This window comes from Epilithonimonas sp. JDS (assembly GCF_021261315.1).
Classification (GTDB): domain Bacteria; phylum Bacteroidota; class Bacteroidia; order Flavobacteriales; family Weeksellaceae; genus Epilithonimonas.
Genome location: NZ_JAJSAX010000005.1, coordinates 115,344 through 173,014, shown reverse-complemented (window position 1 = coordinate 173,014; position 57,671 = coordinate 115,344). Strand labels below are relative to the sequence as shown.

General features: G+C 36.9%; 55 protein-coding genes (2 of these 55 cut by a window edge). 29 read left to right on the top strand and 26 right to left on the bottom strand.

Going from position 1 to position 57,671, the window contains the following annotated elements; genetic code table 11:
- Window positions 1–636: the 3' portion of an alpha/beta hydrolase gene (locus tag LUD75_RS14615; protein ID WP_232706547.1), read on the top strand. 192 nt of this gene lie to the left of the window's left edge; 636 of the gene's 828 nt are visible here — the last part of the coding sequence; its start codon lies off the left edge, out of view; its stop codon occupies window positions 634–636.
- Window positions 637–755: 119 nt separating this feature from the next.
- Entirely contained in the window at window positions 756–3,134 is a 2,379-nt protein-coding gene (locus LUD75_RS14610; protein WP_232706546.1) for a hypothetical protein, read from the top strand.
- A gap of 35 nt (window positions 3,135–3,169) precedes the next feature.
- Here LUD75_RS14610 and LUD75_RS14605 read toward each other — a convergent pair whose 3' ends face one another.
- The 9 genes from LUD75_RS14605 to LUD75_RS14565 form a co-directional block, all read right to left on the bottom strand.
- A complete protein-coding gene (locus tag LUD75_RS14605; RefSeq protein ID WP_232706545.1) occupies window positions 3,170–3,820 on the bottom strand; it encodes an alpha/beta hydrolase in 651 nt (216 codons plus the stop codon).
- Window positions 3,821–3,927: 107 nt separating this feature from the next.
- Window positions 3,928–4,959 (bottom strand): pseudouridine synthase, encoded by a 1,032-nt coding sequence (locus LUD75_RS14600; RefSeq protein ID WP_232706544.1) that lies wholly within the window; start codon window positions 4,957–4,959, stop codon window positions 3,928–3,930.
- Window positions 4,960–5,062: 103 nt separating this feature from the next.
- Complete coding sequence (locus LUD75_RS14595) at window positions 5,063–5,509, bottom strand: DinB family protein (protein ID WP_232706543.1); 447 nt, start codon at window positions 5,507–5,509, stop codon at window positions 5,063–5,065.
- Window positions 5,506–6,660 carry a methylmalonyl-CoA mutase family protein gene (locus LUD75_RS14590; RefSeq protein ID WP_232706542.1) on the bottom strand — a complete coding sequence of 385 codons (1,155 nt, stop codon included), beginning with the start codon at window positions 6,658–6,660 and terminating at the stop codon, window positions 5,506–5,508. Before LUD75_RS14590 ends, LUD75_RS14595 begins: the two co-directional genes overlap by 4 nt.
- A 15-nt stretch (window positions 6,661–6,675) precedes the next feature.
- Entirely contained in the window at window positions 6,676–7,026 is a 351-nt protein-coding gene (locus LUD75_RS14585; protein WP_232706541.1) for a septum formation initiator family protein, read from the bottom strand.
- Window positions 7,027–7,078: 52 nt separating this feature from the next.
- Window positions 7,079–7,696 carry a uridine kinase gene (udk, locus tag LUD75_RS14580; RefSeq protein ID WP_232706540.1) on the bottom strand — a complete coding sequence of 206 codons (618 nt, stop codon included), beginning with the start codon at window positions 7,694–7,696 and terminating at the stop codon, window positions 7,079–7,081.
- Window positions 7,697–7,804: 108 nt separating this feature from the next.
- Window positions 7,805–8,419, bottom strand: coding sequence for a hypothetical protein (locus LUD75_RS14575; RefSeq protein ID WP_232706539.1), 615 nt, complete (start codon window positions 8,417–8,419; stop codon window positions 7,805–7,807).
- Between the two features lie 112 nt (window positions 8,420–8,531).
- Window positions 8,532–9,089, bottom strand: coding sequence for an ElyC/SanA/YdcF family protein (locus LUD75_RS14570; protein WP_232706633.1), 558 nt, complete (start codon window positions 9,087–9,089; stop codon window positions 8,532–8,534).
- Window positions 9,090–9,157: 68 nt separating this feature from the next.
- The gene (locus LUD75_RS14565) at window positions 9,158–10,285 is read right to left on the bottom strand and encodes a ferredoxin--NADP reductase (RefSeq protein ID WP_232706537.1); all 1,128 of its coding nucleotides are present in this window, start codon (window positions 10,283–10,285) and stop codon (window positions 9,158–9,160) included.
- A gap of 67 nt (window positions 10,286–10,352) precedes the next feature.
- Here LUD75_RS14565 and LUD75_RS14560 point away from each other — a divergent pair, with 67 nt between their 5' ends.
- From LUD75_RS14560 to LUD75_RS14515, 10 genes are all read left to right on the top strand, one after another.
- The gene (locus LUD75_RS14560) at window positions 10,353–11,225 is read left to right on the top strand and encodes a hypothetical protein (protein ID WP_232706536.1); all 873 of its coding nucleotides are present in this window, start codon (window positions 10,353–10,355) and stop codon (window positions 11,223–11,225) included.
- Window positions 11,222–11,791, top strand: a complete 570-nt coding sequence (locus tag LUD75_RS14555; RefSeq protein ID WP_232706534.1) for a TlpA disulfide reductase family protein — start codon at window positions 11,222–11,224, stop codon at window positions 11,789–11,791. Before LUD75_RS14560 ends, LUD75_RS14555 begins: the two co-directional genes overlap by 4 nt.
- A gap of 42 nt (window positions 11,792–11,833) precedes the next feature.
- Window positions 11,834–12,805, top strand: coding sequence for an iron ABC transporter permease (locus LUD75_RS14550; RefSeq protein ID WP_232706632.1), 972 nt, complete (start codon window positions 11,834–11,836; stop codon window positions 12,803–12,805).
- A 325-nt stretch (window positions 12,806–13,130) separates the two neighbouring features.
- Window positions 13,131–14,069 (top strand): ABC transporter ATP-binding protein, encoded by a 939-nt coding sequence (locus tag LUD75_RS14545; RefSeq protein ID WP_232706532.1) that lies wholly within the window; start codon window positions 13,131–13,133, stop codon window positions 14,067–14,069.
- A 150-nt stretch (window positions 14,070–14,219) separates the two neighbouring features.
- Window positions 14,220–14,675, top strand: coding sequence for a MarR family transcriptional regulator (locus tag LUD75_RS14540; protein ID WP_232706530.1), 456 nt, complete (start codon window positions 14,220–14,222; stop codon window positions 14,673–14,675).
- Window positions 14,676–14,688: 13 nt separating this feature from the next.
- Window positions 14,689–17,061 (top strand): 3-hydroxyacyl-CoA dehydrogenase/enoyl-CoA hydratase family protein, encoded by a 2,373-nt coding sequence (locus tag LUD75_RS14535; RefSeq protein WP_232706528.1) that lies wholly within the window; start codon window positions 14,689–14,691, stop codon window positions 17,059–17,061.
- Between the two features lie 39 nt (window positions 17,062–17,100).
- Window positions 17,101–17,463, top strand: coding sequence for a four helix bundle protein (locus tag LUD75_RS14530; RefSeq protein ID WP_232706526.1), 363 nt, complete (start codon window positions 17,101–17,103; stop codon window positions 17,461–17,463).
- Window positions 17,464–17,508: 45 nt separating this feature from the next.
- Window positions 17,509–18,684 carry an acetyl-CoA C-acyltransferase gene (locus tag LUD75_RS14525; RefSeq protein WP_232706525.1) on the top strand — a complete coding sequence of 392 codons (1,176 nt, stop codon included), beginning with the start codon at window positions 17,509–17,511 and terminating at the stop codon, window positions 18,682–18,684.
- A 39-nt stretch (window positions 18,685–18,723) separates the two neighbouring features.
- Window positions 18,724–19,080 carry a four helix bundle protein gene (locus LUD75_RS14520; protein WP_232706524.1) on the top strand — a complete coding sequence of 119 codons (357 nt, stop codon included), beginning with the start codon at window positions 18,724–18,726 and terminating at the stop codon, window positions 19,078–19,080.
- Between the two features lie 47 nt (window positions 19,081–19,127).
- Window positions 19,128–20,915: an acyl-CoA dehydrogenase family protein gene (locus tag LUD75_RS14515; RefSeq protein WP_232706523.1), complete on the top strand. Its 1,788-nt coding sequence runs from the start codon at window positions 19,128–19,130 to the stop codon at window positions 20,913–20,915.
- 65 nt (window positions 20,916–20,980) lie between these two features.
- Here the strand turns inward: LUD75_RS14515 and LUD75_RS14510 are convergent, their stop codons facing one another.
- The 4 genes from LUD75_RS14510 to LUD75_RS14495 all read right to left on the bottom strand — a co-directional run bounded on the left by LUD75_RS14510 (window position 20,981) and on the right by LUD75_RS14495 (window position 24,841).
- Window positions 20,981–21,949, bottom strand: a complete 969-nt coding sequence (locus LUD75_RS14510) for a hypothetical protein (RefSeq protein ID WP_232706522.1) — start codon at window positions 21,947–21,949, stop codon at window positions 20,981–20,983.
- A 108-nt stretch (window positions 21,950–22,057) separates the two neighbouring features.
- Window positions 22,058–22,873 carry a hypothetical protein gene (locus LUD75_RS14505; protein ID WP_232706521.1) on the bottom strand — a complete coding sequence of 272 codons (816 nt, stop codon included), beginning with the start codon at window positions 22,871–22,873 and terminating at the stop codon, window positions 22,058–22,060.
- A gap of 137 nt (window positions 22,874–23,010) precedes the next feature.
- Complete coding sequence (locus tag LUD75_RS14500) at window positions 23,011–24,219, bottom strand: DUF763 domain-containing protein (RefSeq protein ID WP_232706520.1); 1,209 nt, start codon at window positions 24,217–24,219, stop codon at window positions 23,011–23,013.
- A gap of 259 nt (window positions 24,220–24,478) precedes the next feature.
- A complete protein-coding gene (locus tag LUD75_RS14495; RefSeq protein ID WP_034964588.1) occupies window positions 24,479–24,841 on the bottom strand; it encodes an ArsC/Spx/MgsR family protein in 363 nt (120 codons plus the stop codon).
- A gap of 479 nt (window positions 24,842–25,320) precedes the next feature.
- Between LUD75_RS14495 and LUD75_RS14490 the strand changes: the two genes are divergently transcribed.
- The 11 genes from LUD75_RS14490 (at window position 25,321) to trpA (ending at window position 36,269) form a co-directional block, all read left to right on the top strand.
- Window positions 25,321–25,788 (top strand): acyl-CoA thioesterase, encoded by a 468-nt coding sequence (locus LUD75_RS14490; RefSeq protein ID WP_034964587.1) that lies wholly within the window; start codon window positions 25,321–25,323, stop codon window positions 25,786–25,788.
- A gap of 126 nt (window positions 25,789–25,914) precedes the next feature.
- Complete coding sequence (locus LUD75_RS14485; RefSeq protein ID WP_232706519.1) at window positions 25,915–27,465, top strand: choice-of-anchor J domain-containing protein; 1,551 nt, start codon at window positions 25,915–25,917, stop codon at window positions 27,463–27,465.
- Between the two features lie 234 nt (window positions 27,466–27,699).
- Window positions 27,700–29,118 (top strand): anthranilate synthase component I family protein, encoded by a 1,419-nt coding sequence (locus LUD75_RS14480; protein WP_232706518.1) that lies wholly within the window; start codon window positions 27,700–27,702, stop codon window positions 29,116–29,118.
- Complete coding sequence (locus LUD75_RS14475) at window positions 29,115–29,714, top strand: aminodeoxychorismate/anthranilate synthase component II (RefSeq protein ID WP_232706517.1); 600 nt, start codon at window positions 29,115–29,117, stop codon at window positions 29,712–29,714. The genes LUD75_RS14480 and LUD75_RS14475 overlap by 4 nt, the downstream gene beginning before the upstream one ends.
- A gap of 45 nt (window positions 29,715–29,759) precedes the next feature.
- A complete protein-coding gene (trpD, locus tag LUD75_RS14470) occupies window positions 29,760–30,749 on the top strand; it encodes an anthranilate phosphoribosyltransferase (RefSeq protein ID WP_232706515.1) in 990 nt (329 codons plus the stop codon).
- A 25-nt stretch (window positions 30,750–30,774) separates the two neighbouring features.
- Complete coding sequence (locus LUD75_RS14465) at window positions 30,775–32,148, top strand: ankyrin repeat domain-containing protein (RefSeq protein ID WP_232706513.1); 1,374 nt, start codon at window positions 30,775–30,777, stop codon at window positions 32,146–32,148.
- Window positions 32,149–32,196: 48 nt separating this feature from the next.
- Window positions 32,197–32,976, top strand: a complete 780-nt coding sequence (gene trpC / locus LUD75_RS14460) for an indole-3-glycerol phosphate synthase TrpC (protein ID WP_232706511.1) — start codon at window positions 32,197–32,199, stop codon at window positions 32,974–32,976.
- Window positions 32,977–32,991: 15 nt separating this feature from the next.
- Entirely contained in the window at window positions 32,992–33,678 is a 687-nt protein-coding gene (locus tag LUD75_RS14455; RefSeq protein ID WP_232706509.1) for a phosphoribosylanthranilate isomerase, read from the top strand.
- Between the two features lie 21 nt (window positions 33,679–33,699).
- The gene (tnpA, locus tag LUD75_RS14450; protein ID WP_232706507.1) at window positions 33,700–34,179 is read left to right on the top strand and encodes an IS200/IS605 family transposase; all 480 of its coding nucleotides are present in this window, start codon (window positions 33,700–33,702) and stop codon (window positions 34,177–34,179) included.
- Between the two features lie 78 nt (window positions 34,180–34,257).
- Window positions 34,258–35,436, top strand: a complete 1,179-nt coding sequence (trpB, locus tag LUD75_RS14445) for a tryptophan synthase subunit beta (RefSeq protein WP_232706506.1) — start codon at window positions 34,258–34,260, stop codon at window positions 35,434–35,436.
- A gap of 74 nt (window positions 35,437–35,510) precedes the next feature.
- Window positions 35,511–36,269: a tryptophan synthase subunit alpha gene (trpA, locus tag LUD75_RS14440; protein ID WP_317207326.1), complete on the top strand. Its 759-nt coding sequence runs from the start codon at window positions 35,511–35,513 to the stop codon at window positions 36,267–36,269.
- A gap of 99 nt (window positions 36,270–36,368) precedes the next feature.
- Here the strand turns inward: trpA and LUD75_RS14435 are convergent, their stop codons facing one another.
- The 7 genes from LUD75_RS14435 to LUD75_RS14405 form a co-directional block, all read right to left on the bottom strand.
- Window positions 36,369–36,716, bottom strand: a complete 348-nt coding sequence (locus LUD75_RS14435; protein WP_232706504.1) for a phage holin family protein — start codon at window positions 36,714–36,716, stop codon at window positions 36,369–36,371.
- A gap of 89 nt (window positions 36,717–36,805) precedes the next feature.
- Window positions 36,806–37,429 carry a peptide deformylase gene (locus LUD75_RS14430; protein ID WP_232706503.1) on the bottom strand — a complete coding sequence of 208 codons (624 nt, stop codon included), beginning with the start codon at window positions 37,427–37,429 and terminating at the stop codon, window positions 36,806–36,808.
- 470 nt (window positions 37,430–37,899) lie between these two features.
- The gene (locus tag LUD75_RS14425) at window positions 37,900–40,998 is read right to left on the bottom strand and encodes a CusA/CzcA family heavy metal efflux RND transporter (protein WP_232706502.1); all 3,099 of its coding nucleotides are present in this window, start codon (window positions 40,996–40,998) and stop codon (window positions 37,900–37,902) included.
- A gap of 142 nt (window positions 40,999–41,140) precedes the next feature.
- Window positions 41,141–42,223, bottom strand: coding sequence for an efflux RND transporter periplasmic adaptor subunit (locus LUD75_RS14420; RefSeq protein WP_232706501.1), 1,083 nt, complete (start codon window positions 42,221–42,223; stop codon window positions 41,141–41,143).
- Window positions 42,223–43,470 carry a TolC family protein gene (locus LUD75_RS14415; RefSeq protein ID WP_232706500.1) on the bottom strand — a complete coding sequence of 416 codons (1,248 nt, stop codon included), beginning with the start codon at window positions 43,468–43,470 and terminating at the stop codon, window positions 42,223–42,225. The genes LUD75_RS14420 and LUD75_RS14415 overlap by 1 nt, the downstream gene beginning before the upstream one ends.
- Before the next feature lie 305 nt (window positions 43,471–43,775).
- Entirely contained in the window at window positions 43,776–45,140 is a 1,365-nt protein-coding gene (locus tag LUD75_RS14410) for an ATP-binding protein (protein ID WP_232706499.1), read from the bottom strand.
- 60 nt (window positions 45,141–45,200) lie between these two features.
- Window positions 45,201–45,878, bottom strand: a complete 678-nt coding sequence (locus LUD75_RS14405) for a response regulator transcription factor (RefSeq protein WP_232706497.1) — start codon at window positions 45,876–45,878, stop codon at window positions 45,201–45,203.
- A 107-nt stretch (window positions 45,879–45,985) separates the two neighbouring features.
- Between LUD75_RS14405 and LUD75_RS14400 the strand changes: the two genes are divergently transcribed.
- On the top strand, window positions 45,986–46,393 hold the full coding sequence (locus tag LUD75_RS14400) for a hypothetical protein (protein ID WP_232706495.1): 408 nt from the start codon (window positions 45,986–45,988) through the stop codon (window positions 46,391–46,393).
- Window positions 46,394–46,433: 40 nt separating this feature from the next.
- Window positions 46,434–47,117: a hypothetical protein gene (locus LUD75_RS14395; RefSeq protein WP_232706492.1), complete on the top strand. Its 684-nt coding sequence runs from the start codon at window positions 46,434–46,436 to the stop codon at window positions 47,115–47,117.
- Between the two features lie 30 nt (window positions 47,118–47,147).
- Here the strand turns inward: LUD75_RS14395 and LUD75_RS14390 are convergent, their stop codons facing one another.
- The 6 genes from LUD75_RS14390 to LUD75_RS14365 all read right to left on the bottom strand — a co-directional run bounded on the left by LUD75_RS14390 (window position 47,148) and on the right by LUD75_RS14365 (window position 54,216).
- The gene (locus tag LUD75_RS14390) at window positions 47,148–48,176 is read right to left on the bottom strand and encodes a ChuX/HutX family heme-like substrate-binding protein (protein WP_232706491.1); all 1,029 of its coding nucleotides are present in this window, start codon (window positions 48,174–48,176) and stop codon (window positions 47,148–47,150) included.
- A gap of 31 nt (window positions 48,177–48,207) precedes the next feature.
- Window positions 48,208–48,984 carry a heme ABC transporter ATP-binding protein gene (locus LUD75_RS14385; protein WP_232706489.1) on the bottom strand — a complete coding sequence of 259 codons (777 nt, stop codon included), beginning with the start codon at window positions 48,982–48,984 and terminating at the stop codon, window positions 48,208–48,210.
- Window positions 48,981–50,021: an iron ABC transporter permease gene (locus LUD75_RS14380; RefSeq protein ID WP_232706631.1), complete on the bottom strand. Its 1,041-nt coding sequence runs from the start codon at window positions 50,019–50,021 to the stop codon at window positions 48,981–48,983. Before LUD75_RS14380 ends, LUD75_RS14385 begins: the two co-directional genes overlap by 4 nt.
- 68 nt (window positions 50,022–50,089) lie before the next feature.
- Window positions 50,090–50,971, bottom strand: coding sequence for an ABC transporter substrate-binding protein (locus tag LUD75_RS14375; protein ID WP_232706487.1), 882 nt, complete (start codon window positions 50,969–50,971; stop codon window positions 50,090–50,092).
- 16 nt (window positions 50,972–50,987) lie between these two features.
- Window positions 50,988–52,103, bottom strand: coding sequence for an HmuY family protein (locus tag LUD75_RS14370; RefSeq protein WP_232706486.1), 1,116 nt, complete (start codon window positions 52,101–52,103; stop codon window positions 50,988–50,990).
- A gap of 10 nt (window positions 52,104–52,113) precedes the next feature.
- On the bottom strand, window positions 52,114–54,216 hold the full coding sequence (locus tag LUD75_RS14365; RefSeq protein ID WP_232706484.1) for a TonB-dependent receptor: 2,103 nt from the start codon (window positions 54,214–54,216) through the stop codon (window positions 52,114–52,116).
- Window positions 54,217–54,321: 105 nt separating this feature from the next.
- Between LUD75_RS14365 and LUD75_RS14360 the strand changes: the two genes are divergently transcribed.
- The 4 genes from LUD75_RS14360 to LUD75_RS14345 form a co-directional block, all read left to right on the top strand.
- Window positions 54,322–55,110: a T9SS type A sorting domain-containing protein gene (locus tag LUD75_RS14360; protein WP_232706483.1), complete on the top strand. Its 789-nt coding sequence runs from the start codon at window positions 54,322–54,324 to the stop codon at window positions 55,108–55,110.
- 196 nt (window positions 55,111–55,306) lie between these two features.
- Window positions 55,307–56,590, top strand: coding sequence for a T9SS type A sorting domain-containing protein (locus tag LUD75_RS14355; protein ID WP_232706481.1), 1,284 nt, complete (start codon window positions 55,307–55,309; stop codon window positions 56,588–56,590).
- 109 nt (window positions 56,591–56,699) lie between these two features.
- The gene (gene lipB / locus LUD75_RS14350) at window positions 56,700–57,410 is read left to right on the top strand and encodes a lipoyl(octanoyl) transferase LipB (protein WP_232706480.1); all 711 of its coding nucleotides are present in this window, start codon (window positions 56,700–56,702) and stop codon (window positions 57,408–57,410) included.
- Window positions 57,407–57,671 carry the beginning of a hypothetical protein gene (locus LUD75_RS14345; RefSeq protein ID WP_232706478.1) on the top strand. Its footprint extends 791 nt past the window's final position, so only the first 265 of its 1,056 coding nucleotides appear in the window; its start codon is at window positions 57,407–57,409; its stop codon lies beyond the right edge, outside the window. The genes lipB and LUD75_RS14345 overlap by 4 nt, the downstream gene beginning before the upstream one ends.

The window sequence follows — 57,671 nt, the reverse complement described above, 5'->3', positions numbered from 1 at the left end:
CCTACTTTGGACGGTTATGATTACAATGGTTTGACGGCAGACCTTGAGCAGTTAATTTCAGATTTGGATCTTCAAAACGTTGTTTTAGTCGGATTCTCAATGGGCGGCGGAGAAGTAGTTCGTTATCTTACGAACAACGGTTCTGATAATGTTGACAAAGTTGCTTTGATATCGTCAATTATTCCTTTGGTTAAACAGAAAGAAGACAATCCCGATGGCGTTCCGGAAAGTGATCTTAATGAAATTCTTGAAAATCTGAAAAAAGACCGCGTCACTTTCCTCGAAGGTTTCCATAAAAACTTTTATAATTACGGACTTTTATCTCAATCTGTCAGCCAGGCACAATTGAATTACGACTGGAGCATTGCTTCCCAAGCTTCTCCAATTGCCACTATAAAGTGTGCAGAAAGTTGGGCTAATACGGATTTCCGTCCAGAATTAAGTAATATAACTGTTCCAACATTAATCGTTCACGGAGACGATGACAAAGTTGTACCGATAGCAACAGCTGGCGAGCAGGCTGCAAAAGGAATAGCTAATAATCAATACTATGTGATTGCTGGTGCACCACACGGATTGAATGTGACGCACGCTGAGGAATTAAATCAGATTTTGATTAATTTTCTTAAGAGTTAGAAAAACAATTAGCTATATATCTCAACAGCATTTTTAAAATGCTGTTTTTTTGTTTGGAAATTATTCATAATTTAAAGAATTCAAATCGATTGGAATTTTAACTAAAATGACTGAATTTTATGAAAGGAATTTTTACTGCATTTGTTGTGATTTTTAATTTTTTAATAATTGATGCCCAGAATAAATTAAATATTGGAATCGCAAATCTTGAGGAAAATTATTCTCAGGAAAAGGTTTATATCCTTTTTGACAAAGAACAGTATGTAGCAGGTGATCAGATGCGTTTTCAATCATTTATTTTTGATGGATACAGTTTATCTTCCATTTCAAAGACTTTGTACGTGGAATTCTATGATCAAAGCAAAAATCTAATTGATAAAAAAACAATTCTAATCAATGACGGTAAAGCTTCCGGAATATTCGAAATCAATAAAACATTAAATGAAGATGTATATTTTGTAAGAGCTTACACGAATTGGATGGCAAACTTTGACAGCGAATGGAATTTCATCAAATCGATTCCAATTTATAATCCTGCTTCGAAGAAAAAATTAGTTTTATCCCAAACTGCAAAGTGGTCAATCGACACATTTACAGAAGGAGGAACATTTGTAGATCAGATTTCTACGAAAGTGGCTGTCAGATTATATTCTCCGGGAAAATCTACGAAGAACTGGAGCGGCTATTTGATAGACTCCGATTTCCCTGATGAAAAAATAGAAAGTTTTAAATCGCTTGACGATAATATTGCAATATTTCAAATGACGCCGCAAGTTGGCAAAACATACAAAGTTGTGGTGGAAGATGATGAAGGAAATTCGCAGATCAGTAAGTTGCCAACCGTTATGGACAGAGGAGTAAATCTCAAAATCACTGCTGTAAAATCAGGATTAGAGTACACGATCAATGCCGTTAATTTGGAGAAAAATTTACAAAATTTCAGCATCGTAGGAACCATTAACAATCAATTGGCTTACAAAGCAAAAATAACATCTACAAATTCTCAAGTTTCAAGTGTAATTCCGCTAAAAGAAATCGATCAAAAGGGAATTTTACAGATTTCCATATTCAACGCAACAGATAATCTGGTGGCGCAAAGACTTTGCTTTTTGAATCATAGTAAGTTGAATGAAAACACTAACATCATAGAAAATTCGAATTTCAATAATGAACCCAGAACTTTGAACATTTTTGACATTAAAGAAAATTCAAGCGTTAGTAATTATACTGTTTTGATAAAAGATGTGAGTGATTCAAATTCTTCATCGCAGGAAGACATTGTCAGCAGTCTTTTTCTAACCGAAGATTTTAAAAATCCAATAAAAAATCCGGCGCAGTATTTTTCAAAAAACGCAAATCAGGTAGCATTGGACGCGCTCCTTATTTCAGAAAAATGGAAACGATTTGACTGGTCGAAGGTTTTGAATGGTCAGAAACCTATAATTAAATACAATCTTATTGATAATGAGTATATTTCTTATAACGCAAAACTTGCGCTCAATAGCCGTCCATTACCAGACACAACTGTAAATCTAGTTTTCAAAAGTGATGATGGAGAACCGGTCTTATCACAACTCACGACAGATAAAGATGGCGATATATTGATCACTAATTTGAATTTCGAGGATTCTTATTTTGTGAATTATTTTCTAAATTCTAACGATAAGCAACAGGCCAATCTTACCTTGAAATTAAAATCACTGATCGAATCTAATATTACAAAATTTAATTTTCCTCAAACCGGATACGATCTCAAAGAAGCTGATGAAAATTACCAAATACCTTCTAACTTAGAAAAAGCTTTTATTAATGCTGAGAATGAAGAAAAAATTAAGCACGAAGAAACACTTATCGAAGAAGTTAAAATTGTAAAGAAAAAGAGTGATGCCATCAAAAAACTGAATGATGAGCTGACCTCCGGAATGTTCTCCAGTATGAATGCAACTATTTTTGATTTTGTTAACGACAATCAGGATGCATTTGGTTCCCTCAATGTCTTGCAATGGTTGCAAGGTCGTGTTGCGGGTCTTAGTATTATGATGGTTGGTCCTGGAAATTACATGCCTGTCATCCGAGGCGTAGAAGCAGGAATATATCTGGATGAGATCAGTGTGAGTGCCGATATGATACGATCAATAAGTATTAGCAGCATTGCAATGGTAAAAGTGATCAAGGGAAGCAGATTAGTGGGAAATTCGATCCTGATCTACACACGTAGCGCAAATATGAAAACGCCAATATCCAAATCCTCAAACATTAATAATAAGGTGGAAATAAAAGCTTATGACAAGGTCGCCAACTTTCGGACAATCGATTATTCTCAGGCAAAGTACACAGGTAATGTCAGAGATTGGAGAGAAGTCCTGTATTGGAATCCAAATTTTTCTAATACCAAAATCAATTTCTTCAACAACGATATTGCAACTTATCGAGAAATCACAATCATTGGATTTGATAAGAACGGCATGCTTTTTTACAATAATGAAATCGTAAAGTAATTACACACCATTATTTTTGTAAATAAAATGTTTCTTTATAACAATGATTTGATTGAATTAAAAATAATTTCGCGAATTTCTTCAGGTTTATTCACCGTCATAAAATGACCACCACCTTCAACCACGAAATCTGCTTTTACATTTTTAAAAGGAATGATCAAGTCTTTATTTCCGTGAATGTGAATTATATTTTCGGGACTGATTTCATTTTTCCAATTCACAATTTCATTGATTGCCCAAGAAAAGAAGTTAGGATCTGTATCTTTAAGAATAGATTTTAGAAGTTGTTTTTCAGAGTCTGTTTTTATTCCGAAAAGCCAATTGGTGATGAAGTTTTGCTTTTTAAAAAGGGATTTTGGTATTAATTTATTCAGTTTTAATTTCCCTGAAATCCGGTTGAATTTTGGAAGTTCAAATTTGTTTTTTGCTGATGCAATGAGAATTATTTTTTTTGTTTTAATGATTTTAGAAATTTCAACAGCAACCATTCCACCAAAAGACAAACCAATTAAAATTGGATTTTCAGAAGTGATTTTTCTCGAAATCCTTTCTGCATAATTTTCGAAATGTTCATTTTCATTTGGCTCAATCCAATCAACAAATTCAATATCCAGATTTCCAAAGTCAATATGATCAAAAACCCTTCTGTCAACGCCAAGACCGCTTAAAATATAAATCTTACTCATTTTACAAATTATAATTGTAAGATAACAAAAAAGACCGAATCTCTTCGGTCTTTAATATTTTATTTGTTCTAAAAGCCAACCACAAAAAGCAACTAGCCAAAAGCTAATTACAACATTTTCAAATTATTCACTTCCAGTTCCGTAAGGATTCTCCAGTGTCCTCTTTTGATATTTTTCTTTGTAAGTCCGGCAAACATAACTCTGTCAAGCGCTTCCACTTCATAACCCAACTTTTGGAAAATTCTGCGCACTACTCTATTCCATCCAATGTGGATCTCGATTCCGACTTCATTTTTCGGTTTCCCTTCGATGAATGAAATGCTGTCAACTTCTGCAACACCTTCTTCCAAACGGATTCCTTCACCGATTAATTTCATATCGTCATTCGTCAGTTTTCGATCCAAAGTTACGTGGTAGATTTTTCGCATTGCAAAAGATGGATGCGTCAGTTTTTTCGTGATGTGACCGTCGTTTGTCAACAGGATAACACCAGTCGTTTGTCTGTCCAATCTTCCAACTGGGAAAATTCTGTACGGCGACGCATTTGCAGTCAAATCCATCACCGTTTTTCTCGCTTTTTCGTCTTTGGTTGTTGAGATGTAACCTTTTGGTTTGTTCAATAGAACATAAACCGGTTTTTCTGGCGTGATATTCTGGCTGTCGAAAACCACTCTATCCGTTTTCTGAACCTGATAACCCATTTCTGTAACTACTTTTCCATTCACTTCAACAAGACCTTGCGCTATCAATTCGTCCGCTTCTCTTCTACTGCAAATCCCGGAATTCGCAATATATTTATTTAGTCTGATGGTATCTTTATGAACTTCTTTACTGATCTTTTCCAGTCTTCTTCTTTGGATGAAAGATTTGGTTTTGTCCTCAGCGGTTTCTGGTCGGATGTATGGTTTTTTGTTTGAAGGCTTTTTATTGAAAGGCTTTTTATCGCCATTTTCGTATTTGTCTCTACTGTCAAAATTACGGTCGCCACCTCTTGTTGTCTTTGGTTTACGCGCACCTCCTGCAGATGGTCTGCTTTTGGACGTTCTTTCGCCAGAGCTACGGGAGTTTCCAGAAGGTCTGCTACTACCTGCACTTCTAGGTTTTTTGTCTCTTTCTGGTCTTTTTCCGTCTTCGCTCATTTCTAAAAATTTTTGCAAAGATAGTGAATTAGTTAAGAGTTACGAATTCTGAGTTTAAGAATTCTAAAAATTGAGAATAATGTAATTTTAATTTTATAATAAATTAAAACCTTTTGTAGAATATATAATCAGTATTCAAAGGTTCCAATCCGTTTTCCTTCATCAGCGTTGCGATTTGTCCGCGATGATAAGTTGAATGATTAATAAAATGGAAGAAAATCTCCTGAATCGAGTTTTCGAATATCTTTCCTTTTGAATTTTGATAATTGATTATTTCTGTAATATCTCTTCCAGCAAGGATTTTGGAACTATTGATGAAATTTTCAGAATTGATTTTTATTAATGAATCATCAGCGTTGATTTGCCACACTTCAAATTGATTATCATTAAGGATTCTTGCATTCCAAATCTGATGTGCATTAAGAATATGATTGAGAAGGCTTTTACTTTTTTCGCCCCAAATCAACTTGTTTTCAAGATAATTTTGAATTAATGATTGATTGAAATGTTGATTATATTCTAAATAATCTTGGAAGTTTTTCTTCATCATTCAAACATTTCAGCCAAACGCACTTGTTTAATTTCAGCAGAATCATAAAGTTCAGAAATTGATTTCTTAATATCCAATTTCGGATAAAGATTGACACCAATGATTTTGATTTTCCCTTCTTCAATCCAACTTTGTTCTTTGGTTGCTTGGTCGAAAATCAGTTTTTGGATTTCTCCGGATTTCAACAGTTCTAGATAACCGCCTTTTTCCTCGATTTGAAGAAATAGTTTCCAGGATTTTTCAGCGAATTGTTGGGTGATGTCTTCCACGAAATAACTTCCGGAAGTTGCATCTTCAAAAACATTGATAATGCTTTCGTAAGCCAAAACAATCTGTTGCTTGAACGAAATCTCTTTGGAAAGCTCCGTGGGGTTTTTGATTTTATAATTGTTGCAGAAAACCGCATCAGCGCCGCCAATCATTGCAGAAGCCAATTCTAAAGTGGAACGGATGAGATTGTTGTCTTGATCGTTTTTCGATTTATTTCTTAACGAAGTTTTCACGAAAATATACGGAATTGAATCTTTCCCAAACTCTTTAGAAAGCTGGTTGAAAAGATATTTGAAAGCTCTTATTTTTGAAATCTCAAAGAAATATTGACTTCCAACTGCAAATTTGAAAATTAATTTATCTAAAATATCAGTACCAAATTTCTCCACCAATTCCTTCGATTTCGCCAAAGCAAAACTCAATTGTTGAATAATAGAAGCGCCAGAATTTTGATGTAAACTAACATCAATACAAATATTTCTTTCAAATGATTTTGATAACAATTCGCCAGCAAGCTGTTCATTGATCTCAGCTTTCTGGTCATCAGAAAAGACATCAATCAAAGAAAAATAGCGGTTGGATGCTTCTGTCAAGATACGTTCGGAAAGCTCGGCGTTATTAATGAAAATAGTTTTCTCATCAAGATTTTCAACATTCTCATTGAGGAGAAATGCGAAGGCTTGATTTTCCAAACCTTCCTGATATTCGGCAACAAGATGTGTGCTTTCTTCTATTTTCGGAAGGATTTTGTATTCAGAATTGTTTTGGTAATATGGTTTTACATCAATATTTTCTAAATTCTCTTTTTGAAGAATTTCGTAAATATCATCTGTTTTGAGTTGCTTTTTTACAAGCTGTTCCCAATCTTCCAATGTACTCATTCTGAAAATTTTGTATTACTTCTTTGCAATTTTAGAACTATCGACCACCAAGATGAAAATCTCTTCATTTGGTTTTTTCATAAAGTAATTTTCTCTGGCGTATTTTTCTTTTTCGTCCTTGTTGTTCATTAGTTTGCGAAAGAATTTGTCGTTCTTTTCATATTCTGTTTTGTAGAAATCAAGCTGTTTTTCATAACGCCCTATTTCACCATTCAGTTCATTGATTACCAAAAAAGAGGTGCTGTCAAAAAAGATCATCCAGACCAAAAAACCGACAAGCGTCAACAGATATTTGTTGAAAACATAAGTCTGGAAAAACTTCAGCGTCGGCGATTTTTTCTTGATTTCTTTAATAAGTTCTTTCATAACAGTAAATTTTTAAATCATCGATTTTAAACCTAAAATCGAATGTCTATTTTTAATGAACTTTTTTAAGTGAATTATTGATAACAGTCGTCAGAAAATCAATCGCTACAGAATTCTGCCTCATATTCGGAACGATCAAATCTGCTTCATTTTTTGAAGGCTCGATGAATTCCTGATGCATCGGTTTCAAAGTTGTTTGATAACGATGTAGAACTTCCTGCAAATCTCTTCCTCTTTCCTGCGTATCTCTTCGGATTCTTCGGATTAATCTTTCATCTGAATCCGCGTGAACAAAGACTTTCAGATTAAATTCCTTTAGTAATTCCTTATTCGTCAAAACCAAAATTCCTTCTACAATCAAAACATTTTTTGGCTCTACTGTCACGTGATCACCTGTTCTGGAATGCGTTACAAAAGAATAAATGGGCTGTTCTATACTTTGGTGATTTTTGAGCGCTTTTACGTGCTGCAACATCAGATCAAAATCGATGGACTTTGGATGGTCGTAATTCAGGACTTCTCTTTCAGACAAAGTCAAATTCGGATTATCGTGATAATAATTATCCTGGGAAAGAACATTAACACCTTCTATATTAAGTTGTTGCAATATTTTGTTTACAACAGTAGTTTTTCCGGAACCTGTTCCACCGGCAATTCCAATCACGAGCATCTTTACAATTTTTACAAAAATAATATAATTTTCATTTGGACTCGTTTTAAATATCGAAAATTTGAAATTTAGAAAAAAAAAAAAAACCAGTCGAAACTGGCTTTTTCATTATCGTGATCCGTTTGATCTCTGCGAATTATTTTCTTGCGGAGCCCGCTGCGGCTGCACTCTTACATTGTTCTGTGAGCCAGATCTTGTATTATTCTGAGGTTGCGGCTGAACCCGTACGTTATTTTGAGACTGATTTCTCATCCCGCTGTTTGCGTTCGGTTGAACTCTCACATTATTTTGAGATTGAGATCTGGTCCCATTTTGAACACTTGTATTTGGCTGAATTCTAATATTATTTTGAGTTCGTGAGCCATTTTGTTCGCTTCGGATTGGCTGTTGGGATTGCGTTCTGGTTCCGGTTGAAATATTATTTTGCAATGAAGCTCTTCGTGGAGAAACAATCACATTATTTCTACCTCTTCTGGAATTATATACGACTCCGTTTCTATAATAATTGTTGTTATAATCCAAATAAACTACATTTGGCGCATACCAAAATCCGTCTGGAGACTGGTAATATCCATCTCTGTAACCGTCAGAATATCCTTGTGAATAGTTATCATTGTAGCCGTAACTGCCATTATTATAACCGTCCGGAGCTGTGGTTGCAATACAAGATGTCATCGCCAATGCTAAAAAAGAAGGAACTAATATTTTAAATAGATTTTTCATTATTTCTTGGTTTTAAAAATTACGTTAGTCGTAACACTTATTTAGATTACAAACTATCTGCCAAGTTAAATTTTGAAAGAATCTTCAAGCGAATGAATATAATTGATGAAAACTATTCTTCAGGAGAAATCCCAAGAATATAATAGAAAACGGCCAAATCTCTCGCCAAAAATTCACGGGTGTGATTTCGGTAAAAGCTTTCGTTTTTGGTCACATCCTGAGCGTCGAAACCTAAAGCATTCATCCCGTTATTTCTGGCAAAAAACAATGCTCGTAAGTTGTGAAAGCCTTGTGAGACGATGATTACGTTTTTCTGCTTGTATGTATTTTTACAATTCAAAATACTTTTGTGCGTATTAAAACCCTTTGGATCTTTGATGATAATATCTTCCGGAACACCTTCATTATAAACCAAAAAATTGGTCATTGCCTGAGTCTCATCATAGTTTTTACTTTTCTCTCCACTGACAATAATTTTTTTGATTTTTCCGTGATGATAAAGCGTTCCAACAGCGTCCATCCTCGCCGTGAAATAAGGATTGGCAACACCAGAACGCATCTTCGGAGAAGTTCCCAAAACCAACGCGCAATCTCTCGGCGGTACTTGGCTGATTTTATTATAGGTTCTTCCACTGGTAAGCGCGTAAACCCAGAAATTCGCCAAAATCATCAGCAAAAATCCGAATTCCAAAAGCCGGAAAGCTATTTTGAAAAAGTTGGTAAACGCCTTAACCATAATTAAATCATATCAAAATCCAAGTAAATTTCCTTGCTCATCGCAATGGCAGTACAAGGTAAGATTTTTCCCTGATGTTTTTCATTATCGGTCAGATATTCATCTTCCGTCATATCAACTTCTCCGTTTTTCAGGTAGCAAAGACAACTTCCACAGATTCCGGATTTGCAGGAATAAGGCAGTTTGTAACCCAAATCCAACAATTGCTGAAGAATTTTTCGTTCGTTATTTTTTAAGATAATGCCATCTTTTTCGATGTGATTGAATTTGATTTTAACTTCAACATTTTCGATGAGAGGAAATTCTTTTTCGGTTGGATAGATGTCCTCGTTGTAAGCCTCGAACAACTCAAAATGAATGTTTTTTTTCGGAATTCCGTGGTTGTAACAAGCGTTTGCGACAGATTTTATCATTTCGCCTGGACCACAAATCAACACTTTATCTGTGCTGTCCCAGATTGTTGATTCCTCGTCATCCTCGTCCAGATGAAGGATTTGGTTGATGATAAGCGAGACTTTTTTCTCATCTATTCTTCCTTGAAACAATTTATCTTTTACAGGTTCCTGCGAGATGAAATAGAAACATTCCAATCTTCCGCCAGATTCTATTTGAAGCTTTTCCAACTCATCTTTCAGAATAATATCTTCGTAACTTTTGTTTCCGTAAAAAAGGAAAATCCGCGTTGTTTTTTCCTCAAACAAAATATTTTTGATGTGACTGAGAATTGGCGTAATGCCTATTCCTGAAGCGAAAGCGATAATTGTACGTTTCTCATTCGGTTTTGAATTAAGGAAAAATCTTCCCAAAGGTTCGCTCACAGAGATTTCGTCGCCAATATTGTAATTATCAAAAAGGAATTTGGTGGAACTATTTTCACCATTGATTTTGATGGCCAATGCCAATCTCTCTTCGGAAGGCGCAGAAGTAAAGGAATAATCGTTCTGGATTTCCTTTTCATCAAAGTGATATTTCAGCGTCACATATTGCCCAGCACGAAATTGAAATTGGGATTTCAACGCCTCAGGAATCTCTAATTCCAGCGCAAAAGCTTGTTTGGTCAGTTGTTGTTTTTTAGCTATTTTTAGCCTGTGAAACTGAGGTTGGTTGGCTACTGTTAATTGATTCTCCATTGTCAAGAATCAAATTTAAAGAAAATTACGGTAAGAAAAAATCAAAATAACAACTGTGAATAAAATTATGAAAACGAAACTAATTCTATTTTTATGCCTCACATCTTCTTTTCTATTCTCTCAGTCTCGGGAAGAAATCTTGAAATCAGATGTTTACAAAATGAAATTTCTTTACCTTAACGATAACATTAATAATAACATTCCAAAGTTCGCAAAGTTTCTATATTACAATATGAAAATAGATGAAGAAGGATTAGTAAAAAGAATAAAAAGTAACCAGGAAAAGGCAAAATCAAACGCCGAAAATCTCATTTATATCTATTATAAGGATTTTAGTCATCCTATCAAATTCAATGATAAATACCAATCGGCTTTTACAAAAGTAATGCTGATTGATACGCCCAAGGGTAAAATCGTAAGAGAATATTCTATGGTTGGAATCTTTGATGAATACGATAAATATTGGAGAATCATTGATACGTCTATTCTTTCCGATGAAGAGTTAAAAGTACATTTTCCGACTTTGAGCGATAGAATTGTAAAAGCTATAAAGCCAATGCTTCAATACGATTTTGATAATGAAAATTTGGTTAATAAATGCAAAGATTATCGTAACATCGAACTTACATCTACATCACCTTTCAATTTTAAAAAACAAAATATCGTTGTACTAGAAACAGAAAAAACGGACACGACGGCAGATAGTTATTACTTAATGGATATTATTAGAGATGCAAGTAATCCTTGCAAAATAAAATCTATCCTAAAAGACTTGAAGAGGGACAAATCTAGATTTAAAATCGGAGATGAAGTCGAGATGGAAATCACGGCATTTGATAGTAATACTTATTATTTTATTACAAAATTCAAAGATGATAAAACCATCTATTTAGATGACTCTACAATCGTAAAAAAAATTAAAATTAAAAAAAAAAAATGAAAAAGATAATATTATATTTATTCCTGTCAATCAGCTTTTTAGCTTGTAAAAAGAACGATGAGAAGGTTGCCGAAGCTCAAGCGAAAGAAGATTCCATCACCGTAGAACCTTCGAAATCCGCAGCCGACGTCGCCGAATTGGTGGAGTTTTCTCCTGAAAAAATGTCGGCTTACATTCAAAATAAAAATTCTGACACTTTGTATGTGACCAATTTTTTCGCGACTTGGTGCGGACCGTGCATGCACGAGATTCCATTTTTCCACAAAAAGATGGAGGAATTGAAAGGTCATCCTGTGAAATTCACGTTTGTAAGTCTTGACAACAAAACCGATTGGGCAACCGAAGTCAGTGATTTTGCGGATGAATTTAACATCAGAAAAAATGTAACCTTATTGGACGGAAGTCTTTTGAAACCAGAGTTTTTCAAACAAAATTTCAAAACTTGGGACGGTGGCGCAATTCCTTTTACATTGATAAAAAAAGGCGATAAAGTGGATGAAACGTTGGGTTCTATGACGGAAGAGGCTTTGAATCAGAAAATTACACAGTTTTTATCTGCAAAATAATTAAGAAAAAATCGATGATGAAAAAATTAAACTAAAAGATAAATCTTGAAAAATAAATTCGGAGTTCTTTGCTTTTTTATCATTGTCGGAATCATTATTTCGTTCATCATCAATTTGAATATTGGTTATGCAAAACTTTCATTTTCAGATTTTTATAATGACTCTGCGGAACAATTTGAAATCGCAGGATTCAGAATCAATCGCGCTTTAGCAATGATTTTGGCTGGAATTGCGATTCCGACGAGCGGTTTTCTTTTGCAGGAGTATTTCAAAAATCCTTTGGCTGGCCCGGATGTTTTGGGAATCACGTCGGTTTCCAGTTTGTTTGTGGCATTTTACATTTTCTTTTCGCAAGATGTTTTGATTGCGGATTTCCTGCAGAATAGTTTTATCAGTTTGTCATCAATTCTTGGAAGTGTTGTTTTGATGATGGTTTTGCTAATATTTTCAAATCGTTTTCGGGACAAAAGTTTTATCATTATTTTCGGATTTCTGATTTCAGCTTTGGCTGGAGCAATTGTTTCATTCCTTCAGTTTTATGTGGAAAGTCAAAGTCTGAAAAATTATATTCTATGGACTTTCGGAGCAAATAATCAAGCTAATTTTTCTCAAATTTCAATCTTAACCATTTTAATAATTATCGGCTTATTTTTCACTTTCAAATCCATAAAACCTTTGATTGGAAATTCTCTTGGAGTCGCTTATGCGCAAAGTTTTGGAGTGAGTCAATCGAAACTGAAAATCAGCATCATTGTCGCTTCATCCATTCTATCAGCTTCTGTGACGGCTTTTTTGGGTCCGATTTTATTTATTGGCGTTGTGGTTCCGAATTTTTGCAGAATGCTTTGGAATCCCGCTCAGCTTTGGCACCAATTGATTTTGAATGTTGTTTTGGGAGTTTTTGTGATGCAGGTTTTCTCAATTATTTCAGAATTGAGTCAGTTTCCGATTAATATTATTACGACGTTTTTTGGGATTCCTGTGATTTTGTTGATGTTGATTAAAAAGCAATAACTAATGAGAAATATTCAAGTATATAAAACATTAATTATTATAAATATTTTCTTATTTATCCTGAGCTTCTCTTTTATGGAATATTCCAACATCTATAGACTGAATCAAGAAAAACATTGGATTTATTCTTCAGCTCATAATTGGTATTTACTTTTTGCGTTCCCAGTTTCAATGTTTAGTTCATTAGCGCTAACTATTTTCACAGCAATTAAAATAAAAAAACTAAAATATATTTGGTTATTTATATGTTTGACCCCGATTATCATATTTCTTTTATTACCAAATATTTTGATAATCTTAAATCTAAGAAATCCATAAGCTTAAGATGAGTTTTCTAAAAATTAATAACGCATCAATCGGTTATTCAGAGCCACTAATTTCTGACATCAACACTTCCCTAGAATTGGGCGAAGTTTGCCTTTTGATGGGAAATAACGGGATTGGGAAAACGACTTTAATCAAATCTATTCTTGGTCAGAACAAGCTTTTAAGTGGCGAAATTTCCATTAACGGAAAATCGATTCAGAAATTAAATCCAAATGAAACCGCTTCTCAAATCGCCATCGTTTTTTCGAAAGCTGAAATTCCTGATAATTATACAGTTACCGATTTGATTTCATTGGGAAAATACATTCATTATCCTTATTATTTTAAATTGAATGAAAAGGATAAAATTGAAATCGATGACATCATTGATAAACTAAACTTGACACAATTTCGAGATAAAAAACTCTCCGAATTATCCGACGGCAATCTCCAAAAAGTCTTTATTGGAAGAGCTTTAGCACAGAATTCGCCTTTTATTATTTTGGATGAACCAACAACGCATCTGGATGAAGAAAATAAATTGATGATTTTATCTTTGATTAGAAATCTCGCGAAAAATGAGAATAAACTGATTCTCTTCTCTTCCCACGATTGGCGATTGGCAAAGGAATTTTCTGATAAAATCTGGTGGTTGAAAGACAAAAAACTTATCAGCGGAATTTCGGAAGAAATCATTCTCGATAATCCGGAATTGATTACACCAAAGATTTTAGAATTCAATAAAAACTTCCATCCGCCCGAAATCGATGCACCGAAATTGGAAAAGGAAATGATGTTTTCTTTCCTTCAAAAAAGCTTCTCTTTAGATTTGACTAAATTTAAATTGACGTTTAAAAATAACAAATGGGAGTTGAAATCGGATGATTTTTATGACAATTATCATACATTGACTGAAATTAAACAATCTCTGCAAAACCTCATTAATACTGAGTATTAGAATTAAATGTCGAATTAAAATTTTTAAATATTAAGTTTTGCATAGCATTTAAAAGTTTGTAAATCAATTGTTTAAATATTAAAAATCTAAAATACTATGCATGCATAGTATTTTTTTTATATTTGTATAAAGCACTTCAATATGTCAGTTATGGAAAAGAAAAACTCAGAAAAAGTCGAAAGTGTTGACTTGATGCTCAAGTCGGCTTGGTTAGCGGTCTCGAAAATGTATTCGGATCAGGCTTCGCTGTATAATTCAACTGCTGTTCAGGCACTTACATTACTTAAAATCGATCCAAAAGAAGGAACAAGAAGTACCAATCTTGGTCCTAAAATGGCGATTGAACCTACTTCATTAACTAGAATTATTAAACTTCTGGAAGATAACGGTTATATTTATAAAGAGAAAACCACAACGGATAAACGTGAAGTTATCATCAAATTAACTGATAAAGGCATCAATTCCAGAAACTTATCAAAAGAAGTTGTTCTTAATTTCAATAAGAAAATTGTGGAAAGGATTCAGCCGGAAAAGTTTGAAGTCTTCAAAGAAGTGATGAATGATATTCTGAAAATCGCCAACGAACTTAATAATAGAAAACAATAATAAATCTCAATAAATGAACAGAAAAATAAAACACGTTACAGTCCTCGGCTCCGGCGTGATGGGTTCCGGAATTGCCTGTCACTTGGCTGGAAACGGGATTCAGGTATTGATGTTGGATATGCCTGCGAAAGACTCAGAAAATGCCGACAAGAAAACGAGAAACAGCGTGGCTCAAGGTCATCTTGACACCGCTTTGAAAAGCAATCCTTCGCCAATCTACGACAAATCGTTTGCTTCCAGAATTACGGTTGGAAACTTCGAAGATGATTTGGAGAAAATCAAAAATTCGGATTGGGTGATTGAGGTGATTGTCGAGAGATTGGACATCAAACAATCGATGTTCGAGAAAGTGGACAAACTTCGTAAACCAGGAACTTTGATAACTTCCAACACATCAGGAATTCCGATTCATCTGATGTCAGAAGGAAGGTCAGAAGATTTTCAGAAGCATTTTTGTGGAACGCACTTTTTCAATCCGCCAAGATATTTGAAATTATTCGAAGTGATTCCAGGTCCGAAAACTGATAAATCTGTTGTGGATTTCTTTATGTCTTACGGCGAAAAATTCCTTGGAAAAACTACGGTTCTTTGTAAAGATACGCCAGGATTTATCGGAAACAGAATCGGTGTTTATTCGATGGCGAAAATTATGGAATTGACCGAGGAAATCGGTTTGACCATTGAGGAAGCTGATTCCTTGACAGGTGATTTATTGAATCGTCCAAAAACCGGAACTTTCAAATTGGGAGATTTGGTAGGATTAGACACGGCTTTCAACGTGACGAAAGGCCTTCAAGCTAATTTGAAAGACGACGAAATGGTTCAGGCTTTGAAAGATTCCAAGACTTTAAATCATTTGATTGAAAATAAATTCCTCGGCGATAAAGCTAAAAAAGGATTCTATTATAAAGAAAAAGATGCTGGTGGAAATGTCAACCGTTTCGTTCTCAATTATGAAACGCTTGGTTACGAACCGACGAAACAGCCAAAACTTCCAATCGTTAAAACGGCTAAAGAAGCAGGAAGTCTGAAAAATCGTTTGCCAATTTTGTTGCAAGACCAAACCAAGGCTGGCGAATTGATTAGAAAACATTACGCTTCCCTTTTTGCTTATGTTTCTCAGCGAGTTCCGGAAATCACCGATGTGTTCTACTCTATCGATGATGCAATGAAAACCGGTTACGCGTGGAAATATGGACCATTTGAAAACTGGGATTTCTTAGGAATTCAAAAAGGAATTGATTTGGTGGAAAGCGAAGGCTATAAAGTTGCTGATTGGGTTAAGGAAATGCTGTCTTCCGGAAACGAATCTTTCTATAAATTGGAAAACGGAAAGCAGTTATTCTACAATCAAAACACGAAAACTTATGAGCCAATTCCAGGTCTTGATGCATTCATTATTCTTGATAATATCAGAAAAGAAAAAACAATCTGGTCCAACTCCGAATCTGCGTTAATTGACCTTGGCGACGGAATACTGAACTTCGAATTCCGTTCAAAAATGAATTCTCTTGGCGGAGGCGTTTTGGAAGGACTTAATAAATCCATCGACATTGCTGAGAAAGATTACAGAGGTTTGGTTGTTGGAAACCAATCTGATAATTTCTCAGTCGGCGCAAACCTTGCGATGGTAATGATGATGGCAGTTGAACAAGATTGGTACGAACTGAATATGGCCATTAACTTATTCCAACAAACATCGATGAAATTGAGATATTCCTCAATTCCAGTTATCGCGGCACCGTTCGGAATGACGCTTGGTGGCGGTTGCGAATTCTCGATGCATTCGGATAAAATTGTTGCAGCAGCGGAAACTTATATCGGACTTGTAGAAGTTGGCGTTGGTTTGATTCCAGGCGGTGGCGGAACGAAAGAGTTTGCCTTAAGAGCTTTGAAAGGCGCACTTCCAGACGATGTTAAAACCAATCATCTTCGAAATTACTTTATGAACATTGCAACCGCAAAAGTGGCAACTTCTGCGCACGAAGCCAAGCAAATGGGAATTTTGACCGACAAAGATATCATCGTTGTCAACAAAGACCGACAAATTGTGGAAGCAAAACGTCAGGCGATTGTTTTGGACGAATTAGGCTACACTCCACCAGTTCCAGAAAAAATAAAAGTTCTTGGAAAAGAATCAATGGGAATGTTCTACGTTGGAACAGACCAAATGGTTGCCGGCGGTTACGCCTCAGAACACGACAGACTGATTGCTAACAAAATAGGCTACGTAATGACCGGCGGAAATCTCTCCGAACCAACAGAAGTTTCCGAACAATATCTTTTGGATTTGGAAAGAGAAGCATTCCTTTCACTTTGTGGCGAGAGAAAAACGCTTGAGAGAATTCAGACGATGTTAACGACAGGAAAACCTCTTAGAAATTAGATTTTTTTGTAAAATGTAAAAAGTATTAATGTATTAACGATGCACAATTTTAGAGATTTAGAAGTTTGGACAAAATCGATGAAACTTTGTAAAGTATTTTACTTGGCTTCTAACAATTTTCCAAAAGATGAATTGTTCGGATTAACTTCTCAAGCAAGAAGAAGTTTAATTTCAATTCCGTCTAACATTGCTGAAGGCGCTGGTCGTGATTCAAATGCTCAATTTTCGCATTTTCTGAATATAGCTTTAGGCTCATCATTCGAATTTGAAACTCAAATATTAATTACTAATGATTTGGGATACTTTAAAAATGATGATTTTAATAACATCTACTCTGAAATCAAACACATCCAAAATATGTTAGTAAAATTGAAGCAGAAATTTAATACTCAAACATTTTAAAATCATAAATACATTTTACATTAATACGTAAATACAACAAAAACAATGGAAGCATATATAGTAACAGGATACAGAACAGCAGTTGGTAAAGCGCCGAAAGGTTCTTTACGTTTTACCCGACCAGATGATATGGCGGCAACTGTGATACAACATCTGATGAAAGATGTTCCAAATCTTGACCCAGCTCGCATCGACGATTTGATTGTCGGTTGTGCAATGCCGGAAGCAGAACAAGGCCTTAACGTCGCGAGACTGATTTCATTAATGGGACTAGACACTGACAAAGTTCCAGGTCTTACAGTGAACAGATATTGCGCCTCAGGTTCAGAATCGATTGCGATTGCAGCGGCTAAAATCAAAGCGGGAATGGCAGAATGCATCATCGCTGGTGGTGCAGAAAGTATGTCGTACATCCCGATGGGCGGTTACAAACCAATTCCAGACACGGATTTGGCCAAGAAACATCCCGATTATTATTGGGGAATGGGATTGACGGCGGAAGCTGTTGCCAACGAATTCAAAGTGAGTCGTGAGGAGCAGGACCTATTTGCTTATAACTCGCACCAGAAAGCAATGAAAGCTATCAAGGAAGGAAAATTTGAAAACCAGATTGTTCCAATTGATGTTGCATATAATTTCCTTGACGAAAAGGAAAAAATCCAAACCAAAGAATACGCCTTCAAAAAAGATGAAGGTCCGAGAGCTGACACATCGGTGGAAGCTTTGGCGAAACTTCGTCCAGTTTTCGCAGCGAATGGTTCTGTGACGGCTGGGAACTCTTCTCAAACTTCTGACGGCGCTGCTTTTACAATGGTAATGTCCGAAAGAATGGTCAAAGAATTAAATCTAACGCCAGTTGCGAGACTTCTCTCCTATTCGACCGTCGGCGTTCCGCCAAGAATTATGGGAATCGGGCCGATGTTCGCCATTCCGAAAGCATTGGAACAAGCAGGTCTTAAACAATCTGACATCGATTTGTTTGAGTTGAATGAAGCGTTTGCTTCTCAGTCTGTTGCAATCTTAAGAGAACTGAACATCAATCCAGATATCGTCAACGTAAACGGAGGCGCAATCGCACTTGGACATCCACTAGGTTGTACAGGAACTAAATTGACCGTTCAACTTCTTGACGAAATGAAACGCAGAAACAGCAAATATGGTGTTGTCACAATGTGCGTAGGAACTGGTCAAGGTGCGGCGAGTGTTTTTGAACTTCTTTAGACAAGGAGAGAAAAGAATAAAGAGAAAAGACTTATAATAATGAAGCATAATTTTAAGAATCTGAATATTTGGAAATTATCCATCGAATTAGCAGATGAAATTTATGCAATTACAGAAAGTTTTCCTAAAAATGAAGAATTCGGTTTGAAATCTCAAATTAGAAGATGTACAGTTTCTGTTGCTTCTAATATTGCAGAAGGCTCAAGCAGAACTTCACAAAAAGACTTTAACCGATTTTTAGAAATCAGTCTAGGTTCTCTTTATGAATTACAAACTCAAGTAATTATTTCCTCAAGGAGGAATTATATTGAACAATCGAAATTTAAATTAATAGAAAATAAAATCACCGAATTACAGAGAATGATTTCAGGCTTTCAAAAAACATTGAAGTGGTAAGTCTTTAATCTTTTCTCTTTATTCTTTAATCAAAAAAAATAATATAAATGAGTACTGAAACCAAAACATTAAACGGTGGCGAATTCCTGGTAAAGGACATCACTGCTCAGGAAATCTTCAGCATCGAAGAACTTTCCGAAGAACAAAAAATGCTACGCGATTCTGCGAAAGAATTCATAGATAAAGAAGTGGTTCCGAACAAAGAACGCTTCGAGAAAAAAGATTACGCCTACACGGAAGAAGTGATGCGTAAAATCGGAGAAATGGGATTCTTGGGAATCGCTGTTCCTGAAGCTTACGGCGGACTTGGAATGGGATTCGTGACCACAATGCTGGCTTGCGATTACATCTCCGGAACCACTGGCTCATTAGCAACAGCTTATGGTGCACACACTGGAATTGGAACACTTCCAATCCTACTTTACGGAAGCGAATATCTGAAAAACAAATACCTTCCGGACCTAGCGGCGGGAACTAAATTTGGTGCTTACTGCTTGACCGAGCCGGACGCAGGTTCCGATGCAAACAGCGGAAAAACAAGAGCCAAACTTTCCGAAGACGGAAAACATTACATCATCAACGGACAAAAAATGTGGATTTCGAATGCTGGTTTTGCAGACACTTTCACATTGTTTGCCAAGATTGATGATGACAAAAACATCACCGGCTTCGTTATCAACCGTTCAGAATTGGAAAATCCTGAGAGCCTGACTTTCGGAGAGGAAGAACACAAATTGGGAATCCGTGCGTCATCTACGCGTCAGGTTTTCTTCAATGATATGAAAATTCCTGTTGAGAATCTTTTGGGTGAAAGAAACAACGGTTTCAAAATCGCTCTTAATGCCTTGAACGTTGGCCGAATCAAATTAGCGGCGGCTTGTCTGGATGCGCAAAGAAGAATCCTGAACCATTCATTGACTTATTCTACGGAGAGAAAGCAGTTTGGCGTTTCTATCAACACTTTCGGGGCAATTCGCAAGAAGTTGGCGGAGATGGCGACTGGCGCTTTTGTGAGTGAGGCTGGTTCTTACCGTGGTGCAAAAGATGTCGAAAACAAAATCGAGGAATTGGTTGCCGGCGGAATGAACCACGAAGAAGCGGAATTGAAAGGCGTAGAGGAATTCGCAGTAGAATGTTCTATCTTGAAAGTTTTCGTTTCGGATTTGGCGCAACATTCAGCGGATGAAGGGATTCAAATCTTCGGTGGAATGGGCTTCTCAGAAGATACACCAATGGAATCTGCCTGGAGAGATTCAAGGATTTCCAGAATCTACGAAGGAACGAACGAAATCAACAGACTTCTTGCCGTGGGAATGCTCATCAAACGCACAATGCAAGGGAAAATCGACCTTTTGACGCCTGCTAAAAATGTAGGGAAAGAATTGATGGGAATCCCGTCTTTCGATATTCCGGATTATTCAGAATATATGTCTGAGGAAAAAGAAGTTATCAAAAATCTGAAGAAAGTTTTCCTGATGGTTTCCGGTTCTGCCCTTCAAAAATATATGATGGACATCGAGAAACAACAGCATCTTCTCCTGAACGCTTCCGAAATCCTGAACCAAATCTATATGGCAGAATCTGCCATCCTGAGAGCGGAGAAACATTTCGACACCGGTTCTGTAGAAGCATCAATGGCAAGACTGAATCTTTACAAAGCCGTTGACATCATCGCCACCAACGCCAAAGAAGGCATCGTCTCTTTCTCCGAAGGCGACGAGCAAAGAATGATGTTGGCCGGACTAAGACGTTTCACAAAATACGTGAACACGCCAAATCCAATTGCTTTGACTGAGAAAATTGCATCTCATTTTATTGCGAAAGGTTCTTACTAGATTATCAATTTGATTGAAATAATAAACCCTCTGAATTTTTTCGGAGGGTTTTGTTTTAAATACATTTATTCTACCTGATTTTGTTTTTCAAATTGATTGTACACTCTGTCAACATCTTCATAATATATTTTTTCAAAAGGAGTTCCCTGATAAATAAATTTACAAAATATATGAGGACAAACATCATATTCATCCCCATCAATATCATAATCAACTATTTCTGTATAATTTATTTTACCAATAGTAAAAACTCTATAAAACTCTGAACAGGCTTCTTTGTGTTTTAGAAATCGCCATTTTCCATCATCTAATGAAACTATATCATGAACTCCTATAATAAATTCTAAACCTTGATGATATGACCTATGAAGTTCGGCCTTAAACCAATTATATTCGTTAAAATCATTGGGTTCATTATGATTTGGATAGCTTGTATCGTTAAAATTTCTTAGTAGCATTCTAGAATTAAATCTTCTATTTTCCAATGAATAGTTAATCCAAGGTGCAAAATCTGATTTTACGCGTTTTTTAAGTTCTTGAATTTTTAGAAATCTTTCTTCACTGCTTTCTATATTTACTATAAATTTTGGATAATATTTTTGAATTAATTCTATATGATTTAAAACTTTTTCTTGTATTGTATTCCATCCCCAAAATAATACTTCAAAATTACAATCATTTTGCTCTTTTATTTCTTCACAAAATTCATCGAAATCTGGATGTTCTTCAAAAGTAGTAGCAATAAATAATTTATTTATTTTAATCTTGAGATTTTGAGACTGAGTTTTACCAACTTCAGTAATTATATCATCAAATAACTCTTTCTTAATAACTGATGGTTTTCGAGATAAATCCTTTTTTTTACATTGAATTGCAATATCAAATTCGGTAGAAAAAATATCAATACCTTTTTGATTGTGACCTTGTTTTCCAAATTTTTTAAATGTAATTCCTTTATATTCTAAATTGAATAAATCGCAAATTAAATCTTCAAAAAGTTTCTCGTTTTCAAGCGGAGCAAGTTGATGTTTCATTTATAGGGATTACTATTATATTAATTAATAAACTTAAGAATCAAATTCCGAAAATGTTTTCCATAAGATAATCCTTAATATATTGCCATAATTTTATCGGACATTTATTTACTTTAGTCTCTCTGTAAGTAAATTGATAAAGGATTTTATATTATTTTCTATATAAAGATTTAAACTATCCTTATTTACAAAGTCAATCAAATATTTATTTTTTTGTTTTTCAGATTCGATTTCTCTGGTAAAAGAAATGTAGTCTACTTCTTTTACCTCATAATTAGGATCTGATGAATTTATATTATATATTTTTGAATTCACAACAACAATTGGAAAATAAATTATAAAATTTTGCCCATCGTAAGAATTCGACTTTTTATCTTTTTTCTTGAAATATTCTAAACATTTTGTAATTGGTAACAATATAGAATCATAAATTTGCTCATGATGAGCATTCCACTCTTTTCCTTTTGGTATTAATTTACAAAACTGTACGCTCTTTGTTTCACTTTTAGTATAGGGAAATATCTCATTAATTTTATAAAACATAAAACCATTCCTAACATAATAAGAATTCGGTTCATTTGGTATTGGTTCGTGATAATCATCCTTAGGAAATAAAAAATTTGGAGGAGAATAATTTTTATCAAATTCATTTTTTTTTCTTGAGATGAACACAAAAGGATTAGTATTATTTTTACATTCACATAAAATTCTTACATCAATTGAAATTTTCAATTCTTTGTCATAAACAAATCTTTTAAATCCAACCACATCAATTTCCCTAGATTTATTTTCATCTAAGTCTTTGAAAGCAGAGTTTGTTTGTATATGAAAATTTTGGTTTTCGATTATTGTCCCAACTTCTTGTTCAAATAAATAACCAGATTTATTAATTGCTTCTAAAATTTGTTCGTTAGTTGGTAGCATATTTTTTTTGTAATTTATCTATTAGTAAATAGATTAACTAACTTAAGAAAATATTCAATACGAAATTAATAAATCTTACACTTAACAACTACAATACTTCACAATCAAAACGCAAAAAGACAACTCCAAAAATAAAACTAAAACAAACTCAACTGAATACCATTATTCTTCCCCGGCTTCGCATCACCAAAAACAGTTTTCCCACCAAACCGCCACGAGTTTTGTCGCTCCTCTTCTATCACTTCTTCAAGGTTAAAATCCGGCGTGAAGTTCGCTTCCGTTCTCAAAGCAATTTCGTGAAGTTTTTTGATGGCTTGGCTCTTATCGGTGTTTCCCAACTTAGATTTCTCGATGCCGGTTCTTAGGATAGAAATGGTTTCGTCGTAGGTTTTGGTAGGCACAGGAAACGGATGACCGTCTTTCCCGCCGTGCGCAAACGAAAACCGCGCAGGGTCTGTAAATCTCGACGGCGCTCCGTGAATCACCTCACTCACAAGCGCCAGAGACTGCATCGTTCTGGGACCAACGCCTTTCAGCATCAGCAGTTCCTCAAAATTCTCAGGTTGATTTTCCCTCGCCAGCCAAAGAATATTGCCCAGCTTTTTCATATCCACATCACTGGCAAAAACTTCGTGATGCGCAGGCAGAATCAAGCGTTGGAAATCCTGCATCCATTTCTCGGAATCGGTTTTTGTGATGTCCACAATCCCATTTCTGCTTTGTTCCGCTTGAGCAGAGGTCAGATTAAGAATATTGCCACGATTGACACCGGAAATTCCCGTATGAGGCTCATTCACAAAAGAACTGACATTCTCAGATAGCCAGTGATAACGTCTCGCCGTTCCATCAGAATCGTGCATTCCTTGCTGAACAACCGCCCAATTCCCCTGGTCCGACAAAATAAAATTATGAAGATAAAGCTGATAACCATCCTGGATAGCTGTGTTATCAACCTTCGCAGAAAGTTTACTGCATCGCACGAGTTCCGTGCCGTCAAGTCCGGTGGAATCTGCAATTTTCAGAAGTTCGTTCGGCGTTTCTTTGGAGAATCTTCCTTTTCCGCCAGCGATGTAGATTCCCAGCGATTTGGAATTCGGATTGATGGAACGTTTCAAAGCGCCCATCACAGATGTCGTGATGCCGGACGAATGCCAGTCCATTCCCATCACCGCCCCAAAACTCTGAAACCAAAAAGGGTCTGCCAATCGTCGCAGAACTTCATCTTTGCCATAATCAGCGAGAATCACTTCCACAATAGCAAGTCCAAGTTTCGACATCCGTTCATAAAGCCAAGGCGGAACCTGACCGTAATGTAAAGGCAAATCTGCAGTCCCGGAACGTTTCATTGTGTGAAATTACGACTAAATTTCTTTTTGGATAAATCTTTGAACCACAAATCGAAGATTCGACGAAGTCAAAAGCCACAAAAGAAAATTAAAAAAATGAAATTCTTTCGAAGAGCAAAAAGCTAATATATAGATGACATTATCTTTTTAAAACTTTTGATAAACATAAAGAAAGCTTTTTACTTTTGTGACTTTTGTGGTTACCAAAAAATCCGAAACGATGACGCTCCGGATTGATTTACTGTACAAATTTTATTGCTTAATTTTCTTTCTTAGAAAGGAAATAATCTTTTAATTTACCAAGATTTATTTTGTCGCTACCCACGAAGATTTCGTCTTCGGTAAGGAACACTGGACGTTTCAAAAACGTGTAGTGGTCCAGTAGCAATTCTTTGTAATCTTTCTCCTGTAGGGTCTTTGGGTCAAGCTCCTGCAGTTTTATCTGATTCGATTTCTTATTGAAAAGGGCTTCATAAGAACCAGCCAATTTGTACATATCTTCAATTTCTTCCTCAGTAATAGGGTTGATTTTGATTTCGCGAAGCTCCCAATCTCTAGTGTCATATTGTCCTAATATTTTTCTACAGGTATCGCAAGTTTTAAGATAAAATACTTTTTTCATTTTGCAAAAATACGTTTTATTTTCCACATCTTGGCTATGTCGTTTAGATATCTTATATTACGCCCCGACGCAAGGTCTCATCCTCTGCCATTTACATCCAGAACTTTAACGTTCGTTAAGGATTTAAGTTTCATATTTTGGGCAACTTATCCGTCCTCCACTCCCGCTTTTTTTGCCATTGCGAACGGCGCTAGACATTCAGTATAACCAGTCAACAATCGCAATGACAAAAAAGAGCTCCGTTCAGGCCGGGTTGCAGATTCATCGTCCAAACAAGTTTTGTCATCAACATCGAAGTTTCCATTTCTAATCAAAATTATTTTCCCCCGAAACTAAAAGAAATAATTTTGCCATAAGTTCTAATTTATTTTTGCTCCCTTTAGGGCCGGGGCAAACAAAAATCAAATAGAATGTGTAGTCATATGAATTTCCAAAATCCCTTCAAAAAACCTTACATTTGAATTTAATTATCAAAAAAAATGGACAACAAACCAATTACTTTCCAGTTTATCTCAGAACCTACAGACGTCAATTTCGGAGGCAATGTCCACGGCGGAAGCGTGATGAAATGGATAGACCAAGTCGGCTACGCCTGTGCAAGCAATTGGTCGTCAAGTTATTGTGTCACTGTTTACGTTGGCGGAATCCGGTTTTATCAACCTATTAAAATTGGTGAAATTGTGAAATTGGAATCTCACGTGATTTACACCGGAACTTCCAGTATGCACATCGCCATCGATGTTTATTCCAGAAATATCAAAGAAAAAACCTTCGAGAAGAAAACGCACTGCATCATCGTTTTCGTTGCCGTTGACGAAAAAGGAAAATCCGTGCAAGTTCCAAAATGGACGCCAACCACCGAGCAGGAAATTCAAATGCAGGAATACGCCATCAAACTAATGAATCTCCGTCGTGACATAGAGGACGAGATGAAACCATTTCTTTAGATTAAATTATTTATAATTAAAAAATAACAATCCATAATCATTATAAATTGAATCAGATTTAACAATCTGAATGATTCAATACGGATATCAATATTTAATTTTGCTGGAAATTAAAAATATATTCAATTGAATAAAAAAATTATCAGTTTATTGGCCTTGTCATTAGTGGTCAATATCAATGCACAGGTTTTCAATGCAGGATTCGAAAACAACAACGGGACACCTTTGTCCCAATTCAAAACGATTAATGCAGACGGTTTACAGGTTCCGGAATGGGGTCAGGTTCAAGATTTCAATACAGAAGCCTGGATCAAATTTTATGACGGTTATGACAATAAAATCGCCTTCAGCACATCGTATTATGATCCTGAAGGACAAGCGAATGATTGGTTGATTACGCCAGCTATTACAATTCCACAAGAAGGAAATCCAACCCTTTATTGGAAAGGCAAATCCTACGATTTCGAATACACCGATTCTTATGCTGTCAAAGTTTCTGAAACCAATAACAACCAGGAATCTTTCACTACAACGCTTACACAGATGGACGCGGAACAACCATTTGATTATGCGAGCCATAATCTTGATCTTTCTCCTTACAAAGGAAAAACGATCTATTTGGCATTTGTAAACAACACAAACAGCGGGACTTACCTGGCTTTAGATGATTTATACATCAGCCAATCTGCAAATTGTTTGATGCCTTCAGTAGATGGATTTTCAACTTCCAATTTGAAACCGAATTCTGTAACTATCAACTGGTCAGCAACTTCTGGAATTTCAGATTATGATACAGGATTGACAACTTTTGAAACTTCTGTTTCTTCAAAAGGAATAACTTCTGCAACAACTAAGAATTTTGACAATCTTCAGTCTGGAAAAAGATACCAGTTCTTCCTGAAAAATGCAGATTGCGGATCTGGTTGGGCTGGACCAAAATCGGTTTGGACACCATCAGAATTACCTTACGCATACAATTTCGAAAAAACTGTAGAGAATTTTGGCGAATATGACTCTGACGGATGGGCATCTACAACCTGGCTGAATGGCGAAAGTGAAACTGCTGCTCAAAACGGAACAGGATATGTTTTTAACAACACAAGCAAAACAACTGCAAAGAACGACTGGATCTTTTCCTATCCTATCTACTTGAAAAAGGATGAAACGGTAACTGTAAAATATTATTCCGCAATCGGAAGTGCTGATGCAAGTCCGGCAACTCTGAAATTTGCAGTGGCAAACAGTCAGGATAAAAATGACATTATAGAAACTTTGAGTTCGGATATAATTTCTACCAATACCTACACAGAATTTACAAAAACCTACAAAGCAAATTCTGACAATGTTTATTATTTTGGATTTGGAAACACGACAGCACCAGTTGTGACCACTACATCTTTAAGAGTTGATAATGTTACTTTCACGAAGACTACTTTGGCTGTTAATGATGTCAATAAAACTTCAGTCAAAATCTATCCAAACCCGGTTGTTGACCAATTGACTATCAAAACGGATGACACCATTAAATCGGTTCAAGTCTATTCTCTTGATGGAAAATTACTGAAAACCATTGAAGGAAATCACGATAAAGTTGATTTTAGAAATTATCAAAAAGGAACTTATTTGTTGAAAATCGAAACCAACAAATCGGTTACTTCGCAAAAAGTGGTAAAATAGTTATAAAAATTAGTTTAGAATTTTTTCAATAAAATAGTTGCAGAATTAAAAATCATTTCTAAATTTGTCCCAATGAAAACAATGTACAATATCTGGTGGTGGCTTTCTAACTCTTTGTCGGGTCTGAAAGGCTTATCGGTGTTCTAAATTCTGAACTAACTATAACTCAATCATAATAAGACTTCGACATTTTTTGTTGAAGTCTTTTTTTATTTAAATTCTAAAATTAATCTGATGAAATTCAGTAAAACCATAAAAATAAAAACCACCGTAAAATCCCAATTGGCAGACCTTTTCACGCCAATCGGAATTTACCTGCGACTTCGTGATAACTTTCGTGATACAATCCTCTTGGAAAATGCAGGAAACCAAAACTCGGAAAATTCGTTTTCGTTTATTTGTGTAAACGCCATTGCAGGAATTGAAATCAGAGATTATCACGAAGCTGAATTCAAATTCCCATTGGAAAATCCAGAAAAAATCCAGTTGGAGAATGAAAAATTATCCGATTTGCTTCAGGAATTTTCCAATACTTTCGAATGCGAAAAACCAAACCACGAGATTGGGAAAAGTGCGCAGGGATTTTTTGGATACACGAGTTACGATGCGATTCCTTTCTTTGAAAACATAAAATTCAAGGAGCTTTCTGAGGAAAATAAAATTCCGTTGATGCGTTACAGATTGTATCAATATGTCATCGCCATTAACCATCACAACGACGAAATGTTCTTAATTGAGAATAAAATTGATGGCTTAAAATCGGAAATGTCAACCATCAAGAATTTCATTAATCAAAAAAATGCACCCGTGTTTCCATTTGAAATCACGGCAGAAGAAACTTCTAATTTAAAAGATGAAGAATTTCTGGAATCGGTAGAATTTGCAAAGAAACATTGTTTCCGTGGCGACGTTTTTCAGTTGGTTCTCAGCAGACGATTTGAACAGAAGTTCCAAGGCGACGAGTTCAATGTTTATAGGGCTTTGAGGAATATAAATCCTTCACCTTACCTATTTTTCTTCGATTATGGAGATTATAAATTGATTGGTTCAAGTCCGGAAAGTCAGTTGATTATCAAAAACGGAAAAGCCATCATTCATCCGATTGCCGGAACTTTCAAACGAACCGGAAACATTGAAAAAGATTTGGAATCCGCAGAAGAACTCAAAAAAGACCCGAAAGAAAATGCGGAACATACGATGTTGGTTGACTTGGCACGAAATGACTTGAGCATTCACGGGAAAAATACAGCGGTTTCAAAACTAAAGGAAATTCATTTCTTTTCCCACGTCATCCATATGGTTTCTGAAGTGGTTGCCGATGTGAAAGAAAATCAAAACCCTTACGAAATGATTGCGACCACTTTCCCACAAGGCACTTTGAGTGGCGCACCAAAATATCGTGCGATGCAACTCATTGATGAACACGAGAAAACTTCCCGAAGTTATTACGCAGGCTGTATCGGTTTTGTAGGTTTTGACGGAAGCTGTAATCAGGCGATTATGATTCGGACTTTCCTTAGCAAAAACAATACATTATTTTATCAAGCCGGCGCTGGAATCACAGCCAAATCCGTTGCCGAAAGTGAATTGCAGGAAGTGAACAACAAATTAGGAGCTTTGAAGAAAGCCGTTTTAAAAGCAGAGAAATTATGAAAATATTAGTGTTTGACAATTACGATAGTTTCACTTACAATCTCGTTCAAATCATAGAACAAATCGTTGGTGAAGAAGTCGACGTTTTCCGCAACGATAAAATTGCCTTGGAAGACATCGACAAATACGACAAAATCATCCTTTCTCCCGGTCCTGGAATTCCGGAAGAGGCAGGAATCTTATTGGAATTAATCAAAAAATATGCGCCCACAAAATCGATTTTTGGGGTTTGCCTCGGTCAACAGGCGATTGCGGAAGCTTTTGGTGGAAGTTTGATTAACCTTTCTGAAATCTATCACGGCATTGCGACAGAATCTATTCAGACAAATGCGCATATTATTTTCAACAGTTTACCAGAAACTTTGGAAGTTGGCAGATACCATTCCTGGGCGGTGAATCCTGATGACTTCCCTGCTGAACTCGAAATCACAAGCGTCGACAAAAACGGAATGATTATGAGTTTGAAACACAAAACCTACGATGTTCACGCCGTACAATATCATCCGGAAAGCATCTTGACACCTGACGGAAGAAAGATTTTAGAGAATTTCTTAAAGCTGGAAGCTGGAGGTACGAAGTCCGAAGAAAAAATATAACGCAAAAACTTCCGACTTCAGACCTCTGACTTCGGACTAAAAATTATGAAACAAATATTACAATATCTCTTCAACCATCAAACTTTGACAAGAGCCGAAGCCAAGGCGATTTTGACTGAGATTTCACAAAATAAATTCAATGAAAGCGAGGTCATTTCTTTCATCACCGTTTTCTTGATGCGAAGCATTACGCTCGAAGAACTCACTGGTTTCCGTGAGGCTTTACTTCAGTTGGCAAAACCTATCGATTTGGGAACTAACGATTTGGTTGACATCGTCGGAACTGGTGGTGATGGAAAAAATACTTTTAACATTTCCACTTTAGCGAGTTTCATCGTTGCCGGAACTGGACAAAAAGTGGCCAAACAAGGGAATTATGGCGCGTCTTCAATTTCCGGTTCTTCCAATGTCTTGGAAGAGTTGGGATATCAATTCAAAGATAATTCTGAAGATTTGAAAGCCGATTTGGAAAAAGGAAACATCTGTTTCATCCACGCACCACTTTTTCATCCGGCTTTGAAATCCGTTGCGCCATTGAGAAAACAATTGGGATTGAAGACTTTTTTCAATATTCTTGGCCCGTTGGTAAATCCTGCGAAACCAAAATATTCGATGATTGGCGTTGCGAATCTGGAGATTGCTAGAGTTTATCAATACCTTTTGCAACAGCAGAAAAGTGAATTTATGCTGGTTCACGCTTTGGATGGTTATGACGAGATTTCATTGACGGGCGACACAAAAATCTTCAATAAGTCGGGTGAAAAAATCTTTTCAGCGGAAGATTTGAAATTCAAAAACATCGAACCTGAAAGTATTTTTGGAGGTCATACAAAAGAAGAATCTGCCAAGATTTTCATCAATATTCTAGAAGGTAAAGGAACTGATGAACAGAATTCTGTAGTTCTGGCAAATGCGTCAATCGCTCTTCTGAACACTGAAAAATACGGTGATTATGATAATTGTCTTGCACTTGCTAAAGACAGTTTGGAAAGCGGAAAAGCGTTAAATTGTTTGAAGAAATTAATTGAAAATTAAAAATGTAGAATTTAATAAAACACAAATGAGAAAACTACTCCTATTTTTAATTCTAGCTCAAGCATTCCCATCCTGCAAAGACAAAACGGCTGAGAAAAAGACAATTCCAGCCACAGAAATTCACCAAAAAATTGTGGAACTCCCGAAAGCCGAGAGCGAAAAAATAATAGAAATCATTAAAAATGGAGATGTTAAAGGCATTCCGGATTTATTAAAAAAAGGAGTTGATGTCGATTCCAAATTCGAAGGTTTTTTCAGAGGTGGACGTCGGAAAAACGCAGATGATTTTTCCAATAAAGAATGGACAATGCTGATGGTAGCAACTTTTTACAATCAGGAAAAAATTGCAGAATTGTTACTTGAAAACAAGGCAGACATCAATCTTCAAAACAAAGCTGGCCATACTGCACTTTTTTTAGCGTGTGCCAACAGAAGCGAAGAAATGGCAAAATTTCTATTGGAAAAAGGCGCGAATGCAACAATTGATAGCAAGGATTCAGATGGAACTTCCACCTTGCAATGGGCAATAGCTTATGAATGGAATGATGTTGTGCAAAAATTATTGGAACAAAATATAGACGTCAATTCTTCCAGCACAGAAACAGGGAGAAGCGTACTGTTAGATGCTTTGTACAGTGAAACCATTTCTGAGGAAGTGATTTCAACAATCATTGGTAAAGGTGCGAATGTCAATTATATCAATCCGAAAGACGGGGAAAACGCTTTGATGATGGCTTGCAGAAGAGATTTTTCCGACATTGCAAAAATGATTGTTAGCAAGGGAGGAAATGTAAATTCGGTTTCCAAAAGCGGGACAACTCCACTTTCTTGTGCTTCAGGAAAAAATTCGTGTTCAACAGAACTTATGGAGTTTTTAATTGAAAAAGGAGCAAAAATAAATCCCACCAACAAATATGGAAGAACACCACTGATAGAAGCTGTTTCATCAAACTGCATAGAAAAAGTGAAATTTCTGGTAGAAAAAGGAGCCAACGTCAACCAAAAAAGAGACGGTGGTGGAGGTATTTCCCCACTCTCTGAGGCAGTTTGGGAAACCAACTTCGAAATAACAAAATACCTTGTGGAAAATGGTGCGGATGTCAACATTCAGAAAGACAATGGTGATACAGCATTGATGGAGGCAGTTTGGAATGAAAAGAATTATAACGCTGTCAACTTATTAATACAAAAAGGCGCGGATGTTAACAAAACGAATGATGATAAGCAAACGCCTCTTCTAAAAGCCATTCAATATAATCATTACGATATTGCAGTATTACTTTTAAAAAATGGAGCAGGAACAGATGTTACAGATTTTTATGGACATACAATCCAAAGTACACTCAAAGAAACCGTCGAAAGAACTGGGAATAAAAAGTGGCTAGATTTGAAATTGTAATTTGTTGAAAACAAAATTTAAAACACTTAAACAATATATTTAGAAAGAATGAACATTCTCGATAAAATCATAGAAAGAAAAAAACAGGAAGTTGCAGATTCAAAATCCAAAATTTCTCTGGAACAACTGAAAGATTCAGAGTTTTTTGGAAGGAAAACTTTTTCGCTAAAGGAAACCTTAAAATCCAAATCCGGAATCATCACCGAGTTCAAAAGACAATCGCCAAGCAAAGGAATCATCAATGATAAAGTTTCGCCATTGGAAGTCGTTTCTCAATACGAAAAATTCGGAGCAAGCGCCGTTTCGATTTTGACAGATAAAGATTTTTTCGGTGGAAGTTTCGAAGATATTTTGAGCGTTCGAAATCACATCAACATTCCAATTTTGAGAAAAGATTTTATGGTCGATGAATATCAATTCTACGAAGCAAAAGCTATTGGAGCGGATGTGATTCTGTTAATTGCATCTTGTCTTTCTCCAACTCAGGTTTCGGAATTTACAGAACTGGCTAATCAATTGAAACTCGAAGTTTTGTTGGAAATCCATTCAGAAGAGGAACTTGTACACATTAATAAAAATGTCGATTTTGTCGGCATCAACAACAGAAATTTAAAAGATTTCAAAGTTGATTTGCAACATTCTGTCAATTTGAAAAACCAACTTCCGAAAGATATTTTATCCATTGCAGAAAGCGGGATTTATAACGAGGAAGATTTCAGATTCCTAAAAGAAAAAGGCTTTGATGGATTTTTGATGGGCGAATATTTTATGAAAGATGAAAATCCAGGGAAGAAGTTTGGGGAATTTGTTTCTAATGTATCAAATTAAGTTTAACAGTTAAAAATGATGAAAAGCCAAAAGCAAGAAGCCAACAACCAATTGCAACTCAAAGTCTGCGGATTGACCAAACTCGACCAGATTCAGGAATTGATTGATTTAAAAATTAATTTCTTAGGCTTTATCTTTTATAATAAATCGCCAAGATTTGTTTTGAATCATTTGACTTTAGAACAGATTTCAGAAATTGAACATTCAGGAAAAGTTGGTGTTTTTGTAAACGAAAATGTTGAAAGAATTATTGAAATTTCAGAAAAAGCAAACTTAAACTTCATCCAACTTCACGGCGACGAAAATGATGATTTTATTTCAGAATTAAGAAAAAAACTAAATCCCGAAATTAAAATGGTAAAAGTAATCAGAATCGGAAATCAATCGCCTGAGGAATTACAAAAAAACATCAACGAACAACCAGCTACCATCAACTATCTCCTATTTGATACAGACTCGAAAGCTTTCGGCGGAACAGGAAAAATCTTCGATTGGAATATTTTAAATGAAATCATAATTCCAATTCCTTACATTTTAAGTGGCGGAATTTCACTAGAAAATATCCATCAACTGTCAGCTGTCAACCACCAACCAATTGCGCTAGATATTAATTCAAAATTCGAGGTTGAACCAGGAAATAAAGATTTGGATAAAATAAAAGATTTCCTAAATTTATTAAACAGTCCCAAAGGGACGACATAATATAGAATAGGATGAAATCCTATGAAATTTAAAACACAAATTGAAATTATGCCACAATCTCTCGTAAAAAATTACATTCACATCATTTTCAGTACGAATTATCGAAATGATTTTATAGATGAAGCTATTGAAAATGAACTATTTGCTTACATTGGTTCGATTTGTAAACAATTTGAAAGCACAGCAATCCAAATTGGAGGAACCGACAATCACATTCATATTCTTTGCCTGCTCTCGAGGAAAATTGCATTGATGAAATTAGTTCAGGAAATAAAAGCACATTCTTCAAAATGGATAAAAAGTAAAGGAAAGAAATATGAATCTTTCTTTTGGCAAGATGGTTATGGCGCATTTTCAGTTAGTCCGAACAACATATTTGTTGTGAAAAATTATATTAAAAATCAGAGAGAGCATCACAAAGACTTTGATTTCAAAAAAGAACTCGTGAGTTATTATCAAAAATATAAAATCGAATATGATGAAAAATATCTATGGGATTGACTTTCAATCTAATTTGATAGGATTTCATCCTATCCTTGATTAAATCGCCACTTTGTGGCTAAAAAAAATAAAAAAAATATGAACTACCAAAACCCAGATAAAAACGGCTACTACGGCGATTTCGGAGGCGCTTTCGTTCCAGAAATGCTTTACCCAAACGTTGCACAATTACAGGAAAAATACATCCAGATCATCGAATCCGAAGAATTCCAGACCGAGTTTCAGGATTTGCTGAAGAATTATGTTGGACGTGCTACACCACTCTATTTCGCTAAGAATCTCAGCGAAAAATATCAAACTCAAATCTATCTGAAAAGAGAAGACCTGAATCATACCGGCGCACACAAGATCAACAACGCATTAGGTCAAGCATTACTAGCAAAGAAATTGGGGAAAAACCGCATCATTGCAGAAACAGGCGCTGGTCAACACGGCGTTGCAACGGCGACAGCTTGTGCTTTGTTAGGCTTGGAATGCATCGTTTATATGGGCGAAGTCGATATTGCAAGACAATCGCCGAATGTTGCCCGAATGAAAATGCTCGGTGCAACCGTGATTCCCGCAACTTCTGGCTCCAAAACTTTGAAAGACGCGGTGAATGAAGCCTTGAGAGATTGGATCAATAATCCGGCGACCACGCATTACATCATCGGTAGTGTGGTAGGTCCGCATCCGTTTCCAGATCTGGTTGCGAGATTCCAAAGTGTGATCTCGAAGGAGATCAAAGAACAACTGAATGAAAAAGTTGGAAGAGAAAATCCGGATTATGTAATTGCCTGTGTTGGTGGCGGAAGTAATGCCGCAGGTACTTTTTATCATTATGTGAATGAAGAAAGTGTGAAGATCATTGCTGCTGAAGCTGGCGGTCTCGGCGTTGATTCCGGCAAGTCTGCTGCTACAACTTTCTTAGGAACTTTAGGAATTCTACACGGAAGTCAGAGTTTGGTGATGCAGACGGAAGACGGCCAAGTGATTGAGCCTCATTCTATTTCCGCAGGTTTGGATTATCCGGGAATTGGACCGATGCACGCCAATCTTTTCAGAGAGAATCGCGCTGAATTTTTCAGTATTAATGATGATGAAGCTTTGAAATCTGCTTTTGAATTAACCAAAATCGAAGGAATTATTCCAGCGCTGGAAAGTGCGCACGCTTTGGCTGTTCTGGACAAGAAGAAATTCGACAAGGATGATATTGTCGTGATTTGCCTCAGCGGTCGTGGCGATAAAGATATGGAAACGTATTTGAAACATCTTTAAATCTGTAAAATGTAGAACGTTTGAATGTATTAACAATCCTTAGAATCGTGAATACATTTTACAGTAATACTTTAATACAACAAAAAATGAAAAAACTAAACATATACTTCACAGCCGGAATGCCTGAGCTGGAAGACACAGGAAAAATCGCGAAACTCATCCAGGATTCCGGCGCAGATATGATGGAAATCGGGATTCCATATTCTGATCCGGTTGCGGATGGACCTGTGATCCAAGATGCGCATTCGTTGGCTTTGAAAAACGGAATGAGCATCAAAAAACTATTCGAACAATTGGCTGAAATCAAAGATTTTGTGACGATTCCGAAGATCTTTATGGGTTATCTGAATCCAGTTTTGCAGTTCGGATTTGAGAATTTTTGTCAGAAATGTGCGGAAGTTGGCGTTTCAGGATTGATTATTCCAGATCTTCCTCCAATCGCTTTTGAAAATCAATATGGCGAAATCTTTAAGAAATACAATCTGAACTTTACTTTTCTCGTAACGCCGGAAACTTCGGAAGAGCGTATCAAATATCTGGATTCTTTAAGTTCTGGATTTTTATACGCCGTGAGTTCATCTTCCACCACAGGAAATGCAAATTCTGTTTTGAAGAATGAAGATTATCTGAATAAATTGGCTTCATTAAACTTAACAAATCCAGTTTTCATCGGTTTTGGAATCAAGGATAAAAAGGATTTTGAAAACGTGACAGAGAAAGCACAAGGTGGAATCATCGGAACAGCTTTCGTTAAAATTCTTTTGGAGAATGAAAATTGGGATGAGAAAGGCCGAGAATTCATTAATGGAATAAAAATAAATTCTCGCAGATAGAGCTGATTTGGCAGATCATTGAATCTGCGGAATTTGCTTAATCTGCGAGAAAAGTTTAATAAAAAAGAGTTTCAATTGACTGAAACTCTTTTTTTATGTTTAATCCTCTTTGCTTTCGAAGATGGTTGAGAACGCTGATGTGACGAGCGACAGTAAAATACTGAACAAAAGTGCCCACCAGAAGCCTTCTACCTGCATACTGTCCATCAGATAATCTGTTAGTAAAATAATCAAAGCATTGATAACAAATGAAAACAAACCAAGCGTCAGGATCGTAATCGGCAAGGATAATATCGATAAAACCGGTTTTACAATCAGGTTGAGAAGTCCGAGTACAATGGCAAAAATAATCGTTGAGCCAAAAGTGTCAAAATGTACACCTGTAAGGACTTTGCTAAGGATAAAAGCTGATATCGCAGTGATCAGCAAACGGATAATGAAGTTCATAGTTTATAATTTAATGGATTTGATTTTCTCATTCAAAAACCAGACCTAAACGGCTTTTAGCAGATGGCTTTTGGTTGATAGCTTTCAAATTAATATTTAGATTTTTTGTAAACCTTCACTTCATTTACCTTCAGATCCTTCTCCTTTTCCTGCTTATCAGAAATCAGAATTCCAAACAAATGGTCGATTTCGTGCTGGAAAATCACAGCAGTGAAACCTTCCACCATTTCTTCGTGTTTCTTGTTATTAAGGTCATAATATTCCAGTCGGATGCTGTAGCTTCTGTAGAAATCACCACGGAAAGTCTCTATCGACAGGTCGCCTTCCGGACTTTTGTTCAGAAGTTCGGACCACCAGGTAATTTTGGGATTGATAAAATATTCCACTGGCGCATTTGGCTTATCAAAGCGTTGCACCAGCACCACTCGCCTATTGATCCCGACCTGAGGCGCCGCAATCCCAACGCCACCGCCAGTTGCAGCGAGAGCCAGCCTCATTCTCTCAATCAGGATCGGCAGGTTTTTATCTTTGGGCGAGATCTCTTCGGACTGGTTCAGCAGCACTTTGTGTTGCTGCTCCTGGTCGGTTTGATAGATCGGTAAAGCCGTTTTGATGTCGCCAGCGAGGATCAGATTTTTTTCTTCTTTTGAGAATTTCTGAGGAAAAGCAAAAGTTCCCAGACACAATAACATTAAAACCGTAAAATTCCGCATCGTTTATTTTTACTTCAAAGATAAATAATTTGGGCCCCTTATCCGTGCTCCGTTCCCGCTTTTTTCTGCCATTGCGATCGACGTGCAGCTGTTTGTTGAAAATTTCTACCATCGCAATGACAGAAAAAGAGCTCCACTCAGCCCGGGGTGCGCTTCGCCAGGTTGAAATTTTCAGATTCAATTCACATTTTTCCAACAATTTCCAAGATCATAGTAATACTAAAAAATGTCCTTTGCCAAGTCTTATGGATAGAGGGTTTGCAGGGATGTCAAAAATACCACGCGTGCTTTGCCTCAACTTCACGCGGGGCATCACTCAACTTCACGCGTCATTTTTTACTACGTCACAATAAGTTTTCAAAACGTCTCTTATTAAACAAAAAAACGTTCCCCCGAAATAATCCGGGAGAACGTCAACTAGAGAGAAACTAACAACTATAACTCAACTATAGTATAAATCAATTTGTGTTTTAATTGATCACTTCATTTTTCCTTCTGTTGAAGATCCAGAAGATGATTGGGAAGATCAATAAGGTTAATATCGTTGCGGTAATCAGTCCACCAATGATGACAATCGCCAAAGGTTTCTGAGATTCAGAACCGATTCCTGTGGAAAGTGCAGCTGGCAGAAGTCCGATCGAAGCCATCAAAGCCGTCATCACAACTGGTCGGGTTCGTACTTTCACGCCTTCCATAATGGATGAATCCAAGGATAATCCGTTCTTGACATTTTGATGGAACTCAGAAATCAGGATCACCCCATTTTGGATACAGATCCCAATCAACGCAATCATCCCAACACCTGCAGAGATCCCGAAATTCATATTTGTCAAATGCAATGCGATGATGGCGCCGATCAGGGCAAATGGAACATTCGCCAAGACCAAAAGTGAATCTTTCATATTCCCAAATAAGATAAACAAAAGGAAGAAGATGCCAATGATACTGATAGGAACCACCTGCGTCAATCGGTTGGTGGCTCTTTGCTGATTCTCAAACTGTCCGGTCCATCCAATCGAATATCCATCTGGCAATTTGATCTTATCTACTTTCTTTTGCGCATCGGCAATCGTTCCACCGAGGTCTCGGTCACGGATAGAGAACTTGACGCCAATATAACGCTTTATATCATCTCTGTAAATGAAAGCTGCACCGTTTTCTTTCTCAATTGTACTGATTTCTTTCAATGGGATCTTCGCACCGTCCTGGGTTGGAACCATTAGAGAAGCAATATCGATTTCGTTCTTTCTGTATTCCTGAGCATAACGCAATCTGATTGGGAATTTTCTTTCTCCATCAAACATTTCAGAACCAGTTTTTCCACCAAAAGCCATTTCCAGTACCGCTTGCGCATCGGCTGGCAACACGCCGTACGCCGCCATTTTGCTTCTGTCCAAAACCACACTGATCTCTGGCTGACCAATATTCTTGATGATCCCAGGCTCTTTCACACCTTCCACATTTTTGATAGAAGCCAGAACTTCATCCGCCAGTCTGTCCAAAGTATGCAGATTGTCACCATAGATTTTGATACCATTTTCCGCTTTGAAACCCGCCACTGCTTCAGCAACGTTATCAGAAATAGGTTGAGAATAATTAAAGGTGATGCCTTGGTAATTCTTCAGTTTTTTATCGATCTGCTCGATCAATTCATCATAGGTGATTTTCCGTTTCCAATCTTCTTTCGGTTGAAGGCTGACGGCGAACTGTACGAAACCAAATCCGTTCGGGTCGGTTCCGTCATTGCTTCTACCCGTCTGCGCCAGAACATCGGTCACTTCCGGGAAACTCATAATATCTTTTTTGAGTGCGTTGGCAGTGACCAAAGATTTGTCCAAGGACGAACTCATCGGCATTTCTGCTGTGATCCAAAGCGAACCTTCATTCAACTGCGGTAAGAATTCGGTTCCCAGGAATGTCGCTGAAAATAAGGTGATCGCCAACACTGCAGTCGAAACGAAAAGGCTGACTTTTTTATACCTGAAGGTAAACTTCAAACCTTTCATCACATATTTGTCCCAGAATTCCACGAATGGATTGTGTCTTTCCTTTACATTTTTCTTTAAGAGCAAATGTGACATCACAGGAACTAAAGTCAATGTGAATATCAATGCACCAAGCAATGCAAAACCTAAGGTGAATGCCAATGGAGAGAACATTTTACCTTCCACTTTTTGGAAGGAGAAAATCGGTAAAAGAGAGGTGATGATAATTAATTTTGAAAAGAAGATCGCTTTCCCCAATCCGGTTCCGGTTTGTTTAATCCAACCAGCTTTTGCCATTTTGTTGAAGCGTTCCATTCCATATTTCTTCGCTTTATGGTCTAACATGACGAATAATCCTTCGACCATCACGACCGCTCCGTCAATGATGATCCCGAAATCAACCGCACCTAGCGATAACAAGTTGGCGCTCATTCCGGCCATCTTCAGACAGAAAAAAGCAAACAATAAGGACAATGGAATGATGATGGACACAATCAAAGTAGTCCGCCAATCCGCCATAAAGATCAATACTATGACCGTTACGAGAATGATCCCTTCCAAAAGGTTGTGCATCACAGTATTGGTAGTGAAATCCATCAAGTTCTGGCGATCGTAGAAAGTCCTCATTTTGACATCCTTTGGAAGGATTTTCGTATTCAGTTCCTCGATCTTGGCTTTAACCAGTTTCAGAACTTCCTGCGCATTCTCGCCTTTTCGCATCACGACGATTCCTTCCACCGTGTCATTCTCATTATTGAGAGAAGCCTGTCCGACTCTCGGCATCGAACCTTCGTGAACATCGGCCACATATTTGACAAGGATTGGATTTCCGCTATCATTATGCACTGTAATATTTTCGATGTCAGCAATTGATTTTACCAAACCAATTCCACGAACGACATAAGCTTGTCCGCTTTTTTCGATGACATCACCGCCGACATTCAGGTTGCTGTTGGTTACCGCTTCCAAAACTTCGGCTGGCGTCAGGTTGTATTTGTCCAATTTTCTCGGATCGATGCTTAATTCAAAAACTTTGTCCTGACCTCCGAAAACATTGACATCGGCAACTCCGGGAACACTTCGCAAAGCTCTGTCGACGACCCAGGTTTGGAGTGTCAAAAGGTCTCTGGAATCCCGGTCTTTGCTTTCCAATGTGTAACGGTAGATCTCTCCGGTTGGTCCATAAGGCGGCTGAACTTCCGGGTCTATTTCGTCTGGCAAACTGACCGTTCGCAATTGGTTGTTGACCATATTCCTTGCGAAAATATCGTCCACACCATCTTCAAACAAGATCTTGACGATGGAAAGTCCGAACATTGTGGTACTTCGGACGCTTGTTTTCTTTTGGACCGGACTCATCGCCAACTCAATTGGTGTGGTGACAAATCGTTCTACTTCTTCTGCACTTCGCCCGTTCCATTGGCTGATGATGACGATCTGTGTGTTCGTCACATCCGGGAAAGCTTCAATCGGCATATTCTTGAAACTGATGAAACCAGCAACCGCCAGAATCGCTACCCAAATGAATGTGAACGCTTTATTTTTAAGGGAAAATCCTATGATACTTTTTATGAATTTGTTCATATTTTATATTTTGAATCACAATTTTTATTTATGATTATTCATATTAATATTGACCACAGATTTAATCTGTAGCGATGCGTATTAACCATAGGTTTCACCTACGGCTACTGATATTTAACCCTGCGGGTTTCTTTGAAATCTCTTAGTTATTCAGAGAGCGGTAAATCAATAATTGATTGTTGGTCACAACTGTTTCTCCTTCTGCAAGGCCGCTTGCAACATAGGTGTTCTCTGTGTTTTGTTTCAATATTTTGATTTCCTTCACCTTAATATCCGTTTGGGATTTGTAAACCACTACAAAATATCGGTTGTCATCGAAGATCACGGCACTGGATGGAATCGCCAAAGCGGTTTCGTTTTCTGCGGAAGAAACTCTGATAGTTGCTTTACTTTCCGGAATCAACAAGCCTTGAGAATTATCTAGAACTACCCTAGCCTGCATCGAATTGGTATCTGGGTCGATGATCTTGAAGACCTTATCAATCTTTCCAAAAAATACTTTATCGGGATAGGACAATGTGGAAACCTGGGCTTTCATTCCAAGGTTGATCTTGTCAATATCCGCTTCGTTGACATTCATAATGGCCCAGACATTTTTGGTATTTGCAACATCGAAGATATTCTCACTTCGGTCGCTTCTTAGTTCCATATCTTTATTGATGTCTTTATGAACGATGTAGCCATTGATCGGCGAGATTACGCTGTAGATATTTCCTCTTTTCACATTGTAAACGGTGCTCACGGCGTTGGATCGGTGCAAAGCATCCTTGGCTTTTTGAACTTCGCCTTGTGCTTCCAAGATATCTTTTTCCGTGTTCAGTTTTCCGGCGTACATTTCTTTGGAAACACGAAGATTGTTCTCTGCGACCAGCAAATCTGTTTTCGCATCGCTGACATCTTTCTGAACTTCTGCCAACTCGGTACTTCTGATAGTTGCCAAGACCTGACCTTTGTGGACATAATCTCCTAATTCAACGTTCACACTTAACACATTTCCGCCAACCAAAGGGAAAATATCGATATAGGTATTTTTGTCCGCAGAGATCTTTCCGTAGAAGCTATATTCGTCCTCGATGAATTTCTTTTCTACCTTCGCAAATGTTGTGGATTTCAGCATTGTTTGGCTCAATTCAAAACCTTTTGTCTCTTCCTTCACAATTTCTTCCTTTTTGGAACAGGAAATCAAACTGATGGCGAGGATAATGGGAATAATAATTTTTTGCATTAATAAAAGATTTTGGTTTGTACTAATTGATTGAGCTGCTCTGCGGAGATCATGATCTGTTTTTTCATTTCGTAGATCTGCAGCACCGTTTGTCTGTAGCTTTCCAGGAAGTCTGTGAAATCCATCAGGCTGATGTTACCGCTTCGAAAGTTCTTGAGGATGCCGTTATAAACCGTATTGAGGTTTTCTACATCCACAGGTTTCAGTTCGAAATATTGGTCGTACTGATTTTTCCAGGTTTGATAGGCCGATTCAACCTGCGTTTCAAGATTCAGTTTTTGATATTCTGAATTTTTCTCGTTTTGCTGGATGGCATATTTTGCTTTTTCAACATTTCCTTTGTTCACTTTCCAAAGTGGAATGGGGATCCCGACCTTCAAATTGATTTCATTTCTGAATGTTCCAGAGTTTTGATCGTATTCTGCGCCAAGATTCAAATCTGGTGTGTTCAATGATTTTTGCCATTGGGCGAAGAGTTTGCTATTCTCGATCAGCCTAAGATTATAAAGATAATCGGCATTGTTGACCAAAGCTTTTTCTTTAAGGATCTCCAGATCGCCGAAAGGCTGAGAGATCAAAATATCATTCTCATCGAGCTTGGAAATGTTGGGAAGAATGTTGTCTGAATTGCCTGTCAGGATCTTCATATTCTGCTGGAATGCCAGAATATTATTGTTGATCTCGATCTTATCATTGTTCAATTGGATGACAATGCTTTGAAGTCTTACATAATCCTTGAGCGAGATATTTCCTTTATCCGTCTGGATTTTGTAAGCTGCCAAAAGCTCATTCATATATTTCAACTGTCCATCGATGCTGATCTGTTTCTTTTGTTCGTAGATCAGATTGTAATAAGTCTCCCGAAGTTGAGATCTAAGATCAACCAGCAATTGGTTGAATTGCAATTGCGAAAGTTCCTTGTTGGATTTGGCAAACTGGATCTCGTTTTTCTTTTTACCACCGAGATAGATGAGCTGTGTGATCTCTGCACCTTTTGCCCGGCCAACATCGAAAGCGCGCTTGTCCTCGGGATTGTAAGCATTCACGTAACCGCTGATCTGTGGCAATTCCCAGATCTTGGCCTGCATAATATCGGCGTCTGCCATATTGATATTGTACTGCGCGGCGAGAACTTGAAGGTTGTTTTTTTGAAATGCTAATTCGCAATCCTGAAGAGACATCTGCTGCTGTCCGGATAGACAGACAAATGCCGAAACGGATAACACCAGCGTTGTTATTTTATTCATTTTTATCTCGTTTTGGTTTTGCAAAAATGCCTTACCTCGATTAAAACGGACTTAAATGAGACTTAAAAAAAACTTAATTGTGGTTGAGATAATAGATTATAGACGGATAGATGAAAGACTTTGATAAAATATTCTTTAACAAATTTTGCAGATTCGAATTGATTGACAAAAGTTGGATCAATTGGGAATCTTCAACTTTGCGAAGCTGCAGCCCGACTTGAACGGAAATCCTTTTTTGTGGCTGGAAAAAGCAAAGGTAAAAAGATTGAGAGTGGAAGGCGGATAAAGCTGCCCAAATTAAAATATTACTTATTAAAAATCACGGTGAAAAGATTCTCATGATCTGAAAGTGAATTGTAGGAAATCTCCGCTTTATGATATTCCAGAATGCGTTTTACAATGCGCAAACCAAGGCCAGAACCTGATTTGTTCTGAGAATTGCTGCCTCGCATAAAGGCTTCGAAGAGTTTTTCTCTTTCGGAAATCGGAATAATCGTCCCTTTTGAAAAAACATTCACGATGATTCGGAATTCTGTTTCTTTGATGGAAATATCAACTTCCTGATTGTCTGAATATAAAGCAGCATTTTTGAACAAATTGACAAAGGTAATTTCGAGAAGAGATTTCACACCTTTAACCGTAAGAATTGCGTCATCACTACTCTCTTCATCGATCTGGAAATCCATTTTGAATTCTGGGAAATTGCGGTGTACAGACTCGAAAGCGTCGAAAACCACTTCGTCGATCCGGACTTCTTCATAAACTGTCGCAATGCCTTCCTTATCAAATTTTGAAAGTAAAAGCAGTGAAATCGTAAGGTCGGACAACTGATGAACATCCAGTAACATTTGCTGTAAAGTCGCTTTTGTTTTAGGCGAATGATTTTCTAACTGAATCAGATTCTCTAGCTGGAAAGCCATTCTCGTCAACGGCGTTCGCATCTCGTGAGCCGCACTGGAATTAAAGTCTTTCTGCGATTGGAAAACGTCATTTAGCCGGTTGGTCATCAGATTGAAAGACGTTGCCAAAACGCCGATTTCATCTTTCGGATTCTTGACCAAAACTGGCGTCGTCAACCTGTGAACGCTGATTTCCGAAATATCAGATTTTAAAATCTCCAACGGTTCCAAAAACTTCGAAACGATGTAATAACTGAAAAACCAGATGAGAAGAATGCTGACGACATAAGAAAATATCAGCATATATTTCAAAAAGTCAAGCTTGGATTCTCCCGTAACGTCCTGAGCACTTGTCAGAATGTAGTAATTTTCGCCATTGATATTCCTCAACGTCGCATAAATTTCCGGTGCCGAATGTTCTATATAAACGGTTTTCTCTTTATCCAGTCTTTCCAGAAGTGTTTCGTCCCAGGTGATTTTTTTATCTTTTAAAGTACTGTAAACCAACTCTTTTTCTGCATTGAAAATCATAATGTTTTCATTCAGCAAAACATTGTCGGAATTTTCATCGAAGAAAATAGGCGCTTCTTTTTCAAAATCTCTGGACTTCTCGATAAAATTGACCGTGAAAACCAAACGTTTCTGGAATCTTTCCTTGAACTCATCTCTCCTGAAATCGTTGAAAGAAATATAGACCACAAACATCATAATCCCGAAAATCAGGGAAAATGCGATACTAAGACTAAGTGCGATCCGGCGTTTTAAAGACATGAGTTATAAATGATGAATGATAATTGATAATTGATGAATGATGAATTTTTGCTACCGAATCTAAAGTGGACTCAGGTAATATCCGAAGCCTGGTCTGGTGTGGATGAGTTTGGTTTTATAGTTTTTATCAATTTTTTTTCTGAGGAAATTAATGTAAACTTCGATGGCATTGTTGGTGGATTGGAATTGGTTTTTCCATACTTCATCGGAAATATATTGTTTGGAAAGCGTCCGTCCATTAGCTCTTGCCAATAAAACCAATAGCTGAAATTCCTTTACCGTCAGATTGATTTCCTCGCCGGAACGAAACACTTTGCTGTCTTCCGGGAAAATCTCAAGATCCTCAATCACGATCTTTTCCACTTCTTCGGTTTTTGGCGTCAATCGTCTCATTTGAGAATTGATTCTCAGTAATAATTCCTCCAGTAAAAATGGTTTTACCAAATAATCGTCGGCCGCTCTAAGGAATGCTTCTTTCTTTTCCTCGATTCCGTCGTAGGCAGAAATGATGATAATCGGCGTTTCGGAATTGGTTTCGCGGATGGTTTTGCAGATCTCCAATCCGTTGATCTTCGGCACATTGATATCGAGAAGGAAAATATCATAATCTTTGCCGGTGAACAGATTCAGGAACACTTCGCCGTCTTCTGCTTTGTCGGTTTTTATGGATCTGGATTCCAGAAAAAGTGCAATTTCTGAAGACAAAACGGAATCGTCTTCTAAAAGTAATGCCTGCATTTGTTGAGAATTTTTTACAAATATGGGAAAAAGTAAATTGGGAATAATTATATTTGAAATTCAAGATTTTATTGCTTAATAATTCGAAAAATTTAAAACTAATAAAGATGAAAGAAAAACTATATAAAAATTTCTCATTATCATTAATAATAATTAATTTCTGGAGCATTTGTATGTTTTTTGATTCTTTTACCGAACCACCAGGTTTATTTGCAGGTTTCAGAACTTTAGCTTATTTTTTATATACAATGATGTTTGCAATAATATTAGGAATTATTGTAATAAGTTTCAGAATAATAATGAGAAAAAAACAAAATGAGAACAAACAAAATTTTTTCTATTTATTTGCTGGAATTCTAAATTTAAATCTGTTAATAATTTATGTTGTCGCAACACTGCTAAAACTTATTTATTTAGATCAAGGATGGATAATTGTACTCGCAATTTCTAATCTTTTAATATCATTTTTTATATTATTTGATTTATTAAAAATGAAAGAAATATTAGAAGATTAGATTTATAAACTAGATGAAAATAATTTCAATAACGTGATCTATGGAAAATCTAAACTTTAAAGCGAAAAAAACAATATTTTTACTGACTTTATTTTCGTTCTTAATTTCGTGTACAGATCACAAGAAAACTGTTCTTCAAAATCAATCTGGGAAAAGGAAAGATTCAGTTAGAGTGCAAAAATTTCATTCCGACAACAATGAAACCTTGAACAACTGGGTCGATTATTACAAAAAAATTGATCCCGATTTCAATTTGGATAATTTTGAATTTGAATCGGAAAATTCGTTTGACAAAATCGCTGGAAACATCTATGGAATCTATGATAAGGAATTTGATAAGCTCTATTCTGATTTTTTAATTTACAGCCCAAACCGACAAAAATATATTGATATCGACAGTTACCACTGGAGTCTGGATGACGAAGGCAAACCAGGATTCGAGGTTGATCAGGAAATAAATCTGGTTGATATTTCAAATAAAAAAATAGAAAAAATCGCTTTTTACGGATCATCAAATTGGGTGGAAGATGCTTACTGGAAAGATGATCAAACGATCGTTCTCTTGGAAAATTCTTATGAACAACGACCGGCGATTAGGGAAATGAATTTTAATTCAATGAAAAGTAGAACCTTCAAATATCAGGATTCTTTGAAAACAATTTCTGAATATTCTAAAGAAAGAATAATGGCAAAACTTAGAAAACAAAAAACCGTTTCAAATTAATTCGAAACGGTTTGATATATAATTTAAATTCTATTTTGTCAGATCGGCAACCAGATCTTTCCAGCCTTGAAGCTCCGGATTTCCAGGTTTTCTTTTCCCAAAAAGCTGCACAATAAAGTCACCTTCCTTGTTGAATACTTCCACCGAAGTCACCTCGCCGTCGTCTGTTGGTTTCTTAGTGATCCAGGTCTCAGCAATTTTTGTGGTGTCCAGGTGAAGATTAAAATCAGGATCCATCACATTGAACCACTGCTGATGCCAAAGCGTCTTGTTAACTTCGCCTGTATGGATCTGAATAATTCCTCTGTTTCCAACAAAAACCATAATTGGCAATTGCTTTTCCGAAGCGTCTTCCAACACATTCACTACTTTGGAATTTTCGATTTTTGTAGCAAAACCTTCCGGCGCCAATCTCAAAGCCTGAGTTCTTGTAACGCCGAATTTTCTTAGCATCATAAAGAAATCATGCGTGTCTTTCAAATCTTTCCAAGCCTGTTGGAAACCCGCTACATCAATCTCAGAATCGGCTTTTTCAGAAGGTTTTCCTGGAATTGCTTCGGTTACAATTTCAGAAGATTGTTGGTCGGATTTATATTTTTCTGTTATAGCATCAAATTCTGCTTCGTTGCTGTCTTTTGTCAAATAGATTTTATGAAGTGCCAATCCGTCTTTTCCGAAGAACTGCAGGCTTTTTCTATCACCTTCGATCACAGAGAAACCAAATTTCCAGGAAGAGATAAAAATTCTCAAATCAATATCTTCGCCTACGAAAACCTGCCCGTGAGGATTGCTGAAATCTGGATTTAAATAAACGCCTTTTCTCTCGTGAACGCATTCGTCGTTTCTGGTCAAGGCCATTACTTTGTCCAGTTTTAAAACTTCCTGAAGAAGCTCTGCAAATTCCGGTTTCAAAACTGTAACGCCGTTGCCGATGTTTGTGGACAGTAATTCTGCTTCGCTCACGCCTAATTGTTCTGCCGCGTTTCTTATTCTAAGATGTGGATTTTCTGCTTTCAGCGCTTCCCATTTTTCTTTTAAATCGGTTGTTAAAGTACTCATATTGATTTATTTTATAGTTATCATTTAAATTTTAGCCAAACAAAATCATCGTGTTATCATTCACAGGATGTTTGCAAATCGTACAAGGGAAATTGTAAGCTTTGGAAATTGTGCCGGCTGTAAACACTTTTTCGGGCGTTCCGTAAGATAAAACGGCGCCTTTTTCCATTAATAAAATATGATCTGCAAATTGTGCTGCCAGATTGAGATCGTGCAAAACAACAATCGCGGTGTTATTATTTTTAGTATAATTTTTTATCAGTTCCAATGTTTTGTACTGATGCTTAATATCCAGATTATTAAGCGGTTCGTCCAGGAAAAGTAAAGTGTTTTCTATCTCATTATCCAATTGGGCTAAAACTCTTGCCAAGTGAACGCGCTGCTTTTCGCCACCCGAAAGTGAATTGTATTCTCGCTCTCTAAAATGTAAAACATCAGTTTCCGCCATTGCTTTTTCAACAGATTTAAAATCTTCGGAATGCGGTTGTGAGCTGAAATATGGATATCTGCCCATCATCACAACATCTGCAACTAAAAGTGGAATGTCCTGCGCATTGTGCTGAGAAAATTTGGCTTTATGTTTTGATAATTCTTCCAGATTCCAATCGGAAAGGATTTTGTCTTTGAATTGAATATTCTTTTTATTTTCAGTTTTAATTTCGTTGGCCAGCAAATTCAAAAGGCTCGATTTTCCTGCGCCGTTTGGACCTACGATTGCCAGAAATTCGCCGAAACCGACATTAACATCAACATCTTTCAAAATGCTGATTTTCTGACTTTGGTAACTGATCTTTTGCCCTTTGATCATCTTAAAGTATTTTTAAATTTAATTAAAATGGCAATGAAAACAGGTCCTCCAATCAAGGAAGTCAGGATTCCAATTGGCAATTCTGAAGGTGCTACAATGGTTCGGCTCAAGGTGTCTGCAATTAATAATAGAATACTTCCACAAATAGCCGATAACGGCAAAATGAAGTGATAATCTGAACGGAAAAGCAATCTCAGAATATATGGGACAATCAAACCTACGAAGCCGATTGTTCCGGAAAATGCGACACAAGTTCCGACCATCAAAGCGGTGATGACCACAATTTGTTTCTTTAAAACTTCGACATTGATTCCCAAATGTTCTGCATCTTTTTCGCCCAGCATCATTGCGTTTAAAGCTTTTCCTTTTGGTAAAATGATGATGTAGGACAATATCAAAACAATGGTAAGAATGATATTTTTCGTCCAGGTTGCTCCGGCTAAACTTCCTAGATTCCAAAATGTGAGATCTCTTAATTGTTCATCTTTTGAAATGTAAATCAGAAATCCTGTAATAGAAAATCCAATAGAAGTGATTGCAACGCCACTTAGCAGCATCATCACAACATTTGTTTTTCCGCCTGAAGTCGAGATTCTGTACACGATGATCATTGCTAACAATGCTCCGATAAAAGCAGAAACGCCGACCAACGAATTTCGAACAATTTCGGGAAGGTAGCTTTCGAAAGTGTGTCCCAAAACTATGGCGATAGCAGCGAGCAAAGTTGCTCCGGAAGTCAATCCGATTGCTTCGCCTGTAGCCAAAGGATTTTTGAACATTCCCTGCAAAGTGGTTCCTGAGACGGCCAACATACTTCCTATCAAAACTGTCATGATAATTCTGGAAGTTCTGACGTCCCAAATGATATATTTTTTGCTGAGTGAAAGTGATGGATCATTGGTTATAAATTTCCAAAAAACCTCATAAGAATTGGATTGTCCGAAATCATAAACGCCGATATTCAACGACAGAACCATCATCAGCATTAGTAAAATAATACCTGCAATAGCGTAAAATGTAAGACTTTTTGATTTCAAATCGTATGTTCTTTTTTTCATAGGAATGAATTCCTACGTTTTGTAAACCGGTCGTTTGTACGAGAATTTTATTTTGTAGATTCGATCAGCTGTTTGTTGAGGCTCAGTGCGGCTTCTCCAACTCTTGGTCCGAAAGACGATATTAATCCGCCATCCATTGCGATCACTTTTTTGTTTTTACCAGCATTGGTTTGAGGAACGCCAGGCATTTTCAGAGCGCCTTCTACTCCGCCCGAACCTTGCAGACCAGATGTGAAAAACAACAAAACATCCGGATTCGACTGCACTACAGCTTCCGGTGTCAAAGGTTTGAAATCTTCGAAATCATTAGCTGCATTTTGGCCACCGGCAATCTCGATAATGCTTGCCATTGGCGTATTTTTGCCGCCGACCATCATCATATTTCCTCTCGCGTAGATAAATAGGACTTTTGGTTTTTTCGCAATTGGCTGGATTTGTTTCACATCCGCATCAATTTTATCTTTTAATACCTGCTGATTTGTATTTCCTAAAGCTTTTGCAACCTGGTCGATTAATTTTTTAGTCCCATCAATAGTAAATTCCTGATTGAATAGTTCTGTCTGGATTCCGGAAGCCTTGATTTTTGTCAACAATTCCGGATTGATGTCTTTATCAGAAGCTACGATCAGCGTTGGATTAAGTGCCATTATTGGTTCAATTGTCATCGAACGGACGTGACCAAGCTCTTCGGCTGTCGTTTTCAGATTTTCAGGATATGTGCTTGTCACATCGATTCCAACAATTTCTTTTTCGTGCCCAAGCGATGCAACAATCTCTGTGACGCCGCCGCTGATGCTCACGATTCGTTGCTTGGAAACTGGAGCTTCAGTTTGGGTTTCCGGTGTTGTTTCTACTTTTGAATCTTCTTTTTTGCAGGAGAAACCAGATAGAATCAGAGCTGACAGGATTGCAATTTTTATGTTTTTCATAACTTAATTATTGATTTTAAAGAATTTCATATTCAAATTGAGGATAGCCGCGTTCTCCTTTAGCATTCATCATTCTATTGAATCTTAGCTTGAAGAAAAATCCTTCCGCATCTTTTATAATGTAGAAACGGTCTCCGTAAACCTGAGCACCATTATTTCCGGTGACAGTCCGCCAATGATCGCCAATTGCTCTTTGGTCATTAAAAATAAATTTGGAAGCGTCGATGTCGCTGGTTTTGAAATTGCTGTAAAATTGGTCAGCATTCGTACCCGACGGAACATCGACCTGGTACGAGCCTACGCCATCTGTTATATTATTAATTACAAAATCAGCATACACATAGCTACCAGCTGATAAGCCTCCCGGCGTGTAAAAAACCTCATTTGTGAAAACTGTAAATCCGATGTCCCAATTTTTTCTTTTTGGCTGAATGATAACTTCTTTGCCAGATTTTAAACTGAAAAAATTAAGTGTATAGTCAGGATTTTTTGAAACAATATATTCTGAATGGGGATTTGCAGAAGCTAAATCTTTGTACTTAATTTTATAACCTTCATTGGATCTTGAAATTTGAAGCAGCATCCAGCCTCTGTAATCTCCGCCAGTGATCGCAGAACCCGGCGAAATAGTTCCATTGTAGATGTCACGACCCATATTCACAAGATAAATGGGATTTTCATTATCATTAGAACTGATCGGCGCTATTCCGGTTGTCTGATTCAAAAACATTCCATCAGGATTATCCACATATTGAAGATTAGAGGCTACGAAACTCCCCACCATCACTTCATTTTGTAAAGAAGAAACCTGAGATGCCGTGATTGCGTCAATATTAGCAGCATTCGGGATTTTGCCGACCGCCATAATGATAGAACCATTGATGACAACCCGAAACTCATTACCAGAATAAAAACCAAGCTCCCAATCTGTCCTCAGATTGGACGTCATGCTTCTTTCCAAAGGTTCAGAAAGATCGACCCAAACCTGATTTCCCTGTTTATCTCCTCCCAAATCAGGCTCCAATGTTTGACCTGTAATTGGCGGTACACTTACCGGATCTTCATCTGCTGCAAAACAAGACTGAAGAAATACTGCAAATATTAAAATGATTAAGACTTTTATAAATTTCATGGCTGATTATTTAAAATTGATAGGTTAATCTTGCGACATAACTTCTGCCGTAGAAAAGATTGCTGACGCCTGTAGGAACATCGTGACCTACGGAATTGGTAGTGGAATTGTTGACAGAAGTGACATCAAATATATTTTTGACTCCTACAGAAAAATCAAATTGATTGTTCCAAAAAGGCTGGGTAATGATAAAATCCATCATATTAAAATCACCAATTTTACCCAAATCATAACCGTTTCCATTTGAAATGTAGCGTCTTTCTTCACCGGAATATTTGTAGTACAAGGCAAACTGAGTCTGCGCTTTTTCCAGGCGGTAAGTGGCAGATGCACCAGCCTGAAGGTTGTATTTAAAATCTGTCGGTGACGTTTGCGCCAAATCAATCATTTCTCTGGAAATACCATTTACCGAGGCTCTCAAACCGAATACAAACTGGTCTTTTTTAAAATCTACATTTGCAGAGAAAAGCAAACTTTTATATGAATTGATATTCAAATATTTAAATGTGGACGGCAGACTGATTGTTACCAATTCTATTCTGTCTTTCACATCCAGGTATAATGCGTTGGCGCTGTAAGCAATCTTCCAATTGTTGGCAGTTGTGAAATTCTGATCCCAAAATGCACCTACGGAAAATCCCGTTTCAGGATCCAGATCAGGATTGCCCTGAACATCGTGATTCGTATTCACGAAATACATAAAAAGCTCATCGTAAGTAGGATAACGGTTTGCAGTTCCGAAAACGCCACGGATATTGGAATTTTCTGACGTCTTATATTTTGTTGATAATGAATAATTGAATTGATTATCAAATTTGTTACTTAATGAAAGACGCGCTCCTGGCCTTATCGTAAAACGATCATTTACATTCCACTCGGCAGAAATAAAATTGGCGTAGGTAAAAATCTTTCTTTTGACCACTTTATCCCCCAAACCTTCAAATGCAATCAAGGCTGCATAGCCATCGGTATGATCCAATTCGTAACCCAATTGAAAATCAAACGTTTTGCTGCCTATGAAATTACTGAACATCCCTCTGGAATACAATACTTTGGTATTATAGTACGATTGTTCATCATCTTCCGCCCGAATACTTCTTTGTGGAATATCATAAGTGTAATCGTGGTATTTGCGATTCTGACTTTGGTATGAAAAATCTCCCAAATATCTCACATTTCCCAATTGAGTTTGAATATTGAATTGATTAATCCAACGTTCGGTATTATATTCCCGATCCTTACTGATGTAGGTTACGCCTCCCGCTCCGTCATTCAATGGATCGCGATCTACGACCGGATTATAGAAATTAAATCTTTCATTCAGATAAGAAAGTTTGTAAAATAAAGCTGTATTTCCTTTGGAATATTTAATTAAGGCATTGGTATCGTACTGCTCTTTGGGATTCCAGTCATAACCTCTTTTGTTGTCACGTTCAAAATATTTATAGCCATTGGAGTTGCCTGCATAGCCCATAAAATCATTGTGATTAAAACTTAGATTTGCATACCAGTTTTCATTAAAATTGTAACCCACACTGAGATTCTGAATATGTCTGCCCTTTCCTCGTTTTCTCAAATTGTAACCATCTCTCACAGATTCTTCCTGAACAGACGCTCGAAGACTGATCTTTTTTGAAGCAGACTTCTTGGTAATGACATTAATAACACCAGCCAGAGCACCATTTCCGTACTCTACGCCCATACTTCCCTGTACTACTTCTATTCTTTCTATGTTGTTGAGACTGAGTTTCGTAAGATCTATATTACTGCCAAGACCTGTGTCACCTACGACCGGAATATTATCTATCAGAATTTTAACATAATTTCCGTCTAAACCCAGAATATTTGCTGTAGAATTACCAGATTTTGTGTCTGGTGTTATCAAAATATTAAGGCTTTGATTCAGAACTTCTGCTACGTTTGTAGCCGCCATATTTTTAATCTGTTCTTCGTTGATGACCTCTACTTTGTATATAGACTTATTAATAGACTGCGGACTGTATTGCCCCGTAACTACAACTTCTTCAATACTTTTCTGACTAAGTGAGTCTTTTTGACCGTAAGCAAAATTCAAAATTGCGACTGACAAAAGGCTCATTGTTCTCTTCTTCATTGAAAAATTTTTTGCGAAGATAAGATTTTATTTAGAATCATTAAAAACAATTTCGTACTTTTGTAGAATAATTCTAAATAACAATTTACGTTTAATAAATCTACTATGAAAGCAAAACTATTTTTGGCCGCTTCTCTATTCGCAGTTGTTGCGAATGCACAGTTAACGACAATCAACGAAAACTTTAATAATTTCACAGCAGGAAATGCTACTTTTCCTCAGAATGGCTGGTCAGCAATTCTACCAACTTCACCTTTTCCTCCATCGCCAATGATGTTGGTTGTGGCAGCAGATGCTTCAAACAAAGTGATTCAGGCTTATCCTGGAAGCAGTTCCAATCAGCCATTGTATCTGATCTCACCTCAGGTTGTAGCGCCAGCCGGTGATAAGGCGATTTCTTTTGATGCTGGTCTGGTAGCTTCTTCTCCCGGGACAGCAACTATTCAGATTGGTGTTGCCTCAAACCCTACAAATATGGGTACATTTACTGCAGTTGGATCTCCAATAGCGATCACAAGTTTTTCAACTTCTAATTTCAAAGTAGATGTCCCGCCTACTGCCGGTTCATATTTAGTAATCAGAGTGACGCCAACCGCAGCTCATACTGCTGTACAACTTGATAATATTATTTATAATGTAAGTCTTGCTGTTTCGGAAAGCGCATTTAGTTCTAATGTTAAATTTGCAGTATCAAGCGACAACAATTCATTGAAGTTTGTATCCAGCACGGCTCTTTCTGGTGCTAAAGTATATTCTGCTGCCGGACAAATCGCTATTGAAGGCAAAATCAACAATAATACATTTGATATTTCAGGATTGAAAACTGGTGTTTACTTCATCGTTATCGAAGATAATAACGGACAATCTATCAAATCAAAATTTATCAAAAAATAAGTTAGATCTGTTTCAAACTTTTCAATATCAAGCCTTTTAAGTTCATCTTAGAAGGCTTTTTGCTGTCTCGATCTTTTATAAATATGTGAATATGATATATATCAACTATAAATTTTAATCTTATTTAGAATAATTAAAAACAATTAATTAGTTTTGTAGAACAATTCTAAATAACAGATTTAAACAATTACAATCAATGAAAACAAAACTACTTTTGGCAAGTTTGCTTGCTTTTACAGTGAATCAAACCGTATTGTCACAAACAGACGAAAATGGATATACTCAGGTCAATCTTACAACCGGACCTTCGTACGCAAACAGAGTGTTTTTTGATCTCTCTGCCAATAATACCGTTTCCCAACCGGCGACAGGCTGGGATCTTGCGTTTTACAGAAACAGTGCAATGGATTTTGGCGTGAAGGTAAATGATGCAACAAGCGTTTTGACTTATCAGGTTTCTGCAGATCCGGCGGCATTTGACACCGTAACACCTGCTGACAAATCAAACTGGGGCGCACCGCTTTACAATCCTGATCAGACAGAGAGAATCCAGGATGGTTCGTTTGATTCCGCTACATTATTACCGGCAAATGGTCTCAATTTTGGCTGGGGATCTTATGATCTTGCAACGCACAAAGTATTAGGGAAAGTGGTTTTTGTTCTTGAGTATGGAACTACGTACTACAAGTTTTTCATCAATGAATATTATGGAGGCTATACTTTTAAATATGCAAAATGGAACGGTACGTCTTGGGATGCGACGCAAACCAGAACTATCGCCAACGGAACTGATGATGCTTTTTTCAACTATTTCTCATTCGATACCGGCGCTAAAGTTCCAAACTTAGAACCTGCAAAAGCCAATTGGGATCTTATGTTTACAAGATATTACACCTTCTACAACGGACAGTTGATGTACAAACTTTCAGGTGTGATCCAAAGTCCGAATGTAACTGTTGCAAAAGTACAACCGGAAACCCAAGCTGTTGCTACTTTCACAGCACCTGCAACGGCTGCATACTCCAAAAATATTACAACAATCGGTCATTCTTGGAAGCCTACATCCGGTTTTTACACAGATGTTGTTTATTATATTAAAGAAGGAAGCAAATATTACAGACTGTACTTCACATCAAACGGTGGTGCCTCTACGGGGGATATGTATTTCAAATACAAGGATATTACAGCCCAATTATCTGTAGCTGATTTTGGTGAAAAAGGCACTTTCGGAATCTATCCAAATCCAACCAAAGAAGATAAAAAAGTAAACATCTTATTTGATGTAAAAGAAGCAGCGTCTAAAAATGGAAACGTTGAAATCTTTGACTTCTCGGGTAAGAAAGTTTATGAAACATCTATCGCAAACCAATCAGGATTCTCAACTCAGGAAGTGGATCTTAACAGACTTTCATCTGGTACTTATCTCGTAAAAATCACTTACGGCGGTCAGTCAGAAACAAAAAAGCTTATTGTAAAATAAGTCATATTCTCAGATTTTATTCTTTATTAGCAGCCACCTTCGGGTGGTTTTTTGTGTCTTGCCGTTTGGTAAAATAATGAGTAAATTTGTATAAATAATTCCTTTCAAAGTGAATGCGCTCATCAATAAAAAAGTAAATTTTCAGGATCTCGGGGTCAAAGATTATCAGCCAAGCTGGGACTATCAGGAAGAATTACTGAAACAGAATCTCGATATCAAAATCCATAACCGGGAACATCCGGAAGATCTGAAGGAAACCAATAACCATTTGCTTTTTGTAGAGCATCCACACGTTTACACATTAGGCAAAAGCGGCCACGAATCCAACCTTCTGGCCAACGAAAACAAGCTTAGGGAAATAGAGGCAACTTACGTCAAAGTCAATCGTGGCGGCGATATTACTTATCACGGATTTGGACAGATTGTTGGGTATCCTGTTTTGGATCTTGAAAATTTCTATACAGACATCCACCGTTATATGCGCGATCTGGAAGAGGTCATCATCAGAACGATTGCAGAATATGGTTTGAAAGGCGAAAGATCTCCCGGCGAAACAGGCGTTTGGTTTGATGTCGGCAAACCTTACGCAAGAAAAATCTGCGCTTTGGGTGTGAAAGCGTCACGCTGGGTTACGATCCATGGTTTTGCACTGAATGTCAATACCGATATGCGCTATTTTGATTACATCATTCCCTGCGGAATATCCGACAAACAGGTCACTTCAATGAAAAGAGAACTGGAAACGGAAGTGGATTACGAAGAAGTAAAAGAGAAAATCAAAAAGCATTTCGCCGATGTTTTTGGATGCGAGCTGGTATGAGAAACTTAGTAGTTTTTATCTTTCTTATTTTATTTAATTTTTCAAATTCTCAATTTCGGAATCTTGACGTCTCAAACGATTCTATTCTCAATCAGAAATATGAAAGTTTCATCAAGTTTAAAGAGATAAAAGACCACTCTCTGTTTAATAATTCTTATGCTGGTTTTTACAATGATCAATATCTGAGAGAAGTCCCTTTTCAATTAAGGAAATACAATAATTATAATTATTTAAAAATTGAGACAGCTGCCAACAATATTT

What these genes read in the sequence shown, in the direction of transcription:
- LUD75_RS14540 (WP_232706530.1), top strand. Translation starts at nt 14,220, where the DNA reads ATGGAAAAGAAAAACTCAGAAAAAGTCGAAAGTGTTGACTTGATGCTC.
- LUD75_RS14530 (WP_232706526.1), top strand. Translation starts at nt 17,101, where the DNA reads ATGCACAATTTTAGAGATTTAGAAGTTTGGACAAAATCGATGAAACTT.
- LUD75_RS14475 (WP_232706517.1), top strand. Translation starts at nt 29,115, where the DNA reads ATGAAAATATTAGTGTTTGACAATTACGATAGTTTCACTTACAATCTC.
- LUD75_RS14490 (WP_034964587.1), top strand. Translation starts at nt 25,321, where the DNA reads ATGGACAACAAACCAATTACTTTCCAGTTTATCTCAGAACCTACAGAC.
- LUD75_RS14405 (WP_232706497.1), bottom strand. Translation starts at nt 45,878, where the DNA reads ATGCAGGCATTACTTTTAGAAGACGATTCCGTTTTGTCTTCAGAAATT.
- LUD75_RS14520 (WP_232706524.1), top strand. Translation starts at nt 18,724, where the DNA reads ATGAAGCATAATTTTAAGAATCTGAATATTTGGAAATTATCCATCGAA.
- trpC (WP_232706511.1), top strand. Translation starts at nt 32,197, where the DNA reads ATGAACATTCTCGATAAAATCATAGAAAGAAAAAAACAGGAAGTTGCA.
- LUD75_RS14425 (WP_232706502.1), bottom strand. Translation starts at nt 40,998, where the DNA reads ATGAACAAATTCATAAAAAGTATCATAGGATTTTCCCTTAAAAATAAA.
- LUD75_RS14585 (WP_232706541.1), bottom strand. Translation starts at nt 7,026, where the DNA reads ATGAAAGAACTTATTAAAGAAATCAAGAAAAAATCGCCGACGCTGAAG.
- LUD75_RS14355 (WP_232706481.1), top strand. Translation starts at nt 55,307, where the DNA reads ATGAAAACAAAACTACTTTTGGCAAGTTTGCTTGCTTTTACAGTGAAT.
- LUD75_RS14555 (WP_232706534.1), top strand. Translation starts at nt 11,222, where the DNA reads ATGAAAAAGATAATATTATATTTATTCCTGTCAATCAGCTTTTTAGCT.
- LUD75_RS14435 (WP_232706504.1), bottom strand. Translation starts at nt 36,716, where the DNA reads ATGAACTTCATTATCCGTTTGCTGATCACTGCGATATCAGCTTTTATC.
- LUD75_RS14575 (WP_232706539.1), bottom strand. Translation starts at nt 8,419, where the DNA reads ATGAAAAATCTATTTAAAATATTAGTTCCTTCTTTTTTAGCATTGGCG.
- LUD75_RS14370 (WP_232706486.1), bottom strand. Translation starts at nt 52,103, where the DNA reads ATGAAATTTATAAAAGTCTTAATCATTTTAATATTTGCAGTATTTCTT.
- LUD75_RS14415 (WP_232706500.1), bottom strand. Translation starts at nt 43,470, where the DNA reads ATGAATAAAATAACAACGCTGGTGTTATCCGTTTCGGCATTTGTCTGT.
- udk (WP_232706540.1), bottom strand. Translation starts at nt 7,696, where the DNA reads ATGCTCGTGATTGGAATTGCCGGTGGAACAGGTTCCGGAAAAACTACT.
- LUD75_RS14365 (WP_232706484.1), bottom strand. Translation starts at nt 54,216, where the DNA reads ATGAAGAAGAGAACAATGAGCCTTTTGTCAGTCGCAATTTTGAATTTT.
- LUD75_RS14600 (WP_232706544.1), bottom strand. Translation starts at nt 4,959, where the DNA reads ATGAGCGAAGACGGAAAAAGACCAGAAAGAGACAAAAAACCTAGAAGT.
- LUD75_RS14560 (WP_232706536.1), top strand. Translation starts at nt 10,353, where the DNA reads ATGAAAACGAAACTAATTCTATTTTTATGCCTCACATCTTCTTTTCTA.
- LUD75_RS14375 (WP_232706487.1), bottom strand. Translation starts at nt 50,971, where the DNA reads ATGAAAAACATAAAAATTGCAATCCTGTCAGCTCTGATTCTATCTGGT.
- LUD75_RS14360 (WP_232706483.1), top strand. Translation starts at nt 54,322, where the DNA reads ATGAAAGCAAAACTATTTTTGGCCGCTTCTCTATTCGCAGTTGTTGCG.
- LUD75_RS14525 (WP_232706525.1), top strand. Translation starts at nt 17,509, where the DNA reads ATGGAAGCATATATAGTAACAGGATACAGAACAGCAGTTGGTAAAGCG.
- LUD75_RS14565 (WP_232706537.1), bottom strand. Translation starts at nt 10,285, where the DNA reads ATGGAGAATCAATTAACAGTAGCCAACCAACCTCAGTTTCACAGGCTA.
- LUD75_RS14385 (WP_232706489.1), bottom strand. Translation starts at nt 48,984, where the DNA reads ATGATCAAAGGGCAAAAGATCAGTTACCAAAGTCAGAAAATCAGCATT.
- LUD75_RS14495 (WP_034964588.1), bottom strand. Translation starts at nt 24,841, where the DNA reads ATGAAAAAAGTATTTTATCTTAAAACTTGCGATACCTGTAGAAAAATA.
- tnpA (WP_232706507.1), top strand. Translation starts at nt 33,700, where the DNA reads ATGAAATTTAAAACACAAATTGAAATTATGCCACAATCTCTCGTAAAA.
- LUD75_RS14395 (WP_232706492.1), top strand. Translation starts at nt 46,434, where the DNA reads ATGGAAAATCTAAACTTTAAAGCGAAAAAAACAATATTTTTACTGACT.
- LUD75_RS14510 (WP_232706522.1), bottom strand. Translation starts at nt 21,949, where the DNA reads ATGAAACATCAACTTGCTCCGCTTGAAAACGAGAAACTTTTTGAAGAT.
- LUD75_RS14455 (WP_232706509.1), top strand. Translation starts at nt 32,992, where the DNA reads ATGATGAAAAGCCAAAAGCAAGAAGCCAACAACCAATTGCAACTCAAA.
- LUD75_RS14595 (WP_232706543.1), bottom strand. Translation starts at nt 5,509, where the DNA reads ATGATGAAGAAAAACTTCCAAGATTATTTAGAATATAATCAACATTTC.
- LUD75_RS14480 (WP_232706518.1), top strand. Translation starts at nt 27,700, where the DNA reads ATGAAATTCAGTAAAACCATAAAAATAAAAACCACCGTAAAATCCCAA.
- LUD75_RS14515 (WP_232706523.1), top strand. Translation starts at nt 19,128, where the DNA reads ATGAGTACTGAAACCAAAACATTAAACGGTGGCGAATTCCTGGTAAAG.
- LUD75_RS14420 (WP_232706501.1), bottom strand. Translation starts at nt 42,223, where the DNA reads ATGCAAAAAATTATTATTCCCATTATCCTCGCCATCAGTTTGATTTCC.
- trpD (WP_232706515.1), top strand. Translation starts at nt 29,760, where the DNA reads ATGAAACAAATATTACAATATCTCTTCAACCATCAAACTTTGACAAGA.
- LUD75_RS14465 (WP_232706513.1), top strand. Translation starts at nt 30,775, where the DNA reads ATGAGAAAACTACTCCTATTTTTAATTCTAGCTCAAGCATTCCCATCC.
- LUD75_RS14590 (WP_232706542.1), bottom strand. Translation starts at nt 6,660, where the DNA reads ATGAGTACATTGGAAGATTGGGAACAGCTTGTAAAAAAGCAACTCAAA.
- LUD75_RS14535 (WP_232706528.1), top strand. Translation starts at nt 14,689, where the DNA reads ATGAACAGAAAAATAAAACACGTTACAGTCCTCGGCTCCGGCGTGATG.
- LUD75_RS14545 (WP_232706532.1), top strand. Translation starts at nt 13,131, where the DNA reads ATGAGTTTTCTAAAAATTAATAACGCATCAATCGGTTATTCAGAGCCA.
- LUD75_RS14500 (WP_232706520.1), bottom strand. Translation starts at nt 24,219, where the DNA reads ATGAAACGTTCCGGGACTGCAGATTTGCCTTTACATTACGGTCAGGTT.
- LUD75_RS14400 (WP_232706495.1), top strand. Translation starts at nt 45,986, where the DNA reads ATGAAAGAAAAACTATATAAAAATTTCTCATTATCATTAATAATAATT.
- LUD75_RS14430 (WP_232706503.1), bottom strand. Translation starts at nt 37,429, where the DNA reads ATGCGGAATTTTACGGTTTTAATGTTATTGTGTCTGGGAACTTTTGCT.
- LUD75_RS14410 (WP_232706499.1), bottom strand. Translation starts at nt 45,140, where the DNA reads ATGTCTTTAAAACGCCGGATCGCACTTAGTCTTAGTATCGCATTTTCC.
- LUD75_RS14570 (WP_232706633.1), bottom strand. Translation starts at nt 9,089, where the DNA reads ATGATTTTGGCGAATTTCTGGGTTTACGCGCTTACCAGTGGAAGAACC.
- trpB (WP_232706506.1), top strand. Translation starts at nt 34,258, where the DNA reads ATGAACTACCAAAACCCAGATAAAAACGGCTACTACGGCGATTTCGGA.
- LUD75_RS14505 (WP_232706521.1), bottom strand. Translation starts at nt 22,873, where the DNA reads ATGCTACCAACTAACGAACAAATTTTAGAAGCAATTAATAAATCTGGT.
- LUD75_RS14390 (WP_232706491.1), bottom strand. Translation starts at nt 48,176, where the DNA reads ATGAGTACTTTAACAACCGATTTAAAAGAAAAATGGGAAGCGCTGAAA.
- LUD75_RS14605 (WP_232706545.1), bottom strand. Translation starts at nt 3,820, where the DNA reads ATGAGTAAGATTTATATTTTAAGCGGTCTTGGCGTTGACAGAAGGGTT.
- LUD75_RS14610 (WP_232706546.1), top strand. Translation starts at nt 756, where the DNA reads ATGAAAGGAATTTTTACTGCATTTGTTGTGATTTTTAATTTTTTAATA.